At 43.1% G+C, this 53,474-nt stretch carries 48 protein-coding genes and 1 pseudogene (1 of these 49 cut by a window edge); 17 read left to right on the top strand and 32 right to left on the bottom strand.

Annotated elements, in window-relative coordinates; genetic code table 11:
• Window positions 1-526: 526 nt before the first annotated feature.
• The 25 genes from GCWU000182_RS09505 to dnaA all read right to left on the bottom strand — a co-directional run bounded on the left by GCWU000182_RS09505 (window position 527) and on the right by dnaA (window position 26,559).
• Entirely contained in the window at window positions 527-1,891 is a 1,365-nt protein-coding gene (locus GCWU000182_RS09505) for a D-alanyl-D-alanine carboxypeptidase family protein (RefSeq protein ID WP_023392599.1), read from the bottom strand.
• 8 nt (window positions 1,892-1,899) lie between these two features.
• On the bottom strand, window positions 1,900-3,063 hold the full coding sequence (locus GCWU000182_RS09500) for a sensor histidine kinase (protein ID WP_023392598.1): 1,164 nt from the start codon (window positions 3,061-3,063) through the stop codon (window positions 1,900-1,902).
• Window positions 3,053-3,751, bottom strand: a complete 699-nt coding sequence (locus tag GCWU000182_RS09495) for a response regulator transcription factor (RefSeq protein WP_023392597.1) — start codon at window positions 3,749-3,751, stop codon at window positions 3,053-3,055. Before GCWU000182_RS09495 ends, GCWU000182_RS09500 begins: the two co-directional genes overlap by 11 nt.
• Before the next feature lie 127 nt (window positions 3,752-3,878).
• Window positions 3,879-5,357, bottom strand: coding sequence for an IMP dehydrogenase (gene guaB, locus GCWU000182_RS09490; RefSeq protein WP_023392596.1), 1,479 nt, complete (start codon window positions 5,355-5,357; stop codon window positions 3,879-3,881).
• Between the two features lie 182 nt (window positions 5,358-5,539).
• Entirely contained in the window at window positions 5,540-6,280 is a 741-nt protein-coding gene (locus GCWU000182_RS09485; RefSeq protein WP_023392595.1) for a DUF1129 domain-containing protein, read from the bottom strand.
• A gap of 18 nt (window positions 6,281-6,298) precedes the next feature.
• The gene (gene ychF / locus GCWU000182_RS09480) at window positions 6,299-7,399 is read right to left on the bottom strand and encodes a redox-regulated ATPase YchF (RefSeq protein ID WP_035365012.1); all 1,101 of its coding nucleotides are present in this window, start codon (window positions 7,397-7,399) and stop codon (window positions 6,299-6,301) included.
• A 21-nt stretch (window positions 7,400-7,420) separates the two neighbouring features.
• Window positions 7,421-7,621 carry a DUF951 domain-containing protein gene (locus tag GCWU000182_RS09475; protein ID WP_023392593.1) on the bottom strand — a complete coding sequence of 67 codons (201 nt, stop codon included), beginning with the start codon at window positions 7,619-7,621 and terminating at the stop codon, window positions 7,421-7,423.
• Between the two features lie 11 nt (window positions 7,622-7,632).
• Window positions 7,633-8,526 (bottom strand): ParB/RepB/Spo0J family partition protein, encoded by an 894-nt coding sequence (locus GCWU000182_RS09470; protein ID WP_023392592.1) that lies wholly within the window; start codon window positions 8,524-8,526, stop codon window positions 7,633-7,635.
• A complete protein-coding gene (locus GCWU000182_RS09465) occupies window positions 8,519-9,280 on the bottom strand; it encodes a ParA family protein (RefSeq protein ID WP_023392591.1) in 762 nt (253 codons plus the stop codon). The genes GCWU000182_RS09470 and GCWU000182_RS09465 overlap by 8 nt, the downstream gene beginning before the upstream one ends.
• A 10-nt stretch (window positions 9,281-9,290) precedes the next feature.
• Window positions 9,291-10,013 carry a 16S rRNA (guanine(527)-N(7))-methyltransferase RsmG gene (rsmG, locus tag GCWU000182_RS09460; protein WP_023392590.1) on the bottom strand — a complete coding sequence of 241 codons (723 nt, stop codon included), beginning with the start codon at window positions 10,011-10,013 and terminating at the stop codon, window positions 9,291-9,293.
• A gap of 183 nt (window positions 10,014-10,196) precedes the next feature.
• Window positions 10,197-10,649, bottom strand: coding sequence for a 50S ribosomal protein L9 (gene rplI, locus GCWU000182_RS09455; RefSeq protein WP_023392589.1), 453 nt, complete (start codon window positions 10,647-10,649; stop codon window positions 10,197-10,199).
• Window positions 10,649-12,655, bottom strand: coding sequence for a DHH family phosphoesterase (locus tag GCWU000182_RS09450; protein WP_156905309.1), 2,007 nt, complete (start codon window positions 12,653-12,655; stop codon window positions 10,649-10,651). The genes rplI and GCWU000182_RS09450 overlap by 1 nt, the downstream gene beginning before the upstream one ends.
• Window positions 12,656-12,778: 123 nt before the next feature.
• Window positions 12,779-13,024 (bottom strand): 30S ribosomal protein S18, encoded by a 246-nt coding sequence (gene rpsR, locus GCWU000182_RS09445; protein ID WP_023392587.1) that lies wholly within the window; start codon window positions 13,022-13,024, stop codon window positions 12,779-12,781.
• Window positions 13,025-13,046: 22 nt separating this feature from the next.
• The gene (gene ssb / locus GCWU000182_RS09440; protein WP_035364986.1) at window positions 13,047-13,565 is read right to left on the bottom strand and encodes a single-stranded DNA-binding protein; all 519 of its coding nucleotides are present in this window, start codon (window positions 13,563-13,565) and stop codon (window positions 13,047-13,049) included.
• A 36-nt stretch (window positions 13,566-13,601) separates the two neighbouring features.
• Entirely contained in the window at window positions 13,602-13,901 is a 300-nt protein-coding gene (gene rpsF / locus GCWU000182_RS09435) for a 30S ribosomal protein S6 (RefSeq protein WP_023392585.1), read from the bottom strand.
• Window positions 13,902-14,289: 388 nt separating this feature from the next.
• Window positions 14,290-15,021 carry an ABC transporter permease gene (locus tag GCWU000182_RS09730; RefSeq protein ID WP_023392584.1) on the bottom strand — a complete coding sequence of 244 codons (732 nt, stop codon included), beginning with the start codon at window positions 15,019-15,021 and terminating at the stop codon, window positions 14,290-14,292.
• Window positions 15,018-15,872 (bottom strand): ABC transporter ATP-binding protein, encoded by an 855-nt coding sequence (locus tag GCWU000182_RS09420; protein WP_023392583.1) that lies wholly within the window; start codon window positions 15,870-15,872, stop codon window positions 15,018-15,020. The genes GCWU000182_RS09730 and GCWU000182_RS09420 overlap by 4 nt, the downstream gene beginning before the upstream one ends.
• Window positions 15,873-16,031: 159 nt before the next feature.
• Window positions 16,032-17,033: a LytTR family DNA-binding domain-containing protein gene (locus GCWU000182_RS09415; protein WP_023392582.1), complete on the bottom strand. Its 1,002-nt coding sequence runs from the start codon at window positions 17,031-17,033 to the stop codon at window positions 16,032-16,034.
• Between the two features lie 15 nt (window positions 17,034-17,048).
• Window positions 17,049-17,774 (bottom strand): ABC transporter permease, encoded by a 726-nt coding sequence (locus GCWU000182_RS09410; RefSeq protein ID WP_023392581.1) that lies wholly within the window; start codon window positions 17,772-17,774, stop codon window positions 17,049-17,051.
• Window positions 17,775-17,908: 134 nt separating this feature from the next.
• On the bottom strand, window positions 17,909-20,425 hold the full coding sequence (gene gyrA, locus GCWU000182_RS09405; RefSeq protein WP_023392580.1) for a DNA gyrase subunit A: 2,517 nt from the start codon (window positions 20,423-20,425) through the stop codon (window positions 17,909-17,911).
• Between the two features lie 32 nt (window positions 20,426-20,457).
• Window positions 20,458-22,380 carry a DNA topoisomerase (ATP-hydrolyzing) subunit B gene (gene gyrB / locus GCWU000182_RS09400; protein ID WP_023392579.1) on the bottom strand — a complete coding sequence of 641 codons (1,923 nt, stop codon included), beginning with the start codon at window positions 22,378-22,380 and terminating at the stop codon, window positions 20,458-20,460.
• A complete protein-coding gene (gene recF / locus GCWU000182_RS09395) occupies window positions 22,346-23,500 on the bottom strand; it encodes a DNA replication/repair protein RecF (protein ID WP_023392578.1) in 1,155 nt (384 codons plus the stop codon). Before recF ends, gyrB begins: the two co-directional genes overlap by 35 nt.
• On the bottom strand, window positions 23,490-23,720 hold the full coding sequence (gene yaaA / locus GCWU000182_RS09390) for a S4 domain-containing protein YaaA (protein ID WP_023392577.1): 231 nt from the start codon (window positions 23,718-23,720) through the stop codon (window positions 23,490-23,492). The genes recF and yaaA overlap by 11 nt, the downstream gene beginning before the upstream one ends.
• 148 nt (window positions 23,721-23,868) lie before the next feature.
• Entirely contained in the window at window positions 23,869-25,020 is a 1,152-nt protein-coding gene (gene dnaN, locus GCWU000182_RS09385) for a DNA polymerase III subunit beta (protein ID WP_035364980.1), read from the bottom strand.
• A gap of 174 nt (window positions 25,021-25,194) precedes the next feature.
• Window positions 25,195-26,559 (bottom strand): chromosomal replication initiator protein DnaA, encoded by a 1,365-nt coding sequence (dnaA, locus tag GCWU000182_RS09380; protein WP_035364978.1) that lies wholly within the window; start codon window positions 26,557-26,559, stop codon window positions 25,195-25,197.
• 488 nt (window positions 26,560-27,047) lie between these two features.
• On the opposite strand from dnaA, the gene rpmH reads away from it, so the two are divergent.
• Together rpmH and GCWU000182_RS09370 are read left to right on the top strand one after the other, a co-directional pair.
• The gene (gene rpmH, locus GCWU000182_RS09375; protein WP_023392574.1) at window positions 27,048-27,182 is read left to right on the top strand and encodes a 50S ribosomal protein L34; all 135 of its coding nucleotides are present in this window, start codon (window positions 27,048-27,050) and stop codon (window positions 27,180-27,182) included.
• Window positions 27,183-27,267: 85 nt separating this feature from the next.
• The gene (locus GCWU000182_RS09370) at window positions 27,268-27,930 is read left to right on the top strand and encodes an NAD(P)H-dependent oxidoreductase (protein ID WP_023392573.1); all 663 of its coding nucleotides are present in this window, start codon (window positions 27,268-27,270) and stop codon (window positions 27,928-27,930) included.
• A 270-nt stretch (window positions 27,931-28,200) separates the two neighbouring features.
• Here GCWU000182_RS09370 and GCWU000182_RS09365 read toward each other — a convergent pair whose 3' ends face one another.
• Window positions 28,201-29,061: a helix-turn-helix domain-containing protein gene (locus GCWU000182_RS09365; protein ID WP_023392572.1), complete on the bottom strand. Its 861-nt coding sequence runs from the start codon at window positions 29,059-29,061 to the stop codon at window positions 28,201-28,203.
• Window positions 29,062-29,186: 125 nt separating this feature from the next.
• Here GCWU000182_RS09365 and GCWU000182_RS09360 point away from each other — a divergent pair, with 125 nt between their 5' ends.
• Entirely contained in the window at window positions 29,187-30,773 is a 1,587-nt protein-coding gene (locus tag GCWU000182_RS09360) for an ATP-binding cassette domain-containing protein (protein ID WP_023392571.1), read from the top strand.
• Window positions 30,774-30,825: 52 nt separating this feature from the next.
• On the opposite strand, the gene GCWU000182_RS09355 is transcribed toward GCWU000182_RS09360, so the two are convergent.
• Window positions 30,826-31,473, bottom strand: coding sequence for a metal-binding protein ZinT (locus GCWU000182_RS09355; protein WP_023392570.1), 648 nt, complete (start codon window positions 31,471-31,473; stop codon window positions 30,826-30,828).
• A 220-nt stretch (window positions 31,474-31,693) separates the two neighbouring features.
• Here GCWU000182_RS09355 and rnpA point away from each other — a divergent pair, with 220 nt between their 5' ends.
• The 7 genes from rnpA to treR all read left to right on the top strand — a co-directional run bounded on the left by rnpA (window position 31,694) and on the right by treR (window position 39,222).
• A complete protein-coding gene (gene rnpA, locus GCWU000182_RS09350; RefSeq protein ID WP_023392569.1) occupies window positions 31,694-32,041 on the top strand; it encodes a ribonuclease P protein component in 348 nt (115 codons plus the stop codon).
• A 9-nt stretch (window positions 32,042-32,050) separates the two neighbouring features.
• Window positions 32,051-32,872, top strand: coding sequence for a YidC/Oxa1 family membrane protein insertase (locus GCWU000182_RS09345; RefSeq protein ID WP_051372966.1), 822 nt, complete (start codon window positions 32,051-32,053; stop codon window positions 32,870-32,872).
• A gap of 27 nt (window positions 32,873-32,899) precedes the next feature.
• The gene (gene jag, locus GCWU000182_RS09340; protein WP_023392567.1) at window positions 32,900-33,712 is read left to right on the top strand and encodes an RNA-binding cell elongation regulator Jag/EloR; all 813 of its coding nucleotides are present in this window, start codon (window positions 32,900-32,902) and stop codon (window positions 33,710-33,712) included.
• A gap of 178 nt (window positions 33,713-33,890) precedes the next feature.
• Complete coding sequence (gene treP, locus GCWU000182_RS09335) at window positions 33,891-35,402, top strand: PTS system trehalose-specific EIIBC component (RefSeq protein ID WP_023392566.1); 1,512 nt, start codon at window positions 33,891-33,893, stop codon at window positions 35,400-35,402.
• Between the two features lie 56 nt (window positions 35,403-35,458).
• A complete protein-coding gene (gene treC, locus GCWU000182_RS09330; protein ID WP_023392565.1) occupies window positions 35,459-37,120 on the top strand; it encodes an alpha,alpha-phosphotrehalase in 1,662 nt (553 codons plus the stop codon).
• Between the two features lie 149 nt (window positions 37,121-37,269).
• Complete coding sequence (locus GCWU000182_RS09325) at window positions 37,270-38,427, top strand: GerMN domain-containing protein (RefSeq protein ID WP_035364975.1); 1,158 nt, start codon at window positions 37,270-37,272, stop codon at window positions 38,425-38,427.
• Between the two features lie 75 nt (window positions 38,428-38,502).
• The gene (treR, locus tag GCWU000182_RS09320) at window positions 38,503-39,222 is read left to right on the top strand and encodes a trehalose operon repressor (RefSeq protein ID WP_023392563.1); all 720 of its coding nucleotides are present in this window, start codon (window positions 38,503-38,505) and stop codon (window positions 39,220-39,222) included.
• Window positions 39,223-39,299: 77 nt separating this feature from the next.
• On the opposite strand, the gene mnmG is transcribed toward treR, so the two are convergent.
• From mnmG to mnmE, 3 genes are read right to left on the bottom strand one after another with little or no spacing between them, the layout of a single operon-like run.
• Window positions 39,300-41,216 carry a tRNA uridine-5-carboxymethylaminomethyl(34) synthesis enzyme MnmG gene (gene mnmG, locus GCWU000182_RS09315; protein ID WP_023392562.1) on the bottom strand — a complete coding sequence of 639 codons (1,917 nt, stop codon included), beginning with the start codon at window positions 41,214-41,216 and terminating at the stop codon, window positions 39,300-39,302.
• 20 nt (window positions 41,217-41,236) lie between these two features.
• Window positions 41,237-41,713 (bottom strand): NUDIX hydrolase, encoded by a 477-nt coding sequence (locus GCWU000182_RS09310; RefSeq protein WP_023392561.1) that lies wholly within the window; start codon window positions 41,711-41,713, stop codon window positions 41,237-41,239.
• Window positions 41,714-41,725: 12 nt separating this feature from the next.
• Window positions 41,726-43,108: a tRNA uridine-5-carboxymethylaminomethyl(34) synthesis GTPase MnmE gene (gene mnmE, locus GCWU000182_RS09305; protein ID WP_023392560.1), complete on the bottom strand. Its 1,383-nt coding sequence runs from the start codon at window positions 43,106-43,108 to the stop codon at window positions 41,726-41,728.
• Window positions 43,109-43,313: 205 nt separating this feature from the next.
• On the opposite strand from mnmE, the gene dnaB reads away from it, so the two are divergent.
• On the top strand, window positions 43,314-44,705 hold the full coding sequence (gene dnaB, locus GCWU000182_RS09300) for a replicative DNA helicase (RefSeq protein ID WP_282705536.1): 1,392 nt from the start codon (window positions 43,314-43,316) through the stop codon (window positions 44,703-44,705).
• Window positions 44,706-44,838: 133 nt separating this feature from the next.
• Here dnaB and GCWU000182_RS09295 read toward each other — a convergent pair whose 3' ends face one another.
• Window positions 44,839-46,296 carry an alpha-amylase gene (locus GCWU000182_RS09295; RefSeq protein WP_023392558.1) on the bottom strand — a complete coding sequence of 486 codons (1,458 nt, stop codon included), beginning with the start codon at window positions 46,294-46,296 and terminating at the stop codon, window positions 44,839-44,841.
• Between the two features lie 186 nt (window positions 46,297-46,482).
• Window positions 46,483-47,593: pseudogene (locus GCWU000182_RS09290) on the bottom strand (ABC transporter ATP-binding protein).
• A gap of 234 nt (window positions 47,594-47,827) precedes the next feature.
• Between GCWU000182_RS09290 and GCWU000182_RS09285 the strand changes: the two are divergent.
• The 6 genes from GCWU000182_RS09285 to GCWU000182_RS09260 form a co-directional block, all read left to right on the top strand.
• Window positions 47,828-48,394 (top strand): dCTP deaminase/dUTPase family protein, encoded by a 567-nt coding sequence (locus GCWU000182_RS09285; protein WP_023392554.1) that lies wholly within the window; start codon window positions 47,828-47,830, stop codon window positions 48,392-48,394.
• Window positions 48,395-48,430: 36 nt separating this feature from the next.
• Window positions 48,431-49,819 carry a DNA repair protein RadA gene (gene radA, locus GCWU000182_RS09280; protein WP_023392553.1) on the top strand — a complete coding sequence of 463 codons (1,389 nt, stop codon included), beginning with the start codon at window positions 48,431-48,433 and terminating at the stop codon, window positions 49,817-49,819.
• 39 nt (window positions 49,820-49,858) lie between these two features.
• Window positions 49,859-50,977 carry a PIN/TRAM domain-containing protein gene (locus GCWU000182_RS09275; RefSeq protein ID WP_023392552.1) on the top strand — a complete coding sequence of 373 codons (1,119 nt, stop codon included), beginning with the start codon at window positions 49,859-49,861 and terminating at the stop codon, window positions 50,975-50,977.
• Between the two features lie 16 nt (window positions 50,978-50,993).
• Window positions 50,994-52,466 (top strand): glutamate--tRNA ligase, encoded by a 1,473-nt coding sequence (gltX, locus tag GCWU000182_RS09270; protein ID WP_023392551.1) that lies wholly within the window; start codon window positions 50,994-50,996, stop codon window positions 52,464-52,466.
• 92 nt (window positions 52,467-52,558) lie between these two features.
• A complete protein-coding gene (locus tag GCWU000182_RS09265; protein ID WP_023392550.1) occupies window positions 52,559-53,305 on the top strand; it encodes a DUF4336 domain-containing protein in 747 nt (248 codons plus the stop codon).
• 11 nt (window positions 53,306-53,316) lie between these two features.
• On the top strand, window positions 53,317-53,474 hold the 5' portion of the coding sequence (locus GCWU000182_RS09260; protein ID WP_023392549.1) for a uracil-DNA glycosylase. The gene runs 496 nt beyond the window's last position; only the first 158 of its 654 coding nucleotides appear in the window; it begins with the start codon at window positions 53,317-53,319; the stop codon falls past the right edge of the window.

Genomic DNA, 53,474 nt, shown 5'->3' with positions numbered 1-53,474 from the left:
GTGCAAGCACCTAGTCGCGGTTCGTTCGACTTGCATGTATTAGGCACGCCGCCAGCGTTCGTCCTGAGCCAGGATCAAACTCTCATGAAAAAAATTCATAAGTCTACTTGACTCATTTCTTTACTAGCTTGTTTTTTACCCAGCTTGTCTGCTGCCGAATTGTTGGTTGTTCATCAAGTTTCCTCGATGACCCTCACATTCTTGGTGTGTCTTTGTTTAGTTTTCAATGTGCTTGTCGCCCTCATGTGACAACTTCTATATATTAGCATGAATCCCTTTGTTCGTCAATACTTTCCCTTCATTTTTTTAGCTTTTTATCAACTTTTCTAGTGGCTACTATATCTAGTAGATTTAATTTTTAGTTCTACCTAAATATAGTGCTCTGATTCTTTTCTACTTACCCACTTTGCCTTTGGCTTTATCTAGCTATTCGCTCCGTTTCATAGTTGAACTCACCCTGTCAACACCACAATATATTGCTTATTCAATATATTAAAGGAGAAGCCCTAAAGCTTCTCCTTTGATATTAATTAAATAGTCTGGTAAAGAACTGCCGAATTCCTTCTGCTAGACCACTGAAGAAACGGCCTAGCCCCCGCCAGAACTTGGCCATAAAACCAGCTTCCTTAATGTCATGGCTAAGTTTGACACTGACTCGATTGGTTTTACTTGTAGGAAGAAACTGCATGGCATGTTGCTTAATTGAGGCCTGCACTTGGCCGATTGTTTGACCACCTGCTTGCGGCGCCTGAATATTCCAGCCATTGTCGATAGCACTCACTAGACTCGTATCTGGTTCAAAGAGATAGTCAATGCGAGGTGTGGTATCTACGATAGGAATCGCAAGGTCCAAGTTTTCACCATAATAGGCCTGTACTTGTTCAGGTTCACCATCGTGTGCCAGTAATTGGTTTATTTGTGTAACTGAATCTCCTGTGGAGATAACACGTTTAAGTTGATAGGTACCATATACATAATCCAATAGTTTCTTGCTGTCATGGTAACTTTGAGACGACTCGCTATTTCCTAGTGTGAGAACAATAACGCGAAAATTATCGCGCGCCATGGTCTGGACTGTTCCATAGCCATCATGAGCTGTCGCTGCGCTCATCAGCCCATCAACTTGGTCATATTCATAGGCTTGGCCGGCTAACATCTGGTTACTGTTATGCATCTCAAACTGATCATCAGTCCCTTGGCGGAAAAGCTTAGCATCTATTTTGGTATTGTCTAACAATTCAGGATGGTGACTGACTAATTGGTAGCTTACAGCTGCTAGAATGATAGCATTGAGCTTATTCTGCTGCTTGCTTGCCACACCTTCTTCTTGTTCGATAAGACCCGTTAGATTGGTAAGCTCGGGCACTAAGGCCAGCCACTCTGCTCGGTCAACCTCATTAATCTTATCTGAATCTGCCAGTATAGATTGAACTTTGGCTTGCATTAAGTCTTGGAAAGCGGCCTTGCTTCCTGCCGTATACTCAGCTAAGGCTAAGAGCGCTCCGTTGGCCGAGCCAATTTCTACCGCCTCTAACAGTTCGGCAACAGAGTAGTCTAAGTCTTGTCGTAACGGCACATTCGATATTTCATAATTCTGACTCAGGGCATAAGCCTCATCAGATAGGGTTACACGATCATCTAAATGAATCTTTTCTTGGTCTAGCGCATCATAGATAATTAGCAGACTAAGCAACTTGGTCAAATTACCGACTTCTAATAGCGCCATAGGATTCTTCTGATATAAAATTTGCCCACTAGCAGCATCTACCGCAATAGCAGACTGAGCGTTGAGATTCGGCTCTGTCCCAACTGCTTGGATAGCCGTTGTGGCTAAAGCCTGTAGCCCTAGCCATAGACTGAAAAAGGCTAGGAAGAGATTACGTTTTTTCATAGTACACCTTATTGTTGGGGGGATTTTTGGGGGATTTCAATAGTAAAAATGGTTTCTTTGCCTTCTACCTCGGCGTAAACACGGCCATGGTGAAGCTCTACAATATTGCGAACGATGGCCAATCCTAAACCTGTCCCAGGTTGGTTAGCACTTCTTGACTGATCGGCCCGATAACTTCTCTGGAAAATATCTTCTAACTCGCTCTGATCAAGCGGTTGGCCATCATTCTTAACTTTAAAGTAGATATAGTCTTCCTCTTGATAGGCTAATAACTCAATATAATGTGCGCCAATACCATATTTAAGTGCGTTGGACAAAAGATTATGGAAAACTCGTGCCATCTTATCGACATCAAAACTAGCCACCAGATTCTTAGGACGGATATCCAAGCGTAGTTCAATGGTTTTCTCTCTGGCACTAAGCTCGAAGTCAGCTACTAATTGCTCCATGAACCGTAGCACCTGAACCTGAACGGGACTAATTTCAGTAGTCGTCTGACGAGTAGCCGTATAGGTAAAAAGATCTTGGACCAAACTCTGCATCTGTTGGGCCTTCCGATAGGCAACGTGAGCATAACGTGCTAGTTCTTCCTGGCTATGATACTGCTGGTTTTCAATCAAACCTAGGTAGCCAATAACCGAAGTCAAAGGCGTGCGAATATCGTGTCCAATATTGGTAATGAGCTCATCTTTAGATTTTTCGATTTTTCGTTCTTCTTCAATGGCTCTAACTGTGCTGTCTACCAAATGATTGATTGAGCTGACAACTTCATCCATCTCACCTAAGTCTGTCTGAGGAATACGAATCTCATAGTGACCTTGCGCAATATATTTAAGATAGTCCAGAATGTGGGCTAACTTCATTTGATTAATTCGACGCTTGACCCGCCAATTGGTGACAAGGATAGCAACCACACAAGAGGCAAGAGAAAAAATATAGACGGAGACAATAATTTGCTGGCGTGTTAAACCTAGCATATGGCGTAGAGTGGTATCTAGGCCAAAAAAGTTTAATTTATAATCAATGGCTTGGCGATAGATTAAGAGCGCGCTTAGATAGAGGAAGAAGATTAAACTCATGGTAATAATGGCCTCTACGATTAGTTCACTTCGCTCACTTCTGGTCAGACGCATACTGAGTGGTTGAGTTGCTTTTTTATCCTTATCCTTCAATTTTATAACCTACTCCCCATACGGTCTGAATGACACGTTCACCTTCGGTGGCCGCTTCAATCTTATCCCGTAAATGGCTGACATGGACCATCACTGTCTTGGCTGACACAATACTTTCTTGGTTCCAAACGGCTTCAAATATTTCTTCTGCACTAAAAACTTGGTTGGGATGGCTAGCCAGAAGATAGAGAATACCAAATTCTAAGGCCGTCAACTGAATATCTTTGTCAGTTAAAGTCTTCACTTCGTGGGAAGCGCGTCGAATAATTAAAGGGCCAATCTCGATTACATCCGGCTCTGCCACTTCCTTCTGGTAGGTGGACTGGCGACGCAAGATGGATTTGACCCGCGCAATAATTTCTAATGGGTTGAATGGCTTAGTAACATAATCATCAGCCCCACTGGTCAGTCCTTGAATCTTGTCTTGATCTGAACTTTTGGCGCTTAACATTAAGACGGGCGTCTCATAGTTTGCAGCACGCAACTTATCTAGGACCTGCATTCCATCAACTTTTGGCATCATAATATCCAAAATGATTAAGCCAATTTCATGGTCCACATCGTTTTTAATGTAACTTAAGGCTTGATGGCCGTTATAGGCCTTAATTACGTCGTAACCTTCATTATGAAGATAAATATTGAGTAATTCAACAATTTCGCGATCGTCATCTGCTACCAAAATTCGCATCTTGCTGTCCTCACTTTCTTATCAAGTCTCCTTCATTATACATCAATCCAGATGCCTTGTGTCTTAAGTTTTATTAAAAGTTATAGACAAAGAAAAGATGCCCCTAAGGGCATCTCATGTAAAAGCTTTAGCTACGTGAGTAGTTAGGTGATTCCTTGGTGATTTGAACGTCGTGTGGGTGAGACTCAATCAAGCCTGCGCCACTCATGCGGATAAATTGCGCGTCTTCACGTAGGGCTTGGAGATTTGGTGTTCCACAATAACCCATACCTGAGCGAAGGCCCCCAATCATTTGGAAGACAATGTCAGCCACGCTTCCCTTGTAGGCAACACGACCCTCAATCCCTTCTGGCACACGTTTGTTAGCTTCGTTAGTAGCTTGGAAGTAACGGTCGCTTGAACCTTTTTCCATTGAAGCTAAGCTTCCCATACCACGATAAACCTTGAAACGACGGCCTTGGTAGATTTCAAATTCACCTGGTGACTCGTCCGTACCAGCCAACATGCTCCCTAGCATGACCGCATGGCCGCCAGCGGCAAGGGCTTTAACGATATCCCCTGAATACTTAATCCCACCATCTGCAATAATAGCCTTGCCGTATTCTTTGGCAGCTGTCGCACAGTCATAAATAGCAGTTAATTGAGGCACACCGACACCGGCTACAACCCGGGTAGTACAGATAGAACCTGGCCCAATCCCGACTTTGACTACATCTACCCCTACTTCAAAGAGGTCACGGGTAGCTTGAGCGGTTGCCACGTTACCAGCGATGATGGTGACATCTGGGAAGGTCTCACGAATTTCCTTAATCTTACGAATAACTCCGGCACTGTGACCATGGGCAGTATCGATAACCAAAGCGTCCACTTGTTCAGCAATGAGGGCACTTGCACGATCGAAAGTATCACTGGTAATCCCCACAGCCGCCGCAACTAAAAGGCGACCGTGTTGATCCTTGGCAGAGTTAGGGAATTGAATGACTTTCTCAATATCTTTAATGGTGATTAAGCCTGATAGGCGACCAGACTCATCAACGATTGGCAATTTTTCAATCCGGTGTTGGTGGAGGATTTTTTCAGCTTCCTCTAAAGTTGTCCCAACTGGAGCTGTCACCAATTTCTCATGTGTCATGTAATCTGCAATCTTATGGCTATAATCTGGAATAAAGCGGAGATCGCGGTTGGTAATAATCCCGACTAACTTACGGCTTTCAAGGCTCTCCACAATCGGTACCCCACTAATCCGATAACGGCTCATTAATTCTTCCGCATCCTCAATCGTATTGTCAGGTGTTAAATAGAAAGGATCGATGATGACGCCATTTTCTGAACGTTTTACCTTACGAACTTCTTCAGCCTGTTCTTGAATGGACATGTTTTTATGGATGACACCCAGTCCACCTTGACGGGCCATAGCGATTGCCATGGTCGAATCCGTCACAGTATCCATGCTGGCACTAATAATGGGAATATTCAATTTTAAATTAGGCGCTAACTCAACTCTTAAATCCACATCATTCGGCAATACCTCGCTGCGCGCTGGCACCAGCAAGACATCATCAAATGTGTATCCTTCACGTACAAATTTTGTTTCCCAACCTGACATTCTATTTCCTCCTTTGACTTCTCAGCAACAGTTATTTTTAATAAAATACCACTTTCGCCCCTTAGGAGCAAGCCTAAAGGCTCATTCTTTTTAAATTCTAATCTTGTTGCTTTACTCTAATCTCCTAGATCTTGCATACAAAAAACCGACTCAGTTTACAACTGAATCGGCCATCCAATTTGTTAGAAAAGTCCGCCTTTAATATTCCACCGCTTTTTGAGATAGAAGCGCAAGAGGAAGGTCAAGCCCCCAATAATGAAGTAGATATCATATGGAAAGACTGGGTTAATGGCTGTTGGGAAGATAACGCTCGAGATGCTGACAGCGAAAATCCATCCTAACATAGCTAGAGTAGAAACGGAGAAGTATTTAATATAACCGCGCTTACCTTTAGGCGCATCCATGTCTGGTAGCACCTTGGACACAATCAGCATGGCAATCCCTGCCACTAAATAGTTAACGATTAAGGTGATTAAGCCCATATTGTTAATGGTTGCTTCACTATTTTGCCCTTGTCGCATAAGTGAGAAGCCCGTAATCAAAGTAAAGACAGATCCTAATAGTAAGCCACCATCGAGGGCAATCTTCCAATCAGCTGAGCGTTCCCCTTCGTCATCACTAGGAAACTGTTGTTCTAAGATAACAGCCGTACATTCAGTCGGGGTGCCGTATAATTGACGGGCAGTCTGCCCGGTCTGTTGGCCTTCTTCTAAGGTTTCGCACATTTCTTGGTAGATTTGTTGGCGAATGGACTCGGTTAGATTAGCAGCCGCTAAGTTCCTGTCCAAAGTCAACATGTATTGTTGGTTGCGTTTGGTTAAACGGCCAAAAATTTCTGACTCTGTTAAGCTGGCAGAAGCCTCCTCAACTGCAACCTCTGCTTCCGTCTCTACTTGCTCTGTTTGTTTGATTTCTTCAGTCATGATTCTTCCTCCTATAGGCTATACATTAAAGCGGAACAGCATAATGTCGCCATCTTGCACGACGTATTCTTTACCTTCTGAACGCACACGACCAGCCTCTTTGGCGGCCTGCATACTTTGGTAAGTGACTAAATCTTGATAAGAGACTGTCTCCGCACGAATGAAGCCACGTTCAAAGTCAGAGTGAATAATCCCAGCTGCTTGTGGTGCCTTCATACCTTGTTTGAAGGTCCAAGCTCGAACTTCTTGTTCCCCAGCCGTGAAGTAAGTGGCTAGGCCTAAGAGGCTATAGACATGTTGGATCAAGCGGTCCAAACCGGATTCTTTCAAGCCGAAGTCTTCCAAGAAGACAGCCTTCTCTTCATCATCCAATTCAGCAATTTCTTCTTCCAAACGCGCACAAATTGGCACGACATCTGCACCTTGGCTAGCCGCTAACTCGCGCACCTGAGCCAAATAAGGATTATCTGACGGGTCCACCACCTCATCTTCACCAATATTGGCAACGTAAAGCATCTTTTTGCGTGTCAAGAGGAAGAGGTTGCGTACATAAGGTAGTTGTTCATCGTAGAAGTCAACAGAGTTAGCCAGTTGATTATTCTCTAGTGCAGCCTTTAATTTTTCTAGCACTTCTAATTCTGCTACTGCATCCTTATCCTTTGATTTAGCTAATTTGGCTACGCGCCCAATACGCTTATCGATGGTTTCCAAATCGGCTAGAATCAATTCTAGGTTAATAGTCTCAATATCTGAGAGTGGGTCTACCTTACCCGATACGTGGGTAATATTGCCATCGGCAAAACAACGGACCACGTGACAAATGGCGTCAACTTGGCGAATATGGCTTAAGAACTTGTTACCCAGCCCCTCACCACGGCTTGCACCTTTTACAATCCCTGCAATATCGGTAAACTCGATTGCAGTTGGTACCGTCTTTTTGGGTTTAACAAGTTTGGTAATTTCAATCAGGCGTTGATCAGGAACTTCAACAATCCCGACGTTTGGATCGATGGTAGCGAAGGGATAGTTAGCCGCTTCGACACCTGCTTTTGTAATCGCATTGAATAGGGTAGATTTCCCGACGTTAGGAAGACCTACAATACCGGCTGTTAATGCCAATGTCATTCACTCTTTCTTTAGCTAGATTTTTTCAGGCGCTTTTTCTTTGATTTTCTTAAGTCGTTTTTCAAAGTCGCGCCGGGTTAAGGTCACAATATGTCCACAGTGACAGCATTTGATTCGGATGTCCATGCCCATACGGATAATCTGCCAACGGTTAGTTTGGCAAGCGTGAGGCTTTTTCATCTCGATAATGTCATGAAGATCATAGTCTTTTTGCATATGGTTCCCTCCTAGGCTTGAATTTGTAACAAATCTAGGATACGCATGAGGTCAGATTCATCCATATATTCAATCTCAATCTTACCCTTGTCACCCCGCTGTTGAATCAAGGCCATGGTGCCAAAGCGTTCTTGCAGTTTTTGCTCGCAAGCTAAGATATAAGATGGCTTTTTGTCTGCTTTTTTGGTCTTTTTGATTTGTTTGGCTTGGGACTTCTCATTAAGTTGTTGTACCAAGTCTTCTAACTGACGGACTGTTAGTTGTTCCTTGATGACACGTTGCGCTAGAGTCACCAACTGCTTCTTGTCCTTAAGTGACAGAAGGGTTCTTGCTTGGCCCATCGATAGTGCTTCTTTTTGAACCAATTTCTTCACTTCATCTGGTAAAGTTAAGAGTCGTAGATAATTGGCAATGTAAGGCCGGCTCTTCCCCATACGTTCAGCCACTTCTGCCTGGGTCAAATTCAACTTGTTCATGAGCATGTCGTAGGCTTCCGCCTCTTCCAGTGGACTCAAGTCCTCCCGTTGCAAGTTTTCCAAAACAGCAATCTCAATCATAACTCGTTCATCAAGTTGACGGACAATGGCCGGAATGGTGGTTAGCCCCGCTAGACGACTGGCTCTAACCCGCCGTTCGCCGGCTACTAGTTCATAGCCTTTGATGGCTGACTTACGCACGATAATAGGTTGGAAAACTCCGTTATTTCGGATGGAGTCTGCCAATTCATTTAGGGCTTCTTCATTAAAATGTTTACGCGGTTGATGTGGATTAGGTCGGATATCTTCCAGGGTAATTTCTTCAACTTGTTCAAATTCCGATGGCGTTTCCTCTAAGGGAGTAAACAAGGCATCCATGCCCCGACCCAAACCACTGCGTTTTTGCTTAGGTTTTGGTTTATTAGCCATTTGCAGCCACCTCCTTGGCTAAGTCCATGTACATTTCAGCTCCACGAGATTTTGGATCATAGTCTATAACCGACTGACCATAGGATGGCGCTTCAGAGAGTCGGACATTACGCGTAATGATCGTCTGATAGACTTTTTCTTGGAAATATTTACGTACTTCTTCAACCACTTCGTAACCCAAATTGGTTCGAGCATCCAACATGGTCAAGAGTACGCCTTCAATCCGAAAGTTCTTATTATAGGTACGTTGAACCAAGCGAATAGTGTTCAAGAGTTGGCTCAAACCTTCTAAGGCATAGTATTCGCACTGTACTGGAATCAGGATGGTATCACTCGCTGTAAATGCATTGAGCGATAACTGGCCGAGTGATGGTGGACAATCTACTAAAATATAATCGTAGTCAGCCTTAATAGGTTCAATCGCCTGTTTTAATCTTGATTCACGGTGGTCTGCTGTTGCAAGTTCAATTTCCGCCCCTGCTAATTGTAGGGTAGACGGTAAAATCCAGAGATTCTCGCGAGAAGTAGGCAAGATAGCTCCCGCTGCTTCAATTTGATCAACTAGGACTTCGTAGACACTTTGCTTAACGTCAGCCCGTTCAATCCCTAAACCACTGGTTGCATTCCCCTGTGAATCCATATCAATAATTAGGACTTTCTTTCCTTGAAAAGCCAAGGCAGCACCCAAGTTGACAGTAGTCGTTGTTTTACCAACGCCACCCTTCTGATTTCCGATTGCAATCATTCTTCCCATAGCTTACCTCCTAGGCTTTAATTGGATTCTTCGCAGGTTTACCTGCCTTACGTGGATACTTATTAGGCGTCTCTTTTGTTTTTTGAATCAGAATATAACGGCGGTCTGCTGACTCAACGGGTAACTGGTCTTCCGTTACCTTGATTAGTTTAGCTCCCAGAATGCTGATAGCAGCCCTAGCTTCTTCTAACTCTTGGTCAGATTTCTGTGCTTTTAACGCTAAAAACTGGCCTCCAATCTTAACTAAAGGAAGGCAGTATTCTGCTAGAACATTCAAGCTTGCGACCGCTCGGGCTGTTACTAAGTCAAACTGCCCTCGATAGACAGGATTTTGTCCTACATCTTCAGCACGTCCATGGACACAGGATACCCCTTCTAAGCCAAGTTCCTCAGCCAAATGTTCAATGAAGGTTAGACGCTTTTGAAGCGAATCGACAATAGTCACTTGTAACTCTGGATGCGCGATTTTTAATGGGATACTTGGAAATCCTGCACCGGCCCCAACATCACAGAGTTGGAGGGCGTAATTATCCAAGGGCATATTCCATAGAGCCATTAAGCAGTCATAAAAATGCTTGAGGTAGACTTCCTCACGCTGGGTAATCGCCGTCAAGTTCATCTTCTCATTCCACTCAACCAAGAGTTGAAAATAGCGCTCAAATTGGGCAATTTGCTGATCATTCAGCACCAGTCCATGTGCGGCGCATTGGGCTATAAATGTCTCTGGATTCATGGATGAGAGCCTTCTTTCTTGTGAATAATCCGTGAAACAAAAAAGTTTCACAACCACTATTTACTTTACCGTATATCTGGAAAAATAGCAACTGATAGCTGCCTATTTTTGCCTCTGTTTAGATCGAATGTTTCACGTGAAACAAAAAAGGGACTGATCTAGTCAATCCCTTTAAGATATAACTTAGGCTTCGACAACATGAACGTTAAGTTTGGCGGTCACGTCATGGTGTAACTTAGCTGCTACATGGTGGTAGCCTAAGGAAGCTAGGTTTTGTTCTAATTGAATCTTGCGTTTATCAATGCTCAGGTCATACTGTTTTTTTAGTTCTTCAGCGATTTGTTTCGATGGGATAGTCCCAAAGAGACGACCATCTGCGCCTGACTTGGCTTTAATTACAATCACAGTTTTTTCATCTTCTAGTTTTTCTTTAAGGTCTTTTGCTTGAGCCAATTCTTCAGCCTCTAAGCGAGCCTTAGCTTTATTTTCGGCATTTAATTGATTAACTGCGGCATTATCAGCAAGTTTAGCTAAGCCATTCTTGATTAAGAAGTTACGGCCATAGCCCTCCGATACTTCAATCAATTGACCCTTTTTTCCTTGTTTTTTTACGTCTTGTAGTAAGATTACTTTCATCAACTTTCCTCCTTATTACGTTGAATGGTCTCTAGCAAGTCTTGATAGACTTGATCAAGACTTGATTCCTTTATTTGAGTCGCAGCAGTAGTCAAATGGCCACCTCCACCCATTTCTTCCATCAAGGTCTGGACATTAAGCCCACCCATGGAACGGGCACTAATCCCGATTGTTTGATCAGGGCGCTCAAATATAACAAAAGAAGCTTCTACTTTTTTAAGTGTCAGCATGACATCCGCTGCTTGAGAGGCTGTCACATTGTCATAAACTTTTCCCTCTTGAGCCTTAGCTACAATAATATCTTCACCGATATAATGGGCTTGAGCTATAATCTCGTTGCGCTCTAACAATCGCTTAAGGTCTTCCTTAAGCAGCTGCTGAATTAAATGTTCATTAGCACCACGAGACTTAAGATAACTTGCTGCATCAAAAGTTCTCGACCCTGTGCGACTGGCAAAGTTATTAGTATCCACAATAATACCTGCTAAGAGAGCCGTCGCTTCTGTTTTATTTAACGTTTCGTGACTGTTTCGCATATAAATGAAGAATTCCGTCACTAATTCTGACGTTGATGAGGCATAAGGCTCAATGAAGGTTAGGACAGGCTTAGCAGGGAAATCTTCACTTCGTCGGTGATGATCAATGATGACCACCTCATGCTCATTCACTAGTGGGCCAGCAGCAGATAAACTAGGTCTGTGGTGATCTACCATGACAAGGAGAGTACGATTATCAACAATCTCTTGAGCTTCCTCTAAGCTAATGAATAGATTGGAGGCCTCATTCTTGATTGCAGGAAATTCAAGAAGCTGAGCCACATCATCAGATAACTCTTGACGATCAAGGATAATTCTAGCAAATTTTCCTTGTTGGCTCACGATTTTATGAATCCCTAGGGCTGCCGCAACAGCATCCATATCAGGATATTTATGGCCCGCAATAATCACACGGTTGGCTTGTTCGACAGAGGTCAGTAAGGCCTGATAAACCAATTTAGAACGTGTAATTGAGCGTTTTTGGTTAACGTTCAACTTACCACCATAAAAACGGGCTTGGCCGTTGTGTGAGCGAACTACAGTCTGATCACCCCCACGTGCTAAAGCTAACTCTACATTAAGTTGAGCTTGATTGGCTAGTTGATCAAGACCATAATAGGTGTCCTCTGAGTATGCAAGCCCTACACTTATCGATACAGGGATTGACTGTTTAGCTTCCGTTTCTTTTATGCTTTCTAGCGTTTTGAATTTATCCTTCTCCAACACCTCTAGGGCTGCTTGATTAGCTAAGATTAAAAACCGATCATCTTCTAAACGTTTGAGATAAAGGTTGAATTGATTAGCCCATTCTCGCAAACCATTTAATAGTTTAGCATCAAAGAGCGAAGTCTCACTATCATCCATAGACTGTACTAATTCGTCGTATTCGTCAATAAGCAGGTAACCAAACACTAAACGATCATAAGCCCTTTGAGCCACCATCTCATGTTCAGGTGTTTGATCAATAAAGTAAATAGCCTGATAGGATGGCTGATGTAAATAGCGATAGTACTTTTGGTTTATCTCAATTGTCTGCCAGTGTTTTTCCGGGTTTTCTTGATTTACAATTTCTCCTAAACCTGGATGTAACTTAGCAAGGGGCTGACCCAGAAGTTGTAGACTTCCATAATGATGTTGAAACTCTGGGTTTACCCAGGCTACTTCTTGTTTATCATTATAGATTAGCACAGCTATGGGGGCGCGATACAAGGCATCTTCTTGCGCTAAGTGCAAGGTTGGTGCCACACTAGAGTACTGCTGCTCTAAATATCGCATGTAGCGTTCAAAATGATTAAATCCAATCATTATGAATAAGAACATTAACACTAGCATTAGAAGTGCTATCCAGGGCATATAAGCAAGCGTTGCTAGAATGATAGAGAGATAAAAGACGGTAAAAAACAATACTGGCCACTTCATTGAGGAACGATCCAACAGTTTTATAAACTGCCTTATTCTATCTTTTTTCACTGTCCACCTCCTAATAGTTTTGTCCTCTTCTATTTTACCACATTTATCCTTCTTTCTCTAGTTGACGAAGAATGTTTCACGTGAAACAAAAAAGACTAGAACCGAAGTTCTAGTCAATAAAAATTAGTCTTGAACAGTAAATGGTAAAAGACCCATAATCCGTGCACGTTTAATAGCAACGGTTAAAGCACGTTGATGCTTCGCGCAAGTCCCAGTTACACGACGTGGTAAGATTTTCCCTTTTTCAGAAATGAAACGTTTGAGTAAATCTACGTCTTTGTAGTCAGGATGATCAATATGGTTTGCGCAGAAGAAACATACTTTTCTACGACGGCGACGGCCGCCACGGCGTTGTTGTTGTTCAGCCATATGTCATACTCCTTCTTAATTCTTAGAATGGTAAATCATCTTCAGAAATATCAATTGGGTGACCTTCATCCATGAATGGAGAGGTACTTGATGAAGAAAATGATTGATTATAGTTATTTTGATTCATTTGTGGCTGTGATTGGTATCCTTGGCCTCCACCTGCACCATAAGCACCTGCTTGGTGATTAGTGTTTGGACTAGAGACAGGGCGTTGTTCAGTCACAGAACGAGATTCTAGCAAGTCGAAGTTGTTAACAACCACTTCGGTTACATATACTCGTTGACCTTGTTGGTTATCGTATGAACGTGTTTGAAGACGTCCATCGATAGCAATCAAGGAACCTTTGCGCGTAAAGTTAGCCAAGTTCTCAGCTGCCTTCCGCCAAATCACACACGAAATGAAGTCTGCTTCACGTTCACCTTGTTGGTTAGTAAAATTACGGTTAACCGCAATGGTGAAAGAACCGACTGCAGTGCCAGATGAGGTAAAACGTAATTCAACATCACGGGTTAAACGTCCGACTAATTGTACAGTATTCATGTTGGTTCCTCCCTCAAAATGTTTCACGTGAAACAATTAAGCTTCGACTTTGACGATCATGTGACGTAAGATGTCACGGTTGATTTTCGCAAGACGGTCGAACTCGTTAATGCCTTGTGCGTTTTCAGCGACAACATTCACGATATGGTAAATACCTTCTTTGTAGTCGTTGATTTCGTAAGCAAAACGTTTTTTCGCCCAGTCTTTCGACTCAACAACTTCAGTACCGTTCTCAGTTAAGATTGAATCGAAACGCTCGACCAATTCTTTCTTAGCATCATCTGTTAAATCAGGACGGATGATGTACAAGATTTCGTATTTAGTTGCTTGACTCATTGACTGCACCTCCTTTTGGACTATTGGCTCATTAAGAGCAAGGAGAGTATGGAAATAGTCACATACTCACATCTATTAATTATACGCGATCCTAGCAAGAATTGCAAGCTATAATCAGAAGAATCTCCCATAAGCCTCTTAACAAAAATATCCCCCCAGAAAAGGGGGATAGAGTTACTTAGCATTCCTGACGACACAACTTATAGCAAAAATTTCCAATGATGGCCATGGCGATGGCACGCTGCAAGTAGGGATTGCCTAAAATAGACAACCAAAGGCTGGTGCTTGATCCTATCGTGACTTCTATCAAAAGGCTTAACATAAGGACAAGCAGCAAGACCATATTGATTAGTCGCTTAGGACGAGTACATGACATAAGAGTTTCCTCCTATTCTTTTTCTAATCCATTGCGACGATAGAGTAAAACGAAAACCAGACTAAGACCTAGCAACCAAGCCAAGGATACCAAGACCTCACGCATAGGTAAGCTAGCATCAGAAAAGTTACGCGACCAACTGAAGAAGAAGTTAGTGTATAGATAAGGCGCAACTTTTGCCAAAGGCTCACTAAACATGGAATAGAAAGGAACGAAGATTAAAATCATCAAAGGGAAAATACTGTAGGCAGTAGCCTCAGATGAATTTTTAGCGAAAATTCCTGAAATAAACCCAATAATAGATCCGGAAACAATGGTTGATAAGCTGACAATCCCATACTTAAGAAGAGATAGATCAGAAAAACTCATACCTGATAAAGGAATCAAGAGATAACTAAGAAGTAATAAAAGAACAACTGTTGGCAGTAGGGTAGCAATAAGAAATTCTAAGCTTGTTACAGTTGAAGTCATCAACACCCGCAGGGTTTTCTTTTCCTTTTCCTCAACCAAACTCATCATACCGGTCATGGCACTCCCCATCCCTGCGATAAAGATGAAGCCCATGGAAATAATCATGATACTGCGAACATTCCCTTGAGCAAATTCATCTGTCCGAGGCAAGATAAAATTCATAGCAACCGGCATAATCATACCCATTAACAAAATAGGTAAAATCTGCATATTAACAACGATTTGGTAGATTTTGAATTTTGAAATAGTCCAGATTTTGTGTAAGTTCATCATAGTAATTCTCTCCCTGTCTTAGCAATAAATACTTCTTCTAACGTTGGTTCATTGGAATGGATGGTTTCGACTAGGTCTTGGCTTAACCATTCATTCAGTTGGGCAATCCCTGCTGGGTCTTGATTAATGATTACCTGGCTTTTATCTTTTAAGCCAACTTCTAACTTGCGTTCTCGCTTAAAGTTTAAGCAAGTATTTCTTGGTGTATCAAGTGAGACAATCTTCCCGTCATTGAGGAGAGCCACTCGATCACAGAGTTTAGTCGCTTCTTCCATATTATGTGTTGTTAGGAAGATGGTGGTTCCTTCAGCCTGTACTTCCTTCAACAACTTATGAATGGCTTGAGCAGTTGCTGGATCCAAACCGGAAGTTGGTTCATCTAGGAAGAGCACCTTAGGCGAATGGAGAAGGGCACGGGCCAATACTAGACGCTGACGCATCCCTTTCGATAAACGGCGGGCAAGTTTCTTCTTATCTTGAGCCAATCCAACGCGTTCAAGTAAGAAGTCAATCCGCTTCTTATCAACCTTAAGTAGATCGGCGAAAAACTTCATATTATGATAGACAGAAACATTTTCGTAGAGACCTGAGTTATCCGTAACGATTCCGACTTCCTGATAGATATCTTGGGTCAGAGCATCCGTTGCTATTCCTAATAATTTAGTTTCACCTGAACTAGCTAGTAGTTGACCAGTTAAGATTTTAATGGTGGTTGTTTTACCTGCACCTGATGGTCCTAAAAATCCAAAAATTTCTCCAGATTCAACTGAAAAATCTAAATGATTGAGCGCGGTTTGGTTTTTAAATTGTTTGACGAGGTCGTGCACCTCGATAACAGATGTGTGTGACATGTGACTGCCTCCTTCTGGTATTTGCTTTGATGACTATAGTCTACACCGACTTTTGACTTTTGACGTAAAAAATCGCCCAAACGTACGGCCAAAAAGTCAAAAAGAGGCCCACTCGGCCCAAGTGTGGAAAAAATGGGATGAATGGTACCTCAGAAATGGCTATAATTCAATCAATTGTCGCAAAGAGTCCAATCGACTGCGTGATAGAGGTAAGAGCGTTTCTTTGGGTTTTTTGAGAATCAGGGTGTAAGAATTCTTAGAATAGGACACCAATTCGTTAATTCGCTGAAGATTAACCAGGTAAGATCGATGACATCTGAAGAATCCGAAATGCTTCAACTTATCTTCTAAGTCAGACAAGGTCATGGCAGTCGGATAAGAATCGCCATTAACTTGAACGGTTGATACGCTATTAATGCTTTCAATATAGTCTATTTCATTTGGATTAAAGTAAACAGTTTTATCACTGAGTTTGCAGGCAACCTTAAAGACGCGGTTGAGTTCAGTCGCCGTTAATTCCTCTGCTTCCTTACCTTCTGAATCCGATTCTTCCTCTGAGACATCTACCAATTCTAATCCATCTTGAACCTGGTAACGATAGGTCTTAATATTAAGGAGGACTAATTCTTCTAGCGAGGTAGCTGTAATCAATAGGGTTAGGGGGAGAGACTTGAGATAATCCAAAGCCCTAAGATAGAGACCTACACCGTCATGACTTAGTAGCGAAATTGGACTTTCTAGGTAGAGCAAATCCGGTTGCTTAAGAGTAGCACGTAGCAGTTGCAAACGATAGCGCTGATCAATCGTCAAATCCTTAATGCGGTAGTTTATTAAATCCGATAAGGCAAAAGCTTCATAGAGCTCAGATAAGCTACCAGCATAGCCAGTCAAACGACTAAAAAGAGTGACAGCTACTTTAACTGTCTGACCTTCATAGAGTCCGTCATCTAAGCGACAGCTTGCCATCGACCTAAAACTGCGGTTGATTTGACCGCTAGTTGGTCGCTCACGCTCCACCAAAAGCTCATAGAAGATTTGCCGTTCATCTTGCGTAAATTTGATTCCTAGATGCTGCCTTGCTTCAATACTAAAATTCAAATCCTTGAGTAACATGCCATTCTGCGACTGCTTCATCACATCTTGCCATTCACATAACTTCATGGGCTCATCCTCCTTTTATAGATAGAGTCGATTCCGTTTTTGTCGATAACAAATAGTCAAAACAATCAGACTAGCTAGTAGCCACACGCCATCAACCAACAGATCCATCCCCAAACCGCCATAATCTAAATGAAGTAACCAGGCATTGGCACGTCCAGTATAAAAATAAGGCATCAATCCTGCTAAATGGTCATTCATTCTACTAAATAAAGGAATAAAGGCTATGGCTAACATGGGAACCATACTAGCAGCATTTGCTGTTGCAGACCGATCAAATATTAAACCAAAAATCAATCCCAAGATACTAGAAATTAGAAAGCACATACTAAAATGGAAAATCATCCCAAAAATAGAGCCTAAATACTGATAATCTAGGTTCAATAAAGGAAGGCTTATCATTACTGTCACCCACATAGTAATCTGTGTCATAATTACTAGGGACAGTAAATAAACCCAAGGCCTAACATGACTATCTAATAAAATACGTAAAGTTTTATGCTCCTTATCCTCAGTTAAATTCAACATAGTAAGCGTAATGGGAGACACGCTACCTAAAAAGGAAAAAAACATAATCATCAAAAAGGCTTGTCGTTCTATCGGACTCACATCGTTTGGAAGAATGAAATTCATTATTACTGGATATAAAATCGTTATATATATCATAGGTGCTATTTTGACAGACGTAAAACTCTGCTTAAATTTTGTACCGACCAGAGTCCAGACTTGTTGCCAAGTTTTCATGGGATAATCCTCCTCTCTCAAAACCTTTCTCTAAGTCTTAATCTTATCCTTTCTTAACTATCATGTCAAATCATGCTAAGACAACAAAAAAAGTTGGCTCCCAATAAAGGGATCCAACTTCTTGATTGAACTTCTTATTCTTCTTCAGAATCCGAGTCATCCTTGGCTTCTTCAGTATCTACTTCTGTTTCAGCTAGCTCTTGAGTTTCTTCACCTGTCTTCATAATCTTGGTAATAGAACTTACCTTAGCGCCATCATCTAGACGAATCATTTTAACCCCAAGGGTAGCGCGTGAAGTGACAGAGATGCTAGCAATATTGAAGCGGATCACAACCCCTTGATCTGTCATCACCATGAGGTCTTCATCACCTTCAGTCGATACAATACCAGCAAGCTGACCGGATTTTGCAGAAATATTAGAGGTCTTAATCCCTTTACCGCCTCGGTTCTTAACAGCATACTCGCTAGCTGGGGTTTGTTTCCCATAACCACGCTCGGTTACAACTAAAACATTGGATTCAGGATTTAAGACGGCAGCCCCAACAACATAGTCACCCTCACGCAGTTTCATCCCACGTACACCAGTCGCTGTCCGGCCCATAATACGGGCATCTGTTTCCGCGAAAGTCATAGCATAACCATTGTGACTACCGATAATAATGTTTTGCTGACCATTTGTGACTAGGACGTTGATTAATTCATCGTCTTCGCGCATGTTAAGGGCAATCAAACCATTATTCCGGATGTTAGCATAGGCGCTGACATCAGAACGCTTCACAATCCCATTCTTAGTGACGAAGAAGAGGTATTGATCTTCATCACTTGGATGAAGGACAATGATTTCCTTAACGTATTCTTCCTTCTCGATATTGAGGAGGTTGACCACTGGAATCCCCTTGGCAGTCCGACCATATTCAGGAATATCATAACCTTTACTTTGATAGACCTTACCTTTATTAGTGAAGAAAAGTAGGCTATCGTGAGTCGAGCAGGAAACGAGGGTTTGGATATTGTCGTTATCACTCATCCCCATGCCTTTGACCCCACGGCCACCACGGTTTTGGACTTGGAATTCATCCTGGGTCATACGTTTGATGTAACCATTAGAGGTCAAGGCAATCAAGACATCTTCTTCCTCGATCAAGTCTTCATCTTCGATGCTGGTCAATTCGCCAACACGTAATTCCGTCCGGCGCTCACCTGGGAAGCGATTCTTGATATCTGCCAATTCGTCTTCAATAATAGCCATAATGTTGGCTTCTGAACTCAAAATTTCAGTTAAGCGACGAATTAATTCCATCAAATCGTTATATTCTGCTTCAATCTTCTCACGTTCCAAACCAGTCAAGCGAGCCAGACGCATGTCTAGGATTGCTTGGGCCTGAATTGGCGAGAATTCAAAACGTTCAATTAACTGAGCCTTGGCTACTTCTGTATCGTGAGAGCCACGAATAATGGCAATAATCTCATCAATAAAGTCTAACGCCTTACGCAAACCTTCTAAGATGTGAGCACGATCTTCGGCTTTGCGTTTTTCAAACTCAGTCCGACGACGAATAACTTCGATTTGGTATTCCAAATACTTGGTCAAGATTTCCTTGAGACTCATAATCTTTGGAACGCCCTTGTCGATGGCTAGCATATTGAAGCCAAATGTAACTTGAAGGGCGGTATATTTATAGAGATTGTTAAGCACGACATTGGCACTGGTGTCGCGTCGTACTTCTACGACAATCCGCATACCTTCACGACCAGATTCATCGGCCACATAGGTAATCCCTTCAATTTTCTTCTCCCGAGCTAATTCGGCAATCCGCTCTACTAACTTAGCCTTGTTGACCCCATAGGGAATCTCGGTCACAACAATTCGTTCCTTGTCATGGGCCATTTGCTCGATTTCGACGCGGCTTCGAACAATAATCTTGCCTTTACCCGTTTGATAGGCCTTGCGGATCCCTGATTTTCCCATGACAATCCCACCTGTTGGGAAGTCAGGTCCAGGTAAAGCTTCCATCAGCTCATTAACGGACACATCTGGATTTTTCATCAAGAGACTGAGGGCATCAATGGTTTCGCCTAAGTTATGAGGCGGAATATTGGTTGCCATCCCGACCGCAATCCCGGCGGCCCCGTTAACTAAGACGTTAGGGAAACGCGAGGGAAGAGTTACAGGTTCTTTTTCTTCTTGAGAATAATTGTCCTTGAAATCAACGGTATCCTTATTGATATCCTTGAGCATTTCCATGGCAATCTTAGACATACGCGCTTCAGTATACCGCATCGCCGCTGCCCCGTCGCCATCAACAGAACCAAAGTTACCATGCCCATCAACTAGCAGTTCCCGATAACTAAAAGGTTGAGCCATCCGGACCATGGCTTCATAAATCGCCGAGTCCCCGTGTGGGTGATATTTACCCATAACGTCCCCGACGATACGAGCAGATTTCTTATAAGGTTTATCCGGAGTAACTCCCATTTCATTCATCCCGTAGAGAATACGGCGGTGAACCGGCTTAAGTCCGTCACGTACGTCAGGCAAGGCCCGAGAAACGATGACGCTCATAGCATAATCTAGGAAGGAAGTCCGCATCTCGTTAGAGAGATTGACTACCTCATAATTATGCGGTGTATGATCAAAGCTTTCACTCATACTATTAGTTCCTTTCTCCTTGTCGCAGCCTGCTAGATATCAAGGTTTTCGACATAGACAGCATTATCTTCAATGAAGGCCCGCCGTGGTTCTACATCGTCACCCATCAACATTTCCAAGACGGCTTCTGCTTCAATAGCATCTTCCACCGTCACCTGTAACATACGGCGATTTTCTGGATTCATGGTTGTTTCCCATAATTGGTCTTCGTTCATTTCCCCAAGACCCTTATAGCGCTGAATGGTGTAGCGCGCGTTTGGATTTTCTTCTTGCCACTCCTTGAGTTCTGCATCAGTATCTAGGTAAATAGCACGCTTACCTTGTTTGACTTGATAGAGCGGTGGTTTAGCAATATAAACATAACCTGCATCTAAAAGTGGACGCATATAGCGATAAATCAAGGTCAGGAGTAGGGTTCTGATGTGAGCCCCATCGACATCCGCATCGGTCATCAGAATAAGTTTATGATAACGGGCTTTGGCAACATCGAATTCTCCCCCGAAGCCTGTTCCCATGGCAGTAAAGAGAGAACGAATTTCTTCGTTATTGAGGATTTTATCCATTGATGCTTTTTCAACGTTGAGGATTTTACCACGAATAGGCAAAATAGCTTGGTACATACGCGAACGACCCTGCTTAGCTGAACCGCCGGCTGAGTCCCCCTCGACAATAAATAATTCGCAGAGTTCGGCTTCACGGCTAGAACAGTCAGCTAATTTACCCGGTAGGTTACTAATTTCCATGACTGACTTACGTCTTGTCATTTCCCGTGCACGTTTAGCCGCCATACGAGCCTTAGCCGCTAAAATCCCTTTATCGACAATAATACGTGCCACTTTAGGATTTTCCATAAGGTAAACATCAAAACCATTGGAGAAGAGTCGGTCTGTGATGGCCCGTACTTCAGAGTTACCTAATTTGGTCTTGGTTTGCCCCTCAAATTGAGGATCTGGGTGTTTGATAGAGAGAACCAAGGTTAAGCCTTCACGGACATCTTCCCCGGTTAGGTTCTCGTCATTCTCCTTGATTAAGTTCATCTTACGAGCGTAATCATTGATTACACGCGTTAAACCCGTCTTAAAGCCTGCTTCGTGAGAACCCCCTTCATGGGTATGAATATTGTTAGCAAAGGACAGAATGGTTGTATGATAACTATCCGTATACTGCATGGAAATTTCGACTTGGATATCATCGACTTCGCCTTCAATATAAATTGGTTCTTCAAAAATTGGCGTCTTATGCTGATTGAGATGTTGTACGTAGCTCTTAATCCCACCTTCATAGTGGAAGCTATCTTTTTCTTCTTGATCTAGACGCTTATCTTCAATGGTAATCCGCAAACCTTTGTTAAGGAAGGCTAACTCGCGAATTCGCTTCTTCAAACGCTCGTATTCAAAAACCGTAGTCTCAGTAAAGATAGCAGGGTCTGGTAAGAAGTTGACCTTGGTCCCAGTTTCTGTTGCTTGCCCGATTACTTCGAGGTCGCCTTCAACGGCTCCACGGTGGTAACGTTGTTGATAGAGTTTCCCGTCACGCGAAACTTGAACAGTTAATTCAGTAGACAAGGCGTTTACGACAGATGCCCCCACACCATGGAGCCCCCCCGACACCTTGTAACCGCCACCGCCAAATTTACCACCGGCATGGAGGACCGTAAAGACTGTTTCAACCGCTGGACGGCCTGTTTGAGGTTGAATATCAACAGGAATCCCCCGCCCATTATCTTGAACGGTAATACTATTATTAGCTTCAATGGTTACTTCGATATGGTCACAATAACCAGCCAAGGCTTCGTCGATTGAGTTATCCACAATTTCCCAAACTAAATGGTGTAAACCAACAATCGAGGTAGACCCGATATACATACCGGGACGCTTGCGGACGGCTTCTAAACCTTCTAAGACCTGAATCTGACCCGCATCATACTGTTGGGGTGATTGCATTTGTTCCGTCATAATGTTCTCCTTTACTGATGTTACCTGCTGAGATATAGAAAATCTCGGCATGAGGCAACTGATGTAGTTTAAGGCCCTTAATCGTCGCAGTCGTCAGGATGGTTTGGACCTTATCTTTAATATAAGACATCAAAATATGTTGGCGATCATCATCTAGCTCAGACAAGACATCATCTAAGAGTAGAACGGGATATTCGCCTCGTGCTTGTTTAATGAGCTCAATTTCAGCCAGTTTTAAACTCAAGACAATGGTTCGTTGCTGACCTTGAGATCCGAAGAATTGGGCTTTTTTATCATTTACATAGGTCATAAAATCATCGCGATGAGGCCCAAACAAGGTCGTCCCCTGATCACGCTCACGACTGGCATAAGTGCTAGCTTGATCGAGGAGTTGCTTGATTCTTTCCTCTAAGGATAAAGGTTGATAAACTTGGCTACCATTGATATATTCAAGCCGCAACTGGTCACGACCATTGGACAGATTCTGATGGATTGGACTAGCAATTTGCCCTAATTTTTCAAGAAATTCCATACGATATTGAATTAAATGAGCGCCCTCTTGGCAAAGTTGCTCAGTCAAAATTTCAAAGAAGACTTGATCGAATTTCTTGCCCCGCCCCTCCTGCTTGAGGTAGCTATTACGCTGTTTAAGCAAACGCTGGTAGGTTAAGAGGTGATTAAGATAAATAGGATTGGCTTGACCTAACTCGATGTCTAAGAAACGACGCCGTAAATTAGGCGCCCCCTTAATTAACTGCATGTCTTCTGGCGCAAACAAGACCGTATTGAATTGCCCCACAAAATGGCTAAGCTTCGATTGATCTAGATAATTCACTTGGGCTACCTTACCTTTTTTAGTCAAGGTTAAGGCCAGGGGAATTTCATAGTTTTTGGTCTCGATGACCGCTTCAATCCTTGCTTGTTCTTGGTCCCACTCAATCATCTCGCTGTCATGATTCGTTCGGTGACTTTTAGCCAAAGACAAGAGAAAAATCGATTCTAAGAGGTTAGTCTTACCCTGGGCATTTTCACCTGTCAGAATAGTTAAACCCGGTCCTAGACAAAGCTCAATTCCTTGGTAATTACGAAAATGGCTTAACTTTAAGGTTTTAAGCTTCATCTGCAACCATCAAGGCATCGAAATCCAAAGCCGGAATGGTGACCTGATCCCCTGGATAGAGCTTGCGCCCTCGGCGTGTTTCTTGCTCCTGATTCACCAAGACCTTTTCTTCTGACAGAAACCATTTAGCCTGGCCACCTGTTGCAATGATGCCTTCATTTTTCAATACCTGTCCTAGGGTAATGAAATCTGACTCAATGCTTATTTCTTGTCTTGCCATTTTATCACCTTAACCTATCTTGATTTTAGACCTTTACCCTCTAATTATACTCTTTTTTGTCGATTTAAGCAATTTTTCTGGCAAATAAGCCCCATAGTTAGCTAAATAAAAAAACGCCTAAAAAGGCGCTTTTTTTTAGTTTTAGATTTTAAGCGTGGTGAGTACGGATTGGCGTTAAGAGTTGGATTAAGTCATTGTGACCTTCTTCAACTTTATCTTCACGCAGTAATAATGGCCGCTCACCTGAGATAAAGCCTAATTTAATGGTGGTATCGCCAAAGGATTTAACGGCATCACGCATGTAATCAGGGTTGAAGGCAATCGTTAGGTCGTCCCCTTCTAAACTATCATAGCTTAACTCTTCGGTAGACTGACCAATTGAGATACCTTGTACTAGGAGCGCCACACTACCTTGACTCATTTTAAGTTGAACCACATTAGACTTAGCCACATGAACTAGGAGAGCTGCCCGCTCCAAAGCTTGGCTGAAGGATTGGGTGTTAACGGTTAATTCTGTATTGTAGGTAGTTGGGATTAGGCGGCTAGTATCTGGGAAAGTCCCTTCTAAGAGGCGAGAGTAAATAACCAAATTATCAAAGTGGAAAACCAATTGCTGAGCCATGACATAGAAAGTCACATTGGACTCGTCATCTAAGATACGAGTCAACTCAATTACCGTTTTCTTAGGAATAGTAATATTAAGCCCCTTGAGACTTGGATTAAGGTCCTTAATTGGGATATCACGCTTACTCAAGCGATGACTATCGGTTGCTACCCCAGTCAAATAACCGTCATGGAAGGACAGGTTCAAACCAGTTAAAATTGGACGATTTTCTTGGTTAGAGGCAGAGAAGATGGTCTGATTGATTAACTTCTTAAATAGTAAACCTGGTAAGGTGACAGGTTTATCTTCATCTGTTTCAGGTAAGACAGGGTATTGGCTGCTGTCGACCCCTTGGATGGTAAAGACTGCTTTACCTGATGTCAATTGGACATTATAGTGGTCTTGGACTTGAATTTCTACTTGATTAGTTGGTAGCTTACGTACAATATCAATGAAGAGACGAGCTGATAAGACAATACTACCTGGTGTGGTAACTTGAAGTTGGGCTGCCTCTTGGCTCGTTTCAATGACACTTTCAATGGAAATGCTAGCGTCACTACCGGTTAAAATCAGACGATCTGATTTTAGTTCTAACTTCATCCCAGTTAAGACAGGAATAGCTGCTTTACCTGGAATAGCCCGCGCTACATGGTTGAGTTGATTAATGAAGTAATCACGGTTAATCGAAAAATGCATAGTGGGTCGACTCCTTTTATTCATAAATATAATAAGATAAATATATATAGTCTTCTTCATCATAAGGCTTGTGGATTCTGTGGAAGACTGTCTTGAGTGGGAAGATAAAGGGATTTTTACATGTGGAAAACCCTGTGCATAATTATCCACAAGTGTTTAGACTTATCAACAAGCTTACTGACCTAGTTTTTGTTTGAGCTCGCTGAGCTCCTGTTTGAGTCGAGCATTATGTTGTAATTCGTCATTGATTTTCTCATAGGCATGGATAATGGTGGTGTGATTACGTTTGCCGAAGGCTTCGCCAATTTTTGGGAAGGAGACATCCGTTAATTCACGACAGAGATACATGGCAACTTGCCGGGGATGAACGATTTCCTTGGTCCGTTTCTTGCCCTTTAATTCATCAATTTCGACATTATAGTAGCGACCAACCTGGGTGACAATCTCATCAATGGATAGCTTATCGCCTGTGGTTGGAGTCCCATTGAGGAGACTGGATAGTGCTTCGGCCGCTAAATTAGTGGTAATCTCACGGTTGTGGATAGTCGCATAGGCTGTGACCCGCGTCAAGGCACCTTCTAGTTCCCGGATATTGGTATTTACATGGCTGGCGATATATTGCAGGGTATCGGCCGAGAATTCATTACTTGCCTTCTTACGTAAGATGGCAATCCGCGTTTCAAAGTCTGGCGGCGTAATATCAATCTGCAAGCCCCAAGCAAAGCGACTAATCAGTCGATCTTCTAAGCCACTTAAGGAACTTGGCAGGCGGTCACAGGTCATCACAATCTGTTTTCCGTGATTATAGAGTTCATTGAAGGTATGGAAGAACTCCTCGCGCGTCTTGTTCTTATTACTTAAAAACTGAATATCATCAATTAAGAGCACATCAATCTTCCGGTACATATGGCGGAATTCTTCGATTGTGTTTTTCTCTAAAGCTGTAATAAAGTCATTAGTAAAGGACTCTGTCGTGGCATACTTAATCTTGGCATGCGGTTGGCGACTAAGAATTTCGTTCCCGATAGCTTGCATGAGGTGGGTTTTACCTAGCCCAACGCCCCCATAAATCAGGTAAGGGTTGTAAGTTTCTCCCGGCGCATCACAGACGGTCAAGGCCGCCGCATGGGCCATTTTATTGGCCTCCCCAATGACGAAATTAGAGAAGGTATAGTTAGGATTTAATTGGGAGCGACTATAAGAACTCGGTTCATTGGGTTCCATCTCCAAGGGAGAAATATGGACTGGCGTCTGGACTACTTGGGTGTTTATCTGTTGCTTAGAAGGAGACACTACATATTTAGCTTGGTACTGACGACCAAAGGTAGATAAGGAAAAATCTACTACGACATTCTTAAGCTTCCCCTGTTCCCAGAAGTTGCGAATAAGACTATTGGGAACGCGCAGTTTAAAGGAGTTTTCTGTTAATTCCATGATGTCAGCACTAGAAACGAAAGCTTCAAAAGTCTTTTCGTCTAAACCACCATAGTGGCGAATATATTCTAGGAGTTCTTGCCAAAAGAGCTCTTTCTCTTCCATTGACGGGGTCACCTCTTTCATAAGCAGAATCAATCACTTCTATTATAGCATAATCGGCTTGCTATCTCTAGTTTCTGTGGATAAGTCCCTCTATCCACATATGAACGGAAACTTATCCACAGGTGCATGAATAGTGTGGATAAAGTCCATTTAGAGAGAAAATCACAGTTAGGTGTGCATAAGTGAAAGTCATACAAACCTTATTATATAAGCTTTTGTGGCAATTATCAACTTATTTCTGTGCATAAGTCGCTAAAATGTGCATAAGTTTAAAAATGTGGATAAATCAAAAATACCTTGTGGATAGAGTTAAGACTTATGCACAAGGTATGATACTTATCCACACATTTGTGCACAGTAAGTCGGATTCAGTGCCTACTTAGGACAGAGAAAGTTTAGCAAAAGTTACAAAAATCCTTGACTTTCAGCCCTAACTTCATTAAACTAATCTAGTACTCTACATAAGAATGCAGCAGGAGGTGGATCGCATGAAGAGAACTTACCAACCAAAGAAACGTACACGTAAAAAAGTGCATGGTTTCCGTAAACGTATGAGCACTAAAAACGGCCGTAACGTCTTAAAACGTCGCCGCCAAAAAGGACGCAAACGTCTGGCTCAATAATTATGAGACCTTAACAGGCCGCTTCTGAACCAGAAGCGGCCTTTCTTCTTATCTATAGTAAGCTACCTAAAGAAAGGACTATATTATGACCCCAGAAGCTATTCGAGATTTACTTAAGCGACGTTATGCTTGTCGTGACTATGACCCTAATCGTAAGATTTCTGACCAGGATTTCCATTTGATTTTAGAAGCAGGCCAATTAGCCCCTAGTTCGTATGGTTTTGAGCCTTGGCACTTTTTAGTCATTGAATCGGAGTCACTCAAGCAAGCCTTGGCTCCTATCGCCCTAGGTGCTCAGAAAGCTTTAGCATCAGCTAGTCATTTTGTCATCATTTTATCGCGTACGCAGGCAAGTTTACGCTATGATGCGCCTTATATTGATTACATGATGCGGGAAGTTCAAGGACTGCCGGAGGATTTCCGTGAACTTAAGCAACAACGCTTCGAGACCTTCCAGAAGGAAGATTTCGACTTATTGAGCACTGAACGGGCCACTTTCGATTGGGCTAGCAAGCAATCCTATCTTGCACTAGCACAGATGATGCAGGTTGCAGCCTTGCGAGGAATTGATTCTCTGGCTATGGAAGGTTTCAATCGTCAGGCAGTGACTGATTTGTTAACTGAACGTGGCCTATTAGATCCTAGTGAATGGGGTGTCTCTGTCATGGTGGCTTTCGGCTATGGCCTTGGTTCAGTCCCTCAAAAAACTCGCCAGCCACTGGATCAGTTAGTGACTTGGGTTAAATAAAAAATATATAAAAACCTTATTCCTATCGATTTACTTGGGAATAAGGTTTTTTCGTATTCGACAATTATTATTCGAATTAGCCGTATTTTAAAATATCAACCATATGGAGGATATACTAGTGTCATATCAAGGTGATCGAATTTAAAAATCACTTATCTATTCATTGTGATTTCTAGTCTTACCTAATAGATTGGAAGTAGGCAACCACAGTGAAGAATCGAATGAAGTTAGAATTAGAAATTGGGTAATGAATAAAAGCTGTGAATGCAATCATTCACAGCTTTTATTTTCTTCATAGAATTTACGAAATTGATGACTAGTCTCCTCGAGTCCATATAGACTAAGAGAATCAATGATGCGTTCAATTTTGTCGACATGTAAAGAGTGTGGAGTAGCTCGATAGGCTAATAGTTCTTGGTAAAATAGCGCATGTATTTTTTCTGGAAGATTTTCGTATAAAGTAACTTCTTTATTTATGATTGTTAGACAGTAGCGAGCTAATTCATCTTCATTCTCTCTGATACAAGTATAAATAAAATTATTAAGAATTGCTAATATCATCATTCGTTGTTTACTTGTATAAGCATCCAAGTTTTTTCGAAGTATAGAAAAAATCATTTGACGGTTAGCTTCTAGGTCATATAGATCCATAATATTAGTATATAAAGATAATTTATAGCTATCCCAGTTTTCAGCGTTGAAAAGCTTATCTTGCAGAAAATGTTTGGCATTTTCTGCAACCATGGATATATCATCGTTTAAGTCGGCCAGATAGACATCAACAATTGCCGTAAGTAAATCTTTCTCAAGTTGATTAAGACTATTATCACCTTGGAATTGATTTTTCAACTGAATTAGATTTTGACTTTGATAGCGTGTATAGTATTGAAGAATTTGATGCTGCGCGCGATCAAAACCGAGTGAATCGGTTGAAATATTAACAGATCTTACAAACTTTGTGATATCAATGCCATGTGTATTAAGAATATTAAACAAATCTTCAGCTGAAATACGGTGGATACCTTTTTCTACCTTCGAGTAAAACGAAGGAGTCACGATACCGACGGACATTTCTTCCATTGTTAGGCCTAATTTTTTACGATAATAATATAGAGCTTCACCAATTTCCATCTGCTCTCTCTCCTTTATGTCGTATACGACATTTTTATCTATGATTATAGTTTAAGCGATAGAATTAATAATGTAAATGTGAAACAAAATAGAAATTTGACATAAAGAGAAAGTAGGGAATATAAATGAAACAGCTTATCAAACATTTTTGGAAGGAAAATCTCCTGATGATAGTCATCTTGTTAGGTAATGCGCTCGCGCTAACGGCGACTAGCTTAATGCAAATTTTAATTTTAGATGCGCTCATTAGCTTAAATCTTATCAATTTTTTGCAGGCGATGGGCTATTTATTGTTGGCCTATTTGATAATGCTAGGAATGACTTACTTAAAAATAAGATATCAGAGCAAATTAATTCAGCAGCAAACAACCTTTCTAAGGGTTAAAGTACTGAAAAAAATTAGCCAAATTAGCTATGAAGATTTCAAGTCTAAGGAATCTCAATCATATGTTTCTTGGTTCACCAATGATATGGACTTAATCGAAAAACAGTCTTTGGTTCCCCTGTATGCCTTGATAGGAGGAATTATTAATGCCATAACATCTGGAATTGCTCTCCTAACTATGCATTGGTCATTAATTGCTTTAACGGCGAGTCTGGTTTTTGTGTTACTTTTTATCCCAAAATTATTTTCTGGGAGGATGGAAGGTACCACTCGTCAAGTGGCTCAAGCAAATGAGGAATTCATACAGAAGATCGGTAACTATTTAATGGCCTATGATACAATTTTTTCTTATCGAAAGTTTTCTTATATTATCAGGAAGACAGAAGAGGCATCAGATCATCTAGCTCAAGAAAAAAATAATTATCAGAAAGAGATTGGTTGGGTGACTGTGATAAGCGGTCTAGGAAATATATTGAGTCAGTTCTCTCTTTATGCTTTGACTGGTTATTTAGCAGTTCAACAAATCGTCACAATTGGTTCTTTATCAGCAACTGCTTCTTTAGCTGGTGATATTTTTAATACAGTAAGTAACATTAGCCAGTATCTTGCCATTATCAAGAGTAGTAAGCCTATTTTCGATAAATTTGAGACACTAGAACCAGCTCATTATATTTCTCAAAATCTAACACCTATAGACGAATTAAGCCTAGAAAATATTAGTTTTGTCTATCAAGAGAATCCATTATTTACTGGTTTATCATATCGGTTTAAGATAGGAGGAAAATATGCCATTACTGGAAATAGTGGTTCAGGTAAATCTACTTTGTTGAATCTATTAGCAGGTAAAAATAGACATTATCAAGGTACTATACGGTATGGAAAAAATAGTATTTTAGATGTAGATTATGATTCACTTTATCAAGATATGATTTATATTAATCAGCACGATAGCCAAATTGAGGGTACTATTTTAGAAAATTTGACTTTTGGAGAAGAATTATCGGTCGACTACATATATAAAATTTTAGAGGCTCTTGATTTAAAACAAGTAATCACTCAGCTTCCAGACGGATTAAATACAAAGATAGGTGACAAAGGCAGTCTATTATCTGGCGGACAACTTCAACGACTTTCTATTGCCCGTGCCCTTTTACATGATAAACCTATTCTTTTATTGGATGAAAGTACATCCGGATTAGACCAAGAAACGATGCTAAAAATAGAAAATTTACTTATCCAGCAAAAGGATAAAACGCTTATCATGGTTACACATCACTTACATCCAGAAATCCTTCAACAGCTTGATGGAGTCCTTCAACTAACTTAAAAAATAAACTAGGCTATGAGATTTATTAATCTCATAGCCTAATTTTATAATATTAATGGTGGGCAATCATTTCATCGATGATTTCATAGACATCAAGATTGCTTGGATAGTAGGTTGGCCAATTTTCCATTTCTTCCAATAATTTTTCGTGGTCTTGGTCGCCAGCAAAAATGTGAAAGTGTTCGGCTTTGGTAGGCCCAATCTCATGGTCAGAGAATTGAATATGTTTAGGTGCTCCTTGGCTGTCACCTTCAGCTGTGAAGAGGTAACGGACACCTTTCTTACCGGATTTATAGGTCAGAATCTTAAAGCCATCGTAGCGGTAGGTTGCCGTGCTAGCTTGGTCACCTTTATAGAAGGTAATTTTGCCGCTATCGCCGTCAATCACGATTCGAGTGACATCTGTCTTGTAACCTGCAAGGTAGTATTCCTTATATTCTTCGAAAGTCTTGGTCGCGCCTTCTGCCTTAGATTTGTAGCGCATAACCATATCTAATTCTCCACTTTCCATATAAGGATAGACAGATTGCCAGTCACCACTATAGTCACTTAAGGTTCGGTCAGAGACTTGACTGTCTTCAAAAACCCCTTTTTGATGCGGTTTTACTTCATGGTGGGAATGGTTACCGTGGGCAAAAGCAGAGACGGGGCTCACTGCTAGGGCAAAGAGACTTAGTAATAAAAATAAAGTACGTTTCATATGCTTCTCCTTTATAAAAGTAATGGTTACTTTTTATAGTATAAAGGACTAGATTATAAAAAGCAACCATTACTTTTTATAAATTTAAGTAAATAGGCATAAGCTTACAAAAGATGAAAAGAAAAACCGCTCCAAAACACAATTATAGATGTAAAAGCTTGCAAAATACGGTATAATAGTAGGGAAATACTTTGCACCTGAGGCAGAATAAGGAGAGACCATGAAGAAAGCTTATCGAATCAAGAAAGAACGTGAATTTCAACATGTCTATCACCATGCCCAGACTTACGCCAACCGGCAGTTAGTGCTTTATGTCTATCCGAAACCTGAACAAGCACATTTTCGCGTCGGATTATCGGTTGGAAAACGTATCGGGAATGCTGTCATGCGCAATAAGGTCAAACGTTATCTCCGTCAATCCTTGCAGGATTTAGAGCATGAAATCCCCCACGAATATGATTATCTTCTCATTGCTCGACCTGATATTAAAGACAAGGATCAAGCTACGGTGCGTCAATCCTTGCGTCATGTCATGACCGTTGCAAAGTTATTATCATCCCATTCATAGGAGGTTTCAATGAAAAATTTATCGCGATGGATGAAAGCAGCCATGCTCGTGGCTTTGCCAATCTTCTTAGCGGGTTGTGGTGCTACATCAAATGTCGACGCCAACAGTAGTGGTGTCTGGGATGGCTACATCATCTACCCTCTTTCTCAATTCATTATTTGGTTATCCAACTTATTGGGAGGCAGTTATGGCCTAGGTATTATTCTCTTTACCATTATTATCTTGGTCGCATTAACCCCTCTGACCAAGATGCAGATGGATTCGCAATTCCAAATGGCTGAAATCCAACCTGAAATTGAAGAACTGAAAAAACAATTCCCTAATCGAGATCGTGCGTCCATGGAAGCCCTCCAGCAGGCTCAACAGGATTTGATGAAGGAACGCGGCGTTAACCAATTTGCAGGATGCTTACCGCTTCTCATTCAACTGCCAGTCATGTTCGCCCTCTATCAGGTAATTACGCGAACTGAAGTTTTACGGGATGGCCACTTCCTCTGGCTAGCCTTGGGTAAGGCAGACCCTTACTTCATCTTACCAATTTTAGCCGCAGTATTAACCTGGTATAGCTCATACCTAACAGTTAAGGCTAATCCTATCCAAAATGGTGCTAGCAAAGCCATGACCTATGTGGCACCTGCCATGATTCTCTTGGTATCCTTCAACTTCCCAGCAGCGGTTACTCTCTACTGGGTGGTATCCAATGCGGTACGGGTTGTCCAAACCTTTATCTTCTATAATCCATACAAGATTATTGCCCAAAGAGAAGCAAAACGCCAAGAAGAAAAAGCCCGTCAGCGTCGTTTACGTAAAGCGCTGAAGAAAGTTAAATAGTTAGTATAAGTAAAGGAGCGTTCTTTTATGTTAGATAACAGTGTTACGATTAAAGCACCTAGCGTTGAACAAGCAGTCAAAATTGGCTTATCAAAACTTAATATCAGCGAAGATCAAGCAGTGGTAACTGTCATTAATGAAGGTAAGAAGGGGCTCTTCGGCTTTGGTAAACAAGATGCCATTGTTGAAATTAGTGCCAAAACTAAAATCTCGCTCAACGACTTAGCAGAAGAAACCAAAGAAGTTGAAGAAGTGGCAGTAGTAGCTGTTGAAAGCCAAACAGTCGCTGAGCCAGTTGTGCCAAGCCAAGAAGTGAGTCCACTTACTGAAGAAACTGTTCTTGTGGAAGAAGCAGAAGAAGTGGTCGAGTCCGAAGAAAAAACCGAAGGTTCAGTTAGCCTCGAAGCAGTGGCACGTTACCTTGAAGATGTCATTAAGGCTTTTGGCGCTGAAGCAAAGGTTAGTGTAGAAGCAAGTTCTCGCGAAGTACATTTCAATATTGAAACTGACAAATCTGGTTTGATTATCGGGAAACACGGTAAAATCATTGATGCCTTACAATCCTTGGCTCAAGTGATGGTTCACCGAGGTCATCACCGTCGTGTAGCAGTTCTACTCAATGTAGGTGACTACCGCGACCGTCGCGCAGGCATCTTAGAAAGCATTGCAGATCGTACAGCTCGCCAAGTCCTCAAGACTAAGCAAGCAGTAATCTTAGATCCTCTACCAGCTTTCGAGCGTAAGCAAATTCACTCTCATCTCAGTCAAATCGAACATGTTAAAACCCACTCTGAAGGGGTTGAACCTAACCGATATTTAGTCGTTGAGTATGAAAATTAAATGAAAATATAAAAGTAAAATCAGCTGTAATTGACTCATAAGTCAGTTACAGCTGATTTATTATGGAAATATGTTTTCACAAGAAGAAAACTCTTACAAAAAAGGCTTGCATTCACTGTGCTAAGTGATACAATGAGATTATAAATTTGTACAGACAAGTTTAAAAGGAGGAAAAAGGATGTCAAACTTCAAACAAGATGCGACGCAATTATTGTCCTTAATTGGTGGCAAGGAAAACATATCGGCAGTGACCCACTGCGCAACACGGATGCGTTTTGCTTTGGTCGACCCTAGTCAGGCAGATGTTAAGGCAATCGAGGCGCTACCATCTGTCAAAGGGAGCTTTACTCAAGCGGGTCAATTCCAGGTCATTATTGGTAATGCGGTATCTGAATTCTACAAAGAATTCCAAGCAGTATCTGGTGTAGGTGAGGCTAGCAAGGATGAAGTCAAGGCTGCTGCTAAGAAGAACCAAAGTCTCTTACAACGTGCTATGACCACTATGGCAGAGATTTTCGCCCCGATTATTCCAGCTATTATCGTAGGTGGCTTGATTCTTGGTTTCCGCAATATTCTAGAAAATGTGCCACTTGAATTTTTAGGACAGAAATTTGTTGATGGGCAAGCCCAATTTAATCCAGATGGCACCATACTCTATAATACAATTGTCAATGTTTCTCAGTTTTGGAGTGGGGTTAATGACTTCTTATGGTTACCGGGTGAAGCAATCTTCCACTTCTTACCGGTAGGGATTGTCTGGTCGGTAACACGTAAGATGGGAACCACCCAAATTCTGGGGATTGTACTTGGGATTACCCTTGTATCAGGTCGTTTGACTAATGCCTATGAGTATGCTCAGGCAGTAAAAGAACAAACCGTTAAATTCTGGGATTTTGGCTTCTTCCAACTCAAAGCAATTGGTTATCAAGCTCAAGTCATTCCGGCTATTTTAGCAGGTTTGGCCCTATCTTATCTTGAAATCTTCTGGCGTAAAGTGGTGCCTGAAGTTCTGTCCATGATTCTGGTGCCCTTCTTAGCTCTAGTTCCTGCAGTAATCTTGGCCCATACAGTTTTAGGTCCAATTGGTTGGACAATTGGTGACTGGATTTCACAGGTTGTTCGAGCAGGGTTGACCGGCACTTTCTCTTGGCTCTTTGGTGCTATTTTTGGTGCTTTCTATGCCCCACTGGTTATCACCGGTCTTCATCACATGACTAACGCGATTGACTCAGAACTCATCGCTCGTTTTAATGGGACAGGCCTCTGGCCAATGATTGCCCTCTCAAACATTGCCCAAGGTTCTGCTGTTTTGGCTGTCTGGTGGTTGACACGTAAGGACGAAGAGCAAAACCAAATTACAGTGCCGTCTACTATTTCATGCTACCTAGGGGTTACTGAGCCAGCCCTCTTTGGGGTTAACCTGAAGTATCTCTATCCATTTCTTGCTGGCATGATTGGCTCTAGTATTGCGGGTTTGATTGCAACGACTTATAAGGTCACATCTAACGCTATTGGAGTCGGGGGTCTACCAGGATTTCTCGCAATTCAACCAGGTTCGATGGCGATGTTCTTTGTCTGCATGGCAGTCGCTTTAGTGGTCCCATTTGTTGTAACACTCTTCTTCAATCGTCAATTCAAGTTCTTAGAAAATAAAGCCATTGACTTTGATATTCCATTCTTTAATAAGTAAAAGTGGAGGCTATGGGGCTAGGATAATTGTCTTAGCCCTTTTGAAAGGAGGTTCTTATGCGCTTATCAAAAAAAGTTGTCTATCAACTCTATCCTAAATCCTTCAAAGATACGACAGGAAATGGGATGGGAGATTTACGTGGTATTATTGAAAAATTAGACTATTTAGCGGGTTTAGGTATTGATTTAATATGGTTGAATCCTTTCTACCCTTCCCCACAACATGATAATGGCTATGACATTTCGGATTATTGTGCCATTGACCCAGCTTTTGGGACTATGGCAGATTTTGAAGAATTAGTAGCTGAAGCCGACAAACGAGGTATTGGGCTCATGCTAGACATGGTCTTGAACCATGTTTCGACAGAACATGAATGGTTCAAAAAAGCCTTGGCAGGGGACCCTAAGTATCAAGCTTACTTCTATTTAAGACCTGCTAAAGCTGATGGTAGTTTACCAACTAACTGGGAATCTAAGTTTGGTGGACCTGCCTGGGAGCGATTTGGCGACAGCGACTTATATTATCTCCATCTTTATGATGTGACGCAGGCAGACTTAAATTGGCACAATCCTAAGGTTCGGCAAGAACTTCACCAAGTGGTGAATTTTTGGCGTCAAAAAGGGGTCAAAGGATTCCGCTTCGATGTTTTGAATGTCATTGGCAAGTCAGAAGAATTAGTTGATAGCCAAGCTCCCGGCTCTAGTCAGGAGAAGTCACTTTATACGGATACGCCAATTGTGCATACTTGGATTCGGGAATTGAACCAAGCTACTTTTGGGCAAGACCAAGAAATCGTCACAGTGGGGGAGATGTCTTCCACTACGATTGAAAATGGGATTAGCTATACCAATCCTAAAGATCAAGAACTCTCTATGATTTTTTCTTTCCATCATCTCAAGGTAGATTACGAAAATGGGGAAAAATGGTCCAATCCAGCTTTTGATTTCTTAGAGCTCAAGCGTATTTTGGATGAGTGGCAGACAGGTATGTCCGACGGGCAGGGGTGGAATGCCCTCTTCTTCAATAATCATGATCAACCTCGGTCTAATAGCCGTTTTGGGGATGTGCTAAATTATCCTTATCAAACCCAAACCTTGCTTGCGACGGTTACACATTTATTGCGTGGGACGCCTTATATTTATCAAGGTGAAGAAATTGGGATGACTAACCCAGGCTACCAAGAATTAGCTCAATACAATGATGTGGAGACGCACAATAACTACCAAATCATGAGAGAAAAGGGTTATTCCCACGAAAAAGCTATGACCATTATTCAAGCCAAATCCCGCGACAATAGTCGGACGCCTATGCAATGGGACGGAACCGCTCATGCGGGCTTTACTAAGGCCACGCCATGGCTAGAAGTTGCAGCTAATTATCCTACTATTAATGTTGAGAAAGAATTAGCGGAAGGTAAAATTTATGCCTATTATCAAGAACTTATTCGTTTACGCAAGGACTATGATGTGATTTCAGATGGAACTTACAGTGGTTTATTCTTGGATCACCCTAGCATTATGGGCTTCGTAAGAGAGTATGAGGGTCAGCAATTACTAGTTCTAGGACATTTTTATGATGGAAATGTAGAAATTGAATTACCTCAAGCCTTTCGTGGTCGGACAGCGACAAAGTTGATTGGCAATGGACCAGTTCAATATGCTGAAGGCCTGACTTTAGGGCCTTATGAAGCAGTAGCTTTCTTATTTGAAGCAGAATAAATGAAGTATTAAAGGACAAATTCCTAGGGATTTGTCCTTTTTATATGTCAACTAGCACTCGATAGAATTGAAGAATGGTAAAATCCTTTCTAGCGTGGTAAAATAAGACGAATATGCTAGATAATAACAGGAAAGAAAGGGGCAGCGACATGAAAAGAGGGATTCTTCTTGTTGGTTTTGTATTGCTATTAAGTGCTTGCAAGCAAGAACCTATGATTCATATTAGTCCAGATGTGCAGGCATCGATAGACAAGAAGGCTGCTGATCGGCAAGGGACTGCCAATAATTCCTCAGCCGATACAAGTACTAGCATGGCAGAAATTTCAGGTGAAATAGATACGTCAGCATGGCAGAAGGCGCCAGATGGGACACAATATGATATCAGTCACTATGCCCCTAATGGTATTAATCAACTGAAAGAATTTGAGACGAGCGAAGGGACCCAGTTGGTTTACACAGATTATACTGATAATAACCGTCAATTATGGCAGATCCGAACCCTTCTACCGAATGGACGAGCTAATGTCTCGATCTATCAACTAACCAAGGAAGGCTGGCAAATTTCTTGGCAGGCGCTTGACAGTTTAGATACCACTAGCCACCTAGATCAAGTGAGCCACACACATCGTATTCCTTATCTCATGGCGCCTATCCAAGTGGGAACCATGTGGCAGGATAGTCAAGGGAGCCGGTCTACTATAACAAATCTCTATCAGTCTGCAAAAATTGGAGATGCGACTTATGAGGATGTTATTGAAGTGACAACTTTCCGCTCAGATCAAGAGGTCCATACTTACTATGCCAAGGACCAGGGCCTAGTTATGTCTAGCCAGAAAGCCATTAATAGCGGTGGTGAGAATATTGCACTCACGCTTAAGTCAAACCAACATCAAGTTAGCATTACTCAGTCCATCAATATAGCGAAGCCAAGCAATCAAATGAATCCTATTTTAACCAAGGGAACTGGCAAATTAACTTGGCAGACTAATCAGAATCCTGGTAAAACTTTTACAGAATTGTTCCGTAAAGAAGGATGGATTAATGCATCTGTTGAAGTCAAAGATATAAAAATTGATTCTCAAATTGCCACTGTAGATTTTACACCAGGTGTGGTAGCAGCTATGAATCAACACACTGCTCGCGAGACCGCTGTCTTGCCAGCCATCGTTCAAACAATTGCTGATTACTATGGTGTTAGCCAAGTGAAACTGACAGTTGGAGGCTTAATTCTATCACCAGATACCTTACCGATTCCGGCTAATGGCATTTGGGAAGTAAATCCAAGCTGGTTAGGGTCTAATCAGTAAAAAAAATCGAAAAAATCTGAATAAACTCTTTCACAAAGTCACAGATTATGCTAGAATACGTATCGAGGTGTAAAAATGAATAAATTTGAGAGAGTCTATCTAGACATTAAGCATAAAATTGAAAATGGGACTTACCCAATTGGCGAATTAATTCCAACTGAACATGAACTAGCTGAAATCTATGATGTATCCCGCGAAACCATCCGTAAGGCACAAAAACTCTTGTTGGAGAATGGTTTCATTCATAAGAAGCAAGGTCGCGGTTCTACCGTTTTAGACTTTAACCGTTTTGTCTTTCCATTCTCGGGTTTGGTCAGCTTCAAAGAATTACAGGCTGATCAAAATATGAAAGCTGAAACACGGGTAATCCGTAATGAAGTCGTGAAGGCACCAGACTTTCTCATTGGCAAAGAAGGTGTGACTGAGAATGAACGCTTTATTTACTTATTGCGCACACGGATTATCGCTGGCGAAGTCATGATTATTGATGAAGATTGGTTCCGTTGCAGTGTGGTACCATCTATCCCGAGTCGTGTGGCTAAAAATTCAGTTTATGAGTACCTAGAAGGTCAATTAGACTTAGATATTAGCTATGCTACTAAGGATATGCGAGCCGAGATTGTTTCGGAGCTAGGCTTGGAACTCATGAAGTTAACACCTATGGACTATGTTATTAAGACAGACAGCTTTGTTTACTTAGAAGACACGACCTTCTTCCAATACAGTATTTCTCATACGCGACTGGAGAAGTTTCACTTCCAAGAATTCGCACGTCGTAGACACTCTATTAAATAATGAAAAAGACAGGGTTTATACCCTGTCTTTTTACTATATTATATAGAAGAAAAAAGCCCCTTTAAGGGGCTTTTCTTTTAGTCTTGGCCTTGACGATCTTGTAGGCGAGCAATTTTGCCTTGTTGGATGTAGACTGACAAGATGGCAATGTCAGCAGGATTAACGCCGCTGACCCGGCTAGCTTGTGCTAAGGTAGTCGGCTGAATTAATTTGAGTCGGTCACGCGCTTCGTTGGCCAAATTCAAGATAGCGTCGTAGTCAATATCTTCAGGGATACGTTTTTCTTCCATGGCTTTGACTTTTTCGACTTTTTCGATGGCCTTTTGGATATAACCTTCATATTTGATTTGAATTTCAACTTGTTCAGCTTCTTGGCGTTCCAATGGACCTTCTGGTCGCGGAATAAGCGTCACTAAATCTAAGTAGCGAATCTCTGGGCGCTTGAGCAGATTGAAGGCGCTGATACCATCTAGGAGAGATGAAGAGCCGACACGTTCAAAGAGTTCCTCAAGGCCTGGTGTCTTAGGCGTCAGAGTGATTTTCTTCAAGCGTTTGATTTCAGCGTCGACCAGGGCTTTCTTAGCTAGATAAGTTTCATAGCGTTGGTCATCGACCAAGCCAATTTGGTGGCCAATTTCAGTCAGACGCAAATCCGCATTATCGTGGCGTAGCAAGAGACGATACTCTGCCCGAGAAGTTAAGAGACGATAAGGTTCTGTGGTCCCTTTGGTAACTAAGTCATCAATCATGACGCCGATATAGCCGTCACTGCGTTTGATAATGAGTGGGTCTTTTCCTTGGACTTGACGAGCTGCGTTAATCCCAGCAATGAGGCCTTGGCCGGCCGCTTCTTCGTAGCCGCTGGTTCCGTTCATTTGGCCAGCTGTATAGAGGCCGCGGACTAATTTGGTTTCTAAGCTAGCACGTAATTGATGAGGGATGACCACGTCGTATTCAATCGCGTATCCTGGTCGCATGAGTTTAGCATTTTCCAGACCCGCTACAGAATGGAGCATCTCAAGTTGCACATCTTCAGGCATAGAGGTGGATAGACCTTGAATATACATCTCATCGGTTGTCAGACCTTCCGGCTCAACGAAAATTTGATGGCGTGGCTTATCGCTGAAACGTACAATCTTGTCTTCGATAGAAGGACAATAACGTGCCCCTACCCCTTCCACGATGCCGGTAAACATAGGCGCGCGATGAAGGTTAGCCTTAATAACTTCATGGGTATCTTGGCTGGTATGGGTCAGCCAACAAGGGACGAAGTCAGGTCGGTAGTCAGCATCTGGTGTTAGGAAGGAAAAATGGTTGGGTTGGCTATCACCGGGTTGAATTTCCATGGCTTCATAGTTAATGCTAGATTTATGGATACGCATTGGCGTCCCAGTTTTGAAACGAGCTAACTCAAAGCCCAGTTCTAGAAGATGTTCAGAGAGTTTCTGGGATGGCAAAGTATTGTTGGGACCAGATGAATACTTGAGTTCACCAATGATAATTTGGCCACGTGAAGAGGTACCGGCAGTTAGGACAACGGCATCCGCACTATAGCGGGCGCCAGTTGAAGTGACAACGCCACGGACTTGCCCTTCTTCCACTACTAGGCGGTCAACTAGACCTTGTTTAAGGTCAAGGTTAGGGCAGGCTTCAATGGTCTGTTTCATAGCAGTCGCATAGGCATGTTTATCTGCTTGGGCACGTAAGGCTTGGACAGCAGGGCCCTTCCCAGTGTTGAGCATGCGCATTTGAATGTAGGTCTTATCAATATTGCGGCCCATTTCGCCACCGAGGGCATCGATTTCGCGAACGACGACACCCTTGGCAGGTCCCCCTACAGAAGGGTTGCAGGGCATAAAGGCTACCATCTCTAAGCTAATAGTTAAGAGTAAGGTGCGACAGCCCATACGAGCTGCAGAAAGTGCGGCTTCTGAACCGGCATGGCCAGCGCCGACAACAATGACTTCATAGTGGCCAGCAGAGAATTCTTGCATGGTTTTGACTCCTTTGTGGTTTATGGATGAGTGTAAAAAATAACATCGTGATTAAGTAGGCGATTATCTTGGGAATAGCTGAATTTGGCTGAAAAGAAGGGTTTCTGCTCTAAAATCCAAGTTAAGAAAATATGATCCCCTTCCCAACTAGGTCGGCTAAGGACTTGGTCGTAGGGTACCCACTCTAGGGTGCCTTCATTACAGTCAATGACTTGGCCCTCAAAATGACGGGCGCGAAAGACGTAAGTGTACCAGTCATGGCCAGGCGTAAATTCAGGGAAGACGATAATGCCCACTAATTGTGGCTGATGGAGGGTCAAGCCAGTTTCTTCTTTGGCTTCGCGAATGACACATTCCTCTGGGCTTTCGCCGGCTTCTAATTTACCGCCGACACCAATCCATTTGCCTTCATGAACATCATTGGGCTTTTTGTTGCGGTGGAGCAATAGCAGAGAATGGCCATTGTCGATATAACAGATGGTGGCGAGTTTTGGCAAGATGTATCCTCCTTATTTACCCAAGCAGAATTGGCTGAAGAGCTTGGTTAAGAGCTCATCTTGAACACTGTCACCTGTGATTTCGCCGAGGGCATCCCAGGCGCGGGTATAGTCAATCTGAATGAGATCCACCGGTAGGCTCATGGCACAAGACTGGATGACTTCATCTAGACTGGCTAGAGCTTGATTGAGCAGATGGGTATGGCGACTATTCAAGAGATAGTTGAGGTCGGTAGATTGGAGATTACCGGATAAAAAGCGTGCCGAAATAGCATCTTCAAGAGCAGTTAAGCCGTCCTCAGTTAGGACAGAGGTTTTAATAATGTCCGAATCATCTTGCAGATGGCCTGCCAAGTCTTCAATGCTCCATTGGTTAGGTAGGTCCTGCTTATTTAAGAGGATAATGCGGGCCTTGTTTTGGGTCAGTTCTAAAAGTTCCAAATCCATAGGGTCCAGGGCTTGGGCCTGATTCAAAATAAGGAGAATCAGGTCCGCCGATTCAATCATGGCGCGGCTCTTTTCCACCCCGATTTGCTCGACTACTTCATCTGTATGGCGAATGCCGGCGGTATCGATAATATGGAGGGGGACACCTTTAATAGAAATATATTCTTCAATGGTGTCACGAGTGGTACCAGCAATATCGGTGACAATGGCCTTGTCTTCGCCAATTAAGTAATTGAGAAGGCTGGATTTACCAACATTAGGACGCCCAATAATGGCCGTTTTAATTCCTTCACGGAAAAGCTTGCCTTGGGTGGCCTGACGTAAAATCGCGCGAACTTCACTTTGAACTAGCTCTGCTGTAGAGGCCAGTTGCTGGAGAGAAAGTTCCTCGACATCATCGTATTCTGGATAATCGATGGTGACTTCGACTTGAGCCAAGGTATTAAGCATGGTGTCGCGCAACTGGCGAATTTTGTGTTTAAGGCTACCTTGAAGTTGGCTCATGGCCGCATCCTTAGCACGATTAGTCTTGGCGCTGATTAAATCCATGATGGCTTCAGCCTGAGATAGGTCAATCCGGCCATTAAGAAAGGCACGTTGAGTAAATTCACCCGGTTCTGCCAAACGAGCCCCTTGGGACAAGCAAGCGTTGAGGATCGATTGGATGGCGACAATCCCGCCGTGACCGTTGATTTCGACAACGTCTTCAGTTGTATAAGAGCGTGGGGCTTTCATGACACTAGTCATGACTTCATCTAAGACTTGTCCTGACTGGGGATCTTGGATATGACCATAGTGGATGGTGTGACTAGCCACTTGGCTAAGGTCCTTTTCAGGAAAGAGCCGGTTGGCGATGGCGATAGCTTCTGGCCCGGACAGGCGGACTAGACCGATAGCGCCCTCACCTAGGGCAGTTGAGATGGCAACAATGGTATCTTGGGTGTACATGACGGGCTCCTTTCTCTTGTCACAAAAAAAGTGCCTAGACTACCCCCTTGGATATGGCCAGTTGGGGTAGTAAGCACTTTGACTGCTACTATTAATTCATCTGTATTATATAGAATTTAAGGGGATTTTGCAAGGGTATATCGCCCTACTTGAAAAGGGCTAAGACATTTAGTAAACTACATATGAGTAGAAAGAAGGGAACCTAGTGACAGAATTAAATCTTAATGAGCAACGAATAATGCCTCATAATATTGAAGCTGAACGTGCAGTGCTAGGTGCTTTATTCCTAGATCCACGTAAAATCGGGACCGTCCAAGCCATCATTAGTGAAGATGACTTCTACAAGCGATCCCACCAACTGATTTTTAATGCCATTGATGTGGTCTTCGACCGCAACGGGGCCTTGGACTTCGTCATGGTGGTCAACCAACTAGAAGCCTATGATGCCTTAGAAAATGCGGGAGGCGCTAGTTATCTGGCGGAATTGATTGAAGCGACGCCAACGGCAGAACACGTTGAATACTACGCCAATATCGTCAAACAAAAATCGACCCTGCGTCGTCTGATTGCGGTTACCACCACTATTAGTTCGGAAGCCTATGATGAGTCCGATAGTGTTGAAAATATTGTAGACCGTAGTGAAAAGTTGATTCTTTCAATCGGGGAAGGTAGCCAGGTCAATAAACCAAAAGAAATGCGCCACCTAGTGGTGGAAGCCTATGACCGTGTCGTTAAGCTTTCTGAAGAAAAACGCGACATTACGGGGCTAGCTACGGGCTATCATGATTTGGACAAGATGACTTCAGGTTTCCAAGGTGATCAGTTAATTATTATCGCTGCCCGTCCTTCCGTAGGTAAGACGGCCTTTGCCCTCAATATTGCCCAGAATGTGGCTACCAAATCCAAGGTGCCAGTTGCCATCTTTTCTCTAGAAATGGGGGCGATTGACTTGGTCTATCGGATGGTCTGTGCGGAGGGAAATATCTTTGCATCCAACATGAAGACGGGTCAACTAACCGAAGATGAGTGGTCTAGCTTCACTATTGCGACCGATACCCTTAAGAATGCCAAGATTTTCATCGATGATTCGGCGGGGATTAAGGTCTCTGAAATTCGGGCCAAATGCCGCCGACTCAAGCAGGAAAATCCTGACTTGGGCTTGATTGTCATCGACTACTTGCAATTAATTGAAGGGAACGGCCGTGAAAACCGCCAACAAGAAGTTTCTGAGATTTCACGCCAACTCAAAAAATTAGCCAAGGAATTGCATGTGCCAGTTATTGCCTTGTCCCAGCTCTCACGGGGCTTGGAACAGCGTCAAAACAAGCGGCCAATTTTAAGTGATATCCGGGAATCCGGGTCGATTGAGCAGGATGCGGATATCGTGGCCTTCCTCTATCGTCACGATTATCACCGCCATGATGAGCCGGGTGACGAACCAGACCATGATGATTCCTTGCCAGATAACACGATTGAGGTGATTCTGGCCAAGAACCGGTCAGGGGCCCGAGACACCGTCAACTTACTCTTTAAGAAAGAGTATAACAAGTTTTCTAACTTATCTTATCGCCCAGAAAATCAAGTAAATTATCAATGAAAATAAGGCTGAGACTCAAGTCTCAGCCTTTTGCTTTCCCATTATATCATATATGATATATTGGGAAATTTATCTAGCGAAAGTTAAAAGGACGGGGTCAGCCTCGTCCTTTAATTTGTCTATGCTCAATTGTTTAATCTGCCAAAATCCAAGCGGAGACAGAAGCCCCATGAACTGGGAAATCAGCCCAGCCGTCTTCCTCGATAGTGACGCTGGCTTCGTGATGTCCTAAGCCATCACGGAAAGTGCGGCCAGCCCACTCTGGGCCTAAGAAGAGGCGCTTGCTAGCCTCGTCTTTGTTGGAGAGAATGACTGCCAGTGGGCGACCATCATTTTCTTCATTACCAGCCCGAGTCCAGGCAATACAGTTGGGGTCATCGAGATAGTCAGTTTCTTGGCCATAGGCATGGTAAAGCCGTAGGTTGAGTAACTTATCGATGACTTCTTGGAAAGATTCTTGGGCAAAGTCCCCTTGAATACCGAAGTAGTCGCCGTAGAAGACACAAGGTAAACCGGATTGACGCAAGAGAATCATGGCATAAGCCAAAGGCTTGAACCATTCGGCTACGGTCGATTCTAGCGCTTGACCCCGTTGGGTATCGTGGTTATCCACGAAGGTAACCGCTGATTCTGGGTAGTTTTGCATGAGGGTTTGGTCGAAAATCTTACTCAAGTCGTAATCTGCCCCAGCTTGACCGGCATCGAAGAAGTTCTGGTGGAGCTTGACGTCTACTAAGTCATAGTGGAAGTCGGTTTTCTCCAAATATTGGCTATTGGCCTCTTCGTCGCCATTCCAGAATTCACCGAAGACATAGAAATCATCGCCGTAGTGTTCGGTTAGGTCTCGGATAAAGTTCTTCATGAAGAAGGAATCGATATGTTTAACGGCATCTAGGCGGAAGCCACGAACACCAGTTGTCTCAATAAACCAATGGGCCCAATCGTAGAGATGTTGAACCACTTCGGGATGCTTAAAATCGAGATCATCATACATAAGGTAGTCATAGTTACCATTCTCGTCATCAACGAGCGTATCGTCGGCCCAGCCCTTATTATCCCCTTGAATTAGGAAAATACCGGATCGGTTACGGCCAGCGTCATAGTCGGTCCCTGTAAAGTGATACCAGTGCCAGGTGAAATCATTGTAGGCTTTCTGGCGACCATCAAAGGTGAAGCAAGTCCAACCTTCTATCTCAAAGGGTTCAGAGATTGCTTCTTGACGATTGTTGGGATTCATCTCAATGACCGTAAAGCGTTCCTTGTGGTCAGCGCCGGCCTTATGGTTGAGGACGATGTCAGCAATGGGAGCAATCCCGTTGGCTTTTAAGGTCTCAATCAGATTGAGATAGTCGTCTTTTGTTCCGTATTTAGTAGGGATGGTCCCCTTCTGGTCGAATTCTCCCAAGTCAAACAAGTCATAGACGCCATAGCCGACGTCGTCTTTGTTGGTGCCTTTGAAAGCAGGCGGGAGCCAGATTTTGCGAATGCCCTTAGCCGCCAATTCTGGAGCAAGTTGGGCAAGTCGATTCCAGTGCTGGTGGTCACTCGGCAGATACCATTCAAAAGCTTGCATTAAAGTCTGGTTTTGCATGGTGCGAGCCTCCTTTTACAATTCTATGGCTCTATTCTAGGACGATAGCAGGCAAAAAGCAACTGATACCGGTCCCTAAATGACGGATGTTAGGGACTTGTCACAGATTTGAGGTGCAATTGTCGTCAGATAGACGCCAAAAACCCTCCTCAGATGAGGAGGGCCGGAGTGGTAGACGAGTTAAGCTTAGGCTTGGTCGCGAATGACTAATTCAGTTTCTGGGTCGAAGAAGTGAGCTTTGTTCATGTTGAAGCCGAGTTCTACGGTTTCGCCTGGGTTGTGGTAGTCACGTGCATCGACACGCGCGATGAATTCAGTGTCCCCAACTTTAGAGTAAAGCATAGTTTCTGCCCCTAATAATTCAGATACGACAACTTCTGAACGAACTACTGATTTTGGATAGGAGTCTAAGAAGATTTGTTCAGATTGAATGTCTTCTGGACGAATACCGAAGATGACTTCCTTGCCTTCGAAACCACGTTCTACTAAGTAGCGACGTTGTGGATCAGTTACTTCTAAGGTTAAGTCGTGGCCATTGCTGATAGTGCCGTTTTCGAATTTAACTTTGAAGAAGTTCATGGCAGGAGAGCCGATAAAGCCAGCAACGAAGACGTTGTTTGGTGTATCGTAAACTTCTTGCGGGCTACCGATTTGTTGGATAATCCCATCTTTCATGATGACAATCCGGCTAGCCATGGTCATAGCTTCTGTTTGGTCGTGGGTAACGTAGATGGTAGTGGTGTTCAAGCGTTGGTGTAATTTAGCAATTTCAGCACGCATTTGTACACGGAGTTTAGCATCCAAGTTAGAGAGCGGTTCGTCCATGAGGAAGACTTTGGCATCGCGGACAATGGCACGACCCAAGGCAACACGTTGACGTTGACCACCAGACAAAGCAGCTGGTTTACGGTCTAAGTATTGAGTTAAGCCTAGGATTTCAGCCGCGTTTTCAACACGTTGTTTGATTTCTTCTTTTGGATATTTACGAAGTTTCAAACGAGGCCATGTTGTCGAAGACCGTCATGTGTGGGTAGAGGGCGTAGTTTTGGAATACCATGGCGATGTCGCGGTCTTTAGGTGCCACGTCGTTCATGAGGCGGTCGCCAATCCATAATTCCCCTTCAGAAATATCTTCCAAACCGGCGATCATACGTAATGTAGTGGACTTACCACAACCAGAAGGACCAACGAAGACAATAAATTCGCGGTCTGCGATGTCTAAGTTAAAGTCAGTAACGGAATAGAAGTCGGCATTATCATATTTTTTGTGGATGCCTTTTAATTTCATTTCTACCATAGGAAAATTCGCTCCTTATTGATTGATTTTATTGACATCTATAGTGTAAATGAAAACGGTTTACAATTCCATTGACAAACTGCACAAATTTCTTCGGCAGATTGTACAAAAAGTAAGGGGTTTCTTTCAATCTGTAAGAAAGTGTGATTTTTCAAGCACTTTTATTGCTTTTATTACCCTATTGGCCGGGAAATTTGGTAAAATAGAGATGATTCAGTAGAAAAGGGGTGTCTTATGACCCAGGAAAGAAAACGTGGCTTTGAAGTCATCACTAGCTACCAAGATAAAGCTATCCAACTGCCACAGCGAGCGACCCATCATGCTGCAGGTTATGATTTGGAAGCGGCAGAAACCATTGTGATTCCATCTTACTGGCGACAAGTTTTCCGCTATTTAGCTATGGAAATGAAACAATGGATTCATGCCAAACCAACCCAAAAGGAGCCAGCAGAGGATCCGCAGCGCTTGTTGAAACCAACCCTTGTGCCTACTGGGCTTAAGGTTTATATGCAGGAAGATGAATACCTACAAATCGTCAACCGTTCTAGTAACCCGCTCAAGCGTTTCTTACAGGTGCCTAACGGAGTGGGCGTCATTGACGCAGACTACTATAATAATCCGAGTAATGAAGGGCATGTCTACGTTCAACTTAGCAACTTTGGGCTCTTTGATCAAACCATCCAAAAAGGTGAGCGCATTGCTCAAGCCATCTTCTTGCCTTTCTTGAAGGCGGATGGCGACCATGGTGGGCAGGCTGCCCGCGAAGGAGGCTTCGGCTCCTCTGGTCATCACCAACAATAGGCTCTAAGGGCTAGAGCCAAAGAAAGAAGGAAAGCTATGGCCAAGAAAAAAGTAAGCTACGAATGTATGGCCTGTGGCTATGAATCGGCCAAGTATCTGGGCAAGTGCCCTAATTGTGGCGCTTGGAATCAGATGGAAGAGCAGATTGTCCAATCGACTATCAAGACCGAGAAAAGTCAGTTCAAGGTTTTGACCCAGCGCGGTGAAGACGCCAACCGGGCTCAACGCCTAGAAGAAATCACCTACAAGGCTGAAACGCGGACCCATACCAATTTCCAAGAGTTCGACCGGGTCTTGGGTGGCGGAGTGGTAGCTGGCAGTCTAGTTCTGATTGGGGGCGACCCTGGGATTGGTAAGTCTACCCTCTTGCTCCAAGTCTCGATTCAACTGGCCAACCTAGGTCAAACCGTCCTTTATGTTTCCGGGGAAGAAAGTCTCTCCCAGATTAAGATGCGGGCGGAACGCCTGTCGCTCAAGGACAGTCATTTCTACCTCTTGTCGGAGACGGATTTGGCAGTTATTGCTGGTGAAGTTCAGCGCATTGCACCAGATATTTTGATTATTGACTCTATCCAGACCATGCAACTGGCAGATCATACTGGGGTGGCGGGAAGTGTTTCCCAATTGCGGGAAGCCACCGCTATCTTAATGCGGATTGCCAAGGATAATAATATTGCAACCTTTATTGTTGGTCACGTGACCAAGGAGGGCAATATTGCGGGGCCTCGAATGTTGGAACACATGGTGGATACCGTGCTCTACTTTGAGGGGGAACGTCATAATCGTTTTCGGGTCTTGCGAGCCGTGAAAAACCGCTTTGGTTCCACGCATGAGCTAGGTGTTTTCGAAATGCTGGAAGCAGGCTTGGAAGAAGTAACCAACCCCTCGGAGCTCTTCTTGGAAGAGCGTTTGGCTGGTGCGACGGGTTCGACTGTTGTGGCTTCCATTGAAGGAACGCGACCAATTTTGGCGGAAATCCAGTCTCTGATGACTCCAACTGTCTATGGGACGGCCAAACGTACTTCGTCGGGGATTGACTATCAACGCGTGTCACTGCTCTTGGCAGTTATGGAAAAGCATTGCGGTCTGTTGGTGCAAAATCAGGATGCTTTCTTCAAGATTACAGGTGGTGTTAAATTAGATGAGCCGGCCATTGACTTGGCCATTGCCGTCAGCATCGCGTCTAGTTATTGGAATCAGGCCACCAATATCGAAGATTGCTTTATCGGCGAAATTGGTCTGACGGGAGAAATCCGGCGGGTTAGCCAAATCAAAGAGCGCCTCAAGGAAGCTGCCAAACTTGGCTTTAAGCGGGCCTATATTCCAAAAAATAATCTAGCAGGCCTGGATCAGAAGCTGGCAATTGAGATTGTGCCAGTGGCTACTATCCAGGAAGCCATTCATAAGGTCTTCCCCCGCCAATAGGGGGAGGCCATCATTAAAAAATAGGAAAGGAGGAAGGTTATGTTTAAACGTATTGTCTTAATGGTTTCAGCCATTATCGGACTGAGTTTTGGCGTGTCCTTTGGGGCTTCTATCTGGCCGTGGGTACATCTAACGCAAGATTTCTTGCAGAATACCTACTTTAACGGTTTATTATTCGCAATTATTTTCGCCCTCTTGGGAAATCTCGCCTCACCTTTGTTGGCTCGTTGGATTCGCAAGACACAAGAAATCTTAAACAAACAAACCACCTCAACCATCTTCTTCGGGACTATTGGTGGGGTTGTCGGTCTCATTATCGGCTACCTCATCTCCCTTCCCTTCTCTAATTTGCAAATTCCCTTTATCTCTAACGCCCTGCCCTTGGTTTTATCGGTCATCCTATCCATTGTTGGCTACCAGACCGCAACCAGTCGGCAGGATGAATGGCGGACGATTTTTAGTCGTTCTGCTAGCAAGCGGGAGAAACAGGAAAGCCGCATCTTAGAGCGCAAGGCGGGTGAGAATTTCCACCGCTACAAACTCTTAGATACTAGCGTCATCATTGATGGTCGGATTGCCGATATTGCCAAGACCCACTTCTTAGAAGGTGTGCTAGTGATTCCTAATTTTGTGCTTAAGGAATTGCAGTTCATTGCGGACTCGGCGGATTCGCTCAAGCGTGCTCGCGGCCGCCGAGGTCTGGACATTCTCAACAGTTTACAAAAAGAATCGCTCATCCCAATCGAATTTTATGATGGGGATTTTGATGATGTGCCAGAGGTTGATAGCAAACTAATCCGTTTGGCAAAATTAATTGATGCAGCCGTGGTCACAAACGATTATAATTTAAATAAGGTCTGTGAATTTCAGAATGTCACCGTCTTTAACATCAATGCCTTGGCCCTAGCAGTCAAACCCGTCGTGATTCCTGGTGAAATTATGGAAGTCACGGTGGTTAAGTCCGGGACTGAGCGCAAACAAGGGGTTGCCTATTTAGATGATGGGACCATGATTGTGGTCGAAGACGGGCAACATTACATGAATGAGCGACTAAAAGTTATTGTCACTAGCGCCCTTCAAACTAGCGCTGGGCGTATGATTTTCGCTAAGCCCGCTCATTCGCAAGATAAAATCGAAACCAAGCAGTCACATTACTAAGGAAAGAGGAAACTACATGACTTCAAAAGTACGTGTGCGTTATGCACCAAGCCCAACAGGAGAATTACACATCGGGAATGCACGGACAGCGCTCTTCAACTATCTTTTTGCGCGCCACTATGGCGGGGACTTCGTTATTCGGATTGAAGATACTGACTTAAAACGTAATCTTGAGCACGGTGAGAAGAGCCAGCTAGATAACTTAACCTGGTTGGGGATGGACTGGGATGAAGCGCCTAATAAACCAGGCCAAGTGGGTCCTTATCGTCAGTCAGAGCGTCTGCATATTTACAATCCGCTAATTGACCAACTCTTGGCAGAAGGTAAAGCCTACAAGTGTTACATGACGGAAGAAGAATTAGAAGCAGAACGTGAAGCCCAACAAGCCCGTGGCGAAATGCCGCACTATGGTGGCCAACACGCTCACCTAACGCCAGAAGAAGAAGCTGCCTTTGAAGCGGAAGGCCGTGTACCGGTTATTCGTTTCCGCGTGCCAGAAGATGTAACTTATGAATTTGAAGATCTGGTTAAGGGTCCGATTACCTTCGAATCACGCAGTGTCTCTGGTGACTGGGTAATCCGCAAGCGCGACGGCATGCCAACCTATAACTTTGCAGTAACGGTCGATGACCACCTTATGGGCATTACCCACGTATTGCGCGGAGATGACCATATCGCTAATACACCTAAGCAAATGATGATTTATGATGCTTTCGGTTGGGACTACCCACGTTTTGGTCACATGACCTTAATCGTCAACGCTGAGACTCATAAGAAACTCAGCAAACGCGACGGCTCTATCCTACAATTTATTGAGCAATACCGTAACCTGGGCTATTTACCTGAAGCTATCTTCAACTTTATCGCCCTTTTGGGTTGGTCTCCAGTTGGGGAGGAAGAAATTTTTGGTCGTGACCAGTTGATTGAACTCTTCGATTACGAACGTTTGTCTACCTCACCAGCTTCCTTCGACACCAAGAAATTGGAATGGATTAACAATACCTATATGAAGCAAGCGAGTCTTGAAGAAGTGACGGCTCTAGCCTTGCCACATCTGATTGAGGCAGGTCGTGTATCAGCTAATCCATCGGAAGAAGAGTTAGCTTGGGTGACCAAGGTCGTCTCCCTCTTCCACGAACAAATGTCTTACGGGGCCGAGATTGTATCCTTGTCTAGCCTCTTCTTCAACGATAGTTTGACGATTGACGAAGAAAGTCGCGAGGTCTTAGCGGGCGAGCAAGTGCCGGCTGTCTTGGCGGCGGTTCGCGAGAAGTTAGCGAACTTAGAAGACTTTGAAGCAGCGAATATTAAAGCTTGCATCAAGGAAGTGCAGAAGGAAACAGGCGCCAAAGGGCGTGGCCTCTTCATGCCAATCCGGATTGCGGTGAGTGGCCAAATGCATGGGCCAGAATTACCGGCATTAATCGAAGTCTTAGGCAAAGAAAAAGCCTTAGCCCACATTGACCAAGTAGCAGCGCTCTTGGCATAAAATTCAAGATGACTAAAAGAGGCTGGGGCACTTGCCTCAACCTCTTTTTCTCGTTAAGTCAGATGGAGGATTCAAGTTAGGAGGTCGTGATCATGCATATTCCCCTGTATGAACCCTTAAATACACTTAAGCCAATTGGCCAAGACATTTGGATTGCAGATGGTAATCTGATTCAGATGTCAGTTGGTTGCGGGAGTTTGCCCTTTTCAACGCGCATGACAGTGGTCAAATTAGCGGATGGTAGCCTATGGTGTCACTCACCTATTGCGCCCAATGAGAGTCTGTTTCAAGCCCTAGATTCCTTGGGACCAGTGGCTCATTTGGTATCTCCTAACAAAATTCATTATGCCTACATTCCTGATTGGCAACGACGTTATCCTCAAGCTAAGGCCTGGAGTAGCCCGGGTGTTGAAAAGCGGGCTGCAAGTCAGAAAATAGCCGTAAATTTTGATGCGACTTTGGAGAATCGAGCGCCGGCAGATTGGGCGGGCCAACTAGATCAATTAATTTTTTCTGGCAGTCGTGCAGTCGAGGAAGTGGTCTTCTTCCATCGAGCAAGTCAGACCTTGATTGTGACGGACTTAATTGAGAACTTTGAAGTTAATAAGATGCCCCATGCCTTACAGCGTGGCTTTTATCGATTCGCGAGGATTGCAGATCCTGATGGCCAGACGCCCATTGATTTTCGGATGAGCTTTCTTGGTCGTCGAGCTCAAGCTAAGGCTTGTATGGATCAAGTCCTCGCCTGGCAGCCGGAGCGAGTCATCATGGCCCACGGCCGACCTTATTTAGAAAATGGAACAGCAGAATTAAAGCGCGCTTGGCGCTGGATACAGTAAGGAGAGTGGACATGGAACATTCTACTTGGCATCAAGCCATTAAGGAAGAACTACCAGCGGGTTATTTCAGTCAAATTAACCATTTCATGGATCAAGTTTATGGCCAGGGAAAAATCTATCCGCCACGTGATCGGGTCTTTAATGCCATCCAAACGACTCCCTTAGAGGA

It is taken from the genome of Abiotrophia defectiva ATCC 49176, from assembly GCF_000160075.2.
Classification (GTDB): Bacteria; Bacillota; Bacilli; order Lactobacillales; family Aerococcaceae; genus Abiotrophia; species Abiotrophia defectiva.
The sequence above is the reverse complement of the archived record's forward strand: the minus strand, read 5'-3'. Positions and strand labels throughout refer to the sequence as shown.

Bases quoted from the DNA above. Each gene is read 5' to 3' on its own strand.
- GCWU000182_RS09505 (WP_023392599.1), bottom strand. From the start codon at position 1,891: ATGAAAAAACGTAATCTCTTCCTAGCCTTTTTCAGTCTATGGCTAGGG.
- GCWU000182_RS09495 (WP_023392597.1), bottom strand. From the start codon at position 3,751: ATGCGAATTTTGGTAGCAGATGACGATCGCGAAATTGTTGAATTACTC.
- guaB (WP_023392596.1), bottom strand. From the start codon at position 5,357: ATGTCAGGTTGGGAAACAAAATTTGTACGTGAAGGATACACATTTGAT.
- GCWU000182_RS09485 (WP_023392595.1), bottom strand. From the start codon at position 6,280: ATGACTGAAGAAATCAAACAAACAGAGCAAGTAGAGACGGAAGCAGAG.
- GCWU000182_RS09475 (WP_023392593.1), bottom strand. From the start codon at position 7,621: ATGCAAAAAGACTATGATCTTCATGACATTATCGAGATGAAAAAGCCT.
- GCWU000182_RS09470 (WP_023392592.1), bottom strand. From the start codon at position 8,526: ATGGCTAATAAACCAAAACCTAAGCAAAAACGCAGTGGTTTGGGTCGG.
- GCWU000182_RS09465 (WP_023392591.1), bottom strand. From the start codon at position 9,280: ATGGGAAGAATGATTGCAATCGGAAATCAGAAGGGTGGCGTTGGTAAA.
- rsmG (WP_023392590.1), bottom strand. From the start codon at position 10,013: ATGAATCCAGAGACATTTATAGCCCAATGCGCCGCACATGGACTGGTG.
- rplI (WP_023392589.1), bottom strand. From the start codon at position 10,649: ATGAAAGTAATCTTACTACAAGACGTAAAAAAACAAGGAAAAAAGGGT.
- rpsR (WP_023392587.1), bottom strand. From the start codon at position 13,024: ATGGCTGAACAACAACAACGCCGTGGCGGCCGTCGCCGTCGTAGAAAA.
- ssb (WP_035364986.1), bottom strand. From the start codon at position 13,565: ATGAATACTGTACAATTAGTCGGACGTTTAACCCGTGATGTTGAATTA.
- rpsF (WP_023392585.1), bottom strand. From the start codon at position 13,901: ATGAGTCAAGCAACTAAATACGAAATCTTGTACATCATCCGTCCTGAT.
- GCWU000182_RS09730 (WP_023392584.1), bottom strand. From the start codon at position 15,021: ATGATGAACTTACACAAAATCTGGACTATTTCAAAATTCAAAATCTAC.
- GCWU000182_RS09420 (WP_023392583.1), bottom strand. From the start codon at position 15,872: ATGTCACACACATCTGTTATCGAGGTGCACGACCTCGTCAAACAATTT.
- GCWU000182_RS09415 (WP_023392582.1), bottom strand. From the start codon at position 17,033: ATGAAGTTATGTGAATGGCAAGATGTGATGAAGCAGTCGCAGAATGGC.
- GCWU000182_RS09410 (WP_023392581.1), bottom strand. From the start codon at position 17,774: ATGAAAACTTGGCAACAAGTCTGGACTCTGGTCGGTACAAAATTTAAG.
- gyrA (WP_023392580.1), bottom strand. From the start codon at position 20,425: ATGAGTGAAAGCTTTGATCATACACCGCATAATTATGAGGTAGTCAAT.
- gyrB (WP_023392579.1), bottom strand. From the start codon at position 22,380: ATGACGGAACAAATGCAATCACCCCAACAGTATGATGCGGGTCAGATT.
- recF (WP_023392578.1), bottom strand. From the start codon at position 23,500: ATGAAGCTTAAAACCTTAAAGTTAAGCCATTTTCGTAATTACCAAGGA.
- yaaA (WP_023392577.1), bottom strand. From the start codon at position 23,720: ATGGCAAGACAAGAAATAAGCATTGAGTCAGATTTCATTACCCTAGGA.
- dnaN (WP_035364980.1), bottom strand. From the start codon at position 25,020: ATGCATTTTTCGATTAACCGTGATTACTTCATTAATCAACTCAACCAT.
- dnaA (WP_035364978.1), bottom strand. From the start codon at position 26,559: ATGGAAGAGAAAGAGCTCTTTTGGCAAGAACTCCTAGAATATATTCGC.
- rpmH (WP_023392574.1), top strand. From the start codon at position 27,048: ATGAAGAGAACTTACCAACCAAAGAAACGTACACGTAAAAAAGTGCAT.
- GCWU000182_RS09370 (WP_023392573.1), top strand. From the start codon at position 27,268: ATGACCCCAGAAGCTATTCGAGATTTACTTAAGCGACGTTATGCTTGT.
- GCWU000182_RS09365 (WP_023392572.1), bottom strand. From the start codon at position 29,061: ATGGAAATTGGTGAAGCTCTATATTATTATCGTAAAAAATTAGGCCTA.
- GCWU000182_RS09360 (WP_023392571.1), top strand. From the start codon at position 29,187: ATGAAACAGCTTATCAAACATTTTTGGAAGGAAAATCTCCTGATGATA.
- GCWU000182_RS09355 (WP_023392570.1), bottom strand. From the start codon at position 31,473: ATGAAACGTACTTTATTTTTATTACTAAGTCTCTTTGCCCTAGCAGTG.
- rnpA (WP_023392569.1), top strand. From the start codon at position 31,694: ATGAAGAAAGCTTATCGAATCAAGAAAGAACGTGAATTTCAACATGTC.
- GCWU000182_RS09345 (WP_051372966.1), top strand. From the start codon at position 32,051: ATGAAAAATTTATCGCGATGGATGAAAGCAGCCATGCTCGTGGCTTTG.
- jag (WP_023392567.1), top strand. From the start codon at position 32,900: ATGTTAGATAACAGTGTTACGATTAAAGCACCTAGCGTTGAACAAGCA.
- treP (WP_023392566.1), top strand. From the start codon at position 33,891: ATGTCAAACTTCAAACAAGATGCGACGCAATTATTGTCCTTAATTGGT.
- treC (WP_023392565.1), top strand. From the start codon at position 35,459: ATGCGCTTATCAAAAAAAGTTGTCTATCAACTCTATCCTAAATCCTTC.
- GCWU000182_RS09325 (WP_035364975.1), top strand. From the start codon at position 37,270: ATGAAAAGAGGGATTCTTCTTGTTGGTTTTGTATTGCTATTAAGTGCT.
- treR (WP_023392563.1), top strand. From the start codon at position 38,503: ATGAATAAATTTGAGAGAGTCTATCTAGACATTAAGCATAAAATTGAA.
- mnmG (WP_023392562.1), bottom strand. From the start codon at position 41,216: ATGCAAGAATTCTCTGCTGGCCACTATGAAGTCATTGTTGTCGGCGCT.
- mnmE (WP_023392560.1), bottom strand. From the start codon at position 43,108: ATGTACACCCAAGATACCATTGTTGCCATCTCAACTGCCCTAGGTGAG.
- GCWU000182_RS09295 (WP_023392558.1), bottom strand. From the start codon at position 46,296: ATGCAAAACCAGACTTTAATGCAAGCTTTTGAATGGTATCTGCCGAGT.
- GCWU000182_RS09285 (WP_023392554.1), top strand. From the start codon at position 47,828: ATGACCCAGGAAAGAAAACGTGGCTTTGAAGTCATCACTAGCTACCAA.
- radA (WP_023392553.1), top strand. From the start codon at position 48,431: ATGGCCAAGAAAAAAGTAAGCTACGAATGTATGGCCTGTGGCTATGAA.
- GCWU000182_RS09275 (WP_023392552.1), top strand. From the start codon at position 49,859: ATGTTTAAACGTATTGTCTTAATGGTTTCAGCCATTATCGGACTGAGT.
- gltX (WP_023392551.1), top strand. From the start codon at position 50,994: ATGACTTCAAAAGTACGTGTGCGTTATGCACCAAGCCCAACAGGAGAA.
- GCWU000182_RS09265 (WP_023392550.1), top strand. From the start codon at position 52,559: ATGCATATTCCCCTGTATGAACCCTTAAATACACTTAAGCCAATTGGC.